This is a genomic window from Cytobacillus praedii, assembly GCF_001439605.1.
GTDB classification, from domain to species: Bacteria; Bacillota; Bacilli; order Bacillales; family Cytobacillaceae; genus Cytobacillus; species Cytobacillus praedii.
In genome coordinates, this window is record NZ_LMBX01000018.1 from 1 (window position 1) to 57,671 (window position 57,671).

At 37.0% G+C, this 57,671-nt stretch carries 64 protein-coding genes and 1 tRNA gene (1 of these 65 running past the window's edge); 48 read left to right on the top strand and 17 right to left on the bottom strand.

All coding sequences use genetic code 11. The features are described 5' to 3' along the window. Positions 1-365 precede the first annotated feature (365 nt). The 3 genes from ASU02_RS17700 to ASU02_RS17710 form a co-directional block, all read right to left on the bottom strand. Positions 366-590 carry a hypothetical protein gene (locus tag ASU02_RS17700; protein WP_057766061.1) on the bottom strand — a complete coding sequence of 75 codons (225 nt, stop codon included), beginning with the start codon at positions 588-590 and terminating at the stop codon, positions 366-368. 346 nt (positions 591-936) lie between these two features. Then, on the bottom strand, positions 937-1,215 hold the full coding sequence (locus tag ASU02_RS17705) for a hypothetical protein (RefSeq protein WP_057766063.1): 279 nt from the start codon (positions 1,213-1,215) through the stop codon (positions 937-939). A gap of 242 nt (positions 1,216-1,457) precedes the next feature. Then, positions 1,458-1,973, bottom strand: coding sequence for a DUF3189 family protein (locus ASU02_RS17710; protein ID WP_057766065.1), 516 nt, complete (start codon positions 1,971-1,973; stop codon positions 1,458-1,460). Positions 1,974-2,297: 324 nt separating this feature from the next. Between ASU02_RS17710 and ASU02_RS17715 the strand changes: the two genes are divergently transcribed. From ASU02_RS17715 to ASU02_RS17745, 7 genes are all read left to right on the top strand, one after another. Continuing rightward, positions 2,298-2,624, top strand: a complete 327-nt coding sequence (locus tag ASU02_RS17715; protein ID WP_057766068.1) for a YnfA family protein — start codon at positions 2,298-2,300, stop codon at positions 2,622-2,624. A 486-nt stretch (positions 2,625-3,110) separates the two neighbouring features. Next, positions 3,111-3,413, top strand: a complete 303-nt coding sequence (locus tag ASU02_RS17720; RefSeq protein WP_057766070.1) for a hypothetical protein — start codon at positions 3,111-3,113, stop codon at positions 3,411-3,413. Between the two features lie 478 nt (positions 3,414-3,891). Then, on the top strand, positions 3,892-4,110 hold the full coding sequence (locus ASU02_RS17725; RefSeq protein WP_057766072.1) for a hypothetical protein: 219 nt from the start codon (positions 3,892-3,894) through the stop codon (positions 4,108-4,110). Positions 4,111-4,112: 2 nt separating this feature from the next. Next, positions 4,113-4,352 carry a YolD-like family protein gene (locus ASU02_RS17730; protein ID WP_057766074.1) on the top strand — a complete coding sequence of 80 codons (240 nt, stop codon included), beginning with the start codon at positions 4,113-4,115 and terminating at the stop codon, positions 4,350-4,352. 518 nt (positions 4,353-4,870) lie between these two features. Beyond that, the gene (locus ASU02_RS17735) at positions 4,871-5,311 is read left to right on the top strand and encodes a cell wall hydrolase (RefSeq protein ID WP_057766076.1); all 441 of its coding nucleotides are present in this window, start codon (positions 4,871-4,873) and stop codon (positions 5,309-5,311) included. Positions 5,312-6,651: 1,340 nt separating this feature from the next. Next, positions 6,652-7,623 (top strand): hypothetical protein, encoded by a 972-nt coding sequence (locus ASU02_RS17740; RefSeq protein ID WP_057766078.1) that lies wholly within the window; start codon positions 6,652-6,654, stop codon positions 7,621-7,623. A gap of 306 nt (positions 7,624-7,929) precedes the next feature. Further along, positions 7,930-8,850, top strand: coding sequence for a tyrosine-type recombinase/integrase (locus tag ASU02_RS17745; RefSeq protein WP_057766080.1), 921 nt, complete (start codon positions 7,930-7,932; stop codon positions 8,848-8,850). 12 nt (positions 8,851-8,862) lie between these two features. Here ASU02_RS17745 and ASU02_RS17750 read toward each other — a convergent pair whose 3' ends face one another. Continuing rightward, on the bottom strand, positions 8,863-9,084 hold the full coding sequence (locus tag ASU02_RS17750; protein WP_057766082.1) for a helix-turn-helix domain-containing protein: 222 nt from the start codon (positions 9,082-9,084) through the stop codon (positions 8,863-8,865). A 280-nt stretch (positions 9,085-9,364) separates the two neighbouring features. Here ASU02_RS17750 and ASU02_RS17755 point away from each other — a divergent pair, with 280 nt between their 5' ends. The 17 genes from ASU02_RS17755 to ASU02_RS17830 all read left to right on the top strand — a co-directional run bounded on the left by ASU02_RS17755 (position 9,365) and on the right by ASU02_RS17830 (position 19,560). Further along, complete coding sequence (locus tag ASU02_RS17755) at positions 9,365-9,619, top strand: hypothetical protein (protein WP_157684532.1); 255 nt, start codon at positions 9,365-9,367, stop codon at positions 9,617-9,619. 2 nt (positions 9,620-9,621) lie between these two features. Further along, a complete protein-coding gene (locus tag ASU02_RS17760) occupies positions 9,622-9,885 on the top strand; it encodes a hypothetical protein (protein ID WP_057766086.1) in 264 nt (87 codons plus the stop codon). Continuing rightward, positions 9,882-10,109, top strand: a complete 228-nt coding sequence (locus ASU02_RS17765) for a hypothetical protein (protein ID WP_057766088.1) — start codon at positions 9,882-9,884, stop codon at positions 10,107-10,109. The genes ASU02_RS17760 and ASU02_RS17765 overlap by 4 nt, the downstream gene beginning before the upstream one ends. Before the next feature lie 444 nt (positions 10,110-10,553). Then, the gene (locus ASU02_RS17770) at positions 10,554-11,408 is read left to right on the top strand and encodes a helix-turn-helix domain-containing protein (protein WP_057766090.1); all 855 of its coding nucleotides are present in this window, start codon (positions 10,554-10,556) and stop codon (positions 11,406-11,408) included. Positions 11,409-11,632: 224 nt separating this feature from the next. After that, a complete protein-coding gene (locus tag ASU02_RS17775) occupies positions 11,633-12,835 on the top strand; it encodes an SGNH/GDSL hydrolase family protein (protein ID WP_057766092.1) in 1,203 nt (400 codons plus the stop codon). Positions 12,836-12,848: 13 nt separating this feature from the next. Beyond that, positions 12,849-13,649 carry a hypothetical protein gene (locus ASU02_RS17780; protein WP_057766094.1) on the top strand — a complete coding sequence of 267 codons (801 nt, stop codon included), beginning with the start codon at positions 12,849-12,851 and terminating at the stop codon, positions 13,647-13,649. A 96-nt stretch (positions 13,650-13,745) separates the two neighbouring features. Further along, positions 13,746-13,943, top strand: a complete 198-nt coding sequence (locus ASU02_RS17785) for a helix-turn-helix domain-containing protein (RefSeq protein WP_057766095.1) — start codon at positions 13,746-13,748, stop codon at positions 13,941-13,943. An 18-nt stretch (positions 13,944-13,961) separates the two neighbouring features. Further along, a complete protein-coding gene (locus ASU02_RS17790) occupies positions 13,962-14,558 on the top strand; it encodes an HNH endonuclease signature motif containing protein (protein ID WP_057766097.1) in 597 nt (198 codons plus the stop codon). After that, positions 14,555-14,782, top strand: a complete 228-nt coding sequence (locus ASU02_RS17795; protein WP_057766099.1) for a hypothetical protein — start codon at positions 14,555-14,557, stop codon at positions 14,780-14,782. The genes ASU02_RS17790 and ASU02_RS17795 overlap by 4 nt, the downstream gene beginning before the upstream one ends. Positions 14,783-14,898: 116 nt before the next feature. Then, a complete protein-coding gene (locus tag ASU02_RS26490; RefSeq protein ID WP_157684533.1) occupies positions 14,899-15,054 on the top strand; it encodes a hypothetical protein in 156 nt (51 codons plus the stop codon). Then, positions 15,041-15,442 carry a hypothetical protein gene (locus ASU02_RS17800; protein WP_157684534.1) on the top strand — a complete coding sequence of 134 codons (402 nt, stop codon included), beginning with the start codon at positions 15,041-15,043 and terminating at the stop codon, positions 15,440-15,442. Before ASU02_RS26490 ends, ASU02_RS17800 begins: the two co-directional genes overlap by 14 nt. Continuing rightward, positions 15,429-16,151, top strand: a complete 723-nt coding sequence (locus tag ASU02_RS17805) for a hypothetical protein (RefSeq protein WP_157684535.1) — start codon at positions 15,429-15,431, stop codon at positions 16,149-16,151. Before ASU02_RS17800 ends, ASU02_RS17805 begins: the two co-directional genes overlap by 14 nt. After that, entirely contained in the window at positions 16,151-16,537 is a 387-nt protein-coding gene (locus tag ASU02_RS17810) for a hypothetical protein (RefSeq protein ID WP_057766105.1), read from the top strand. Before ASU02_RS17805 ends, ASU02_RS17810 begins: the two co-directional genes overlap by 1 nt. Positions 16,538-16,622: 85 nt before the next feature. Further along, entirely contained in the window at positions 16,623-16,868 is a 246-nt protein-coding gene (locus ASU02_RS17815) for a hypothetical protein (protein WP_057766107.1), read from the top strand. A 15-nt stretch (positions 16,869-16,883) separates the two neighbouring features. Continuing rightward, on the top strand, positions 16,884-17,207 hold the full coding sequence (locus ASU02_RS17820; RefSeq protein ID WP_057766110.1) for a hypothetical protein: 324 nt from the start codon (positions 16,884-16,886) through the stop codon (positions 17,205-17,207). Beyond that, entirely contained in the window at positions 17,207-18,895 is a 1,689-nt protein-coding gene (locus ASU02_RS17825) for a hypothetical protein (RefSeq protein ID WP_057766111.1), read from the top strand. Before ASU02_RS17820 ends, ASU02_RS17825 begins: the two co-directional genes overlap by 1 nt. Before the next feature lie 83 nt (positions 18,896-18,978). After that, positions 18,979-19,560, top strand: a complete 582-nt coding sequence (locus tag ASU02_RS17830) for a hypothetical protein (RefSeq protein WP_157684536.1) — start codon at positions 18,979-18,981, stop codon at positions 19,558-19,560. 38 nt (positions 19,561-19,598) lie between these two features. On the opposite strand, the gene ASU02_RS17835 is transcribed toward ASU02_RS17830, so the two are convergent. From ASU02_RS17835 to ASU02_RS17845, 3 genes are all read right to left on the bottom strand, one after another. Further along, positions 19,599-20,636 carry a tyrosine-type recombinase/integrase gene (locus tag ASU02_RS17835; protein ID WP_057766115.1) on the bottom strand — a complete coding sequence of 346 codons (1,038 nt, stop codon included), beginning with the start codon at positions 20,634-20,636 and terminating at the stop codon, positions 19,599-19,601. A gap of 163 nt (positions 20,637-20,799) precedes the next feature. Then, positions 20,800-20,873 (bottom strand) — tRNA-Arg (locus ASU02_RS17840). 258 nt (positions 20,874-21,131) lie between these two features. Then, positions 21,132-22,172 (bottom strand): acyltransferase family protein, encoded by a 1,041-nt coding sequence (locus tag ASU02_RS17845; protein WP_057766117.1) that lies wholly within the window; start codon positions 22,170-22,172, stop codon positions 21,132-21,134. A gap of 430 nt (positions 22,173-22,602) precedes the next feature. On the opposite strand from ASU02_RS17845, the gene ASU02_RS17850 reads away from it, so the two are divergent. The 5 genes from ASU02_RS17850 (at position 22,603) to ASU02_RS17870 (ending at position 29,957) form a co-directional block, all read left to right on the top strand. Further along, positions 22,603-23,616 carry a 2-oxoacid:acceptor oxidoreductase family protein gene (locus ASU02_RS17850; RefSeq protein WP_057766119.1) on the top strand — a complete coding sequence of 338 codons (1,014 nt, stop codon included), beginning with the start codon at positions 22,603-22,605 and terminating at the stop codon, positions 23,614-23,616. Continuing rightward, a complete protein-coding gene (locus tag ASU02_RS17855; RefSeq protein ID WP_057766122.1) occupies positions 23,616-25,910 on the top strand; it encodes a thiamine pyrophosphate-dependent enzyme in 2,295 nt (764 codons plus the stop codon). Before ASU02_RS17850 ends, ASU02_RS17855 begins: the two co-directional genes overlap by 1 nt. A gap of 192 nt (positions 25,911-26,102) precedes the next feature. Then, positions 26,103-27,890: a methyl-accepting chemotaxis protein gene (locus ASU02_RS17860; protein ID WP_057766124.1), complete on the top strand. Its 1,788-nt coding sequence runs from the start codon at positions 26,103-26,105 to the stop codon at positions 27,888-27,890. 141 nt (positions 27,891-28,031) lie between these two features. After that, positions 28,032-29,501, top strand: a complete 1,470-nt coding sequence (locus ASU02_RS17865) for a PAS domain-containing sensor histidine kinase (RefSeq protein ID WP_057766125.1) — start codon at positions 28,032-28,034, stop codon at positions 29,499-29,501. Between the two features lie 198 nt (positions 29,502-29,699). Next, positions 29,700-29,957, top strand: coding sequence for an aspartyl-phosphate phosphatase Spo0E family protein (locus tag ASU02_RS17870; RefSeq protein ID WP_057766127.1), 258 nt, complete (start codon positions 29,700-29,702; stop codon positions 29,955-29,957). An 81-nt stretch (positions 29,958-30,038) separates the two neighbouring features. On the opposite strand, the gene ASU02_RS17875 is transcribed toward ASU02_RS17870, so the two are convergent. Then, the gene (locus ASU02_RS17875) at positions 30,039-30,770 is read right to left on the bottom strand and encodes a ZIP family metal transporter (protein WP_057766129.1); all 732 of its coding nucleotides are present in this window, start codon (positions 30,768-30,770) and stop codon (positions 30,039-30,041) included. Between the two features lie 589 nt (positions 30,771-31,359). On the opposite strand from ASU02_RS17875, the gene ASU02_RS17880 reads away from it, so the two are divergent. The 4 genes from ASU02_RS17880 to ASU02_RS17895 all read left to right on the top strand — a co-directional run bounded on the left by ASU02_RS17880 (position 31,360) and on the right by ASU02_RS17895 (position 34,998). Next, a complete protein-coding gene (locus tag ASU02_RS17880; protein WP_057766131.1) occupies positions 31,360-32,181 on the top strand; it encodes an electron transfer flavoprotein subunit beta/FixA family protein in 822 nt (273 codons plus the stop codon). 216 nt (positions 32,182-32,397) lie between these two features. Beyond that, positions 32,398-33,426, top strand: a complete 1,029-nt coding sequence (locus ASU02_RS17885; protein ID WP_057766133.1) for an electron transfer flavoprotein subunit alpha/FixB family protein — start codon at positions 32,398-32,400, stop codon at positions 33,424-33,426. Beyond that, positions 33,419-34,714 (top strand): FAD-dependent oxidoreductase, encoded by a 1,296-nt coding sequence (locus ASU02_RS17890; protein WP_057766135.1) that lies wholly within the window; start codon positions 33,419-33,421, stop codon positions 34,712-34,714. The genes ASU02_RS17885 and ASU02_RS17890 overlap by 8 nt, the downstream gene beginning before the upstream one ends. Next, positions 34,714-34,998, top strand: a complete 285-nt coding sequence (locus ASU02_RS17895) for a ferredoxin family protein (protein WP_057766138.1) — start codon at positions 34,714-34,716, stop codon at positions 34,996-34,998. Before ASU02_RS17890 ends, ASU02_RS17895 begins: the two co-directional genes overlap by 1 nt. Positions 34,999-35,347: 349 nt before the next feature. Here the strand turns inward: ASU02_RS17895 and ASU02_RS17900 are convergent, their stop codons facing one another. The 3 genes from ASU02_RS17900 to ASU02_RS17910 all read right to left on the bottom strand — a co-directional run bounded on the left by ASU02_RS17900 (position 35,348) and on the right by ASU02_RS17910 (position 38,736). Next, on the bottom strand, positions 35,348-35,692 hold the full coding sequence (locus ASU02_RS17900) for a hypothetical protein (protein WP_057766140.1): 345 nt from the start codon (positions 35,690-35,692) through the stop codon (positions 35,348-35,350). Between the two features lie 149 nt (positions 35,693-35,841). Next, positions 35,842-37,074 carry an MFS transporter gene (locus tag ASU02_RS17905; protein WP_057766141.1) on the bottom strand — a complete coding sequence of 411 codons (1,233 nt, stop codon included), beginning with the start codon at positions 37,072-37,074 and terminating at the stop codon, positions 35,842-35,844. Between the two features lie 159 nt (positions 37,075-37,233). Continuing rightward, a complete protein-coding gene (locus ASU02_RS17910; protein ID WP_057766143.1) occupies positions 37,234-38,736 on the bottom strand; it encodes an ATP-binding protein in 1,503 nt (500 codons plus the stop codon). Positions 38,737-38,941: 205 nt separating this feature from the next. On the opposite strand from ASU02_RS17910, the gene ASU02_RS17915 reads away from it, so the two are divergent. Then, a complete protein-coding gene (locus ASU02_RS17915) occupies positions 38,942-39,385 on the top strand; it encodes a MarR family winged helix-turn-helix transcriptional regulator (protein ID WP_057766145.1) in 444 nt (147 codons plus the stop codon). A gap of 138 nt (positions 39,386-39,523) precedes the next feature. Next, the gene (locus tag ASU02_RS17920) at positions 39,524-41,218 is read left to right on the top strand and encodes a M3 family oligoendopeptidase (RefSeq protein WP_057766147.1); all 1,695 of its coding nucleotides are present in this window, start codon (positions 39,524-39,526) and stop codon (positions 41,216-41,218) included. Between the two features lie 47 nt (positions 41,219-41,265). On the opposite strand, the gene ASU02_RS17925 is transcribed toward ASU02_RS17920, so the two are convergent. Next, positions 41,266-43,422, bottom strand: a complete 2,157-nt coding sequence (locus ASU02_RS17925) for an ATP-dependent Clp protease ATP-binding subunit (protein ID WP_057766149.1) — start codon at positions 43,420-43,422, stop codon at positions 41,266-41,268. Positions 43,423-43,593: 171 nt separating this feature from the next. On the opposite strand from ASU02_RS17925, the gene ASU02_RS17930 reads away from it, so the two are divergent. Continuing rightward, a complete protein-coding gene (locus ASU02_RS17930) occupies positions 43,594-44,646 on the top strand; it encodes a YkvI family membrane protein (RefSeq protein ID WP_057766151.1) in 1,053 nt (350 codons plus the stop codon). Between the two features lie 17 nt (positions 44,647-44,663). Here ASU02_RS17930 and ASU02_RS17935 read toward each other — a convergent pair whose 3' ends face one another. Both ASU02_RS17935 and ASU02_RS17940 read right to left on the bottom strand, forming a co-directional pair. Continuing rightward, on the bottom strand, positions 44,664-45,362 hold the full coding sequence (locus ASU02_RS17935; protein WP_057766153.1) for a hypothetical protein: 699 nt from the start codon (positions 45,360-45,362) through the stop codon (positions 44,664-44,666). 144 nt (positions 45,363-45,506) lie between these two features. Continuing rightward, positions 45,507-46,118 (bottom strand): CPBP family intramembrane glutamic endopeptidase, encoded by a 612-nt coding sequence (locus ASU02_RS17940; RefSeq protein WP_057766156.1) that lies wholly within the window; start codon positions 46,116-46,118, stop codon positions 45,507-45,509. 183 nt (positions 46,119-46,301) lie between these two features. Here ASU02_RS17940 and ASU02_RS27030 point away from each other — a divergent pair, with 183 nt between their 5' ends. Then, positions 46,302-46,412 (top strand): DUF6254 family protein, encoded by a 111-nt coding sequence (locus tag ASU02_RS27030; protein ID WP_232426288.1) that lies wholly within the window; start codon positions 46,302-46,304, stop codon positions 46,410-46,412. Between the two features lie 92 nt (positions 46,413-46,504). Here ASU02_RS27030 and ASU02_RS26020 read toward each other — a convergent pair whose 3' ends face one another. Beyond that, on the bottom strand, positions 46,505-46,681 hold the full coding sequence (locus ASU02_RS26020; protein ID WP_082631855.1) for a YkvS family protein: 177 nt from the start codon (positions 46,679-46,681) through the stop codon (positions 46,505-46,507). Positions 46,682-46,901: 220 nt separating this feature from the next. On the opposite strand from ASU02_RS26020, the gene ASU02_RS17945 reads away from it, so the two are divergent. From ASU02_RS17945 to ASU02_RS17995, 11 genes are all read left to right on the top strand, one after another. Then, positions 46,902-47,096 carry a hypothetical protein gene (locus tag ASU02_RS17945; protein WP_057766158.1) on the top strand — a complete coding sequence of 65 codons (195 nt, stop codon included), beginning with the start codon at positions 46,902-46,904 and terminating at the stop codon, positions 47,094-47,096. 147 nt (positions 47,097-47,243) lie between these two features. Continuing rightward, positions 47,244-48,179 carry an AAA family ATPase gene (locus ASU02_RS17950; RefSeq protein WP_057766160.1) on the top strand — a complete coding sequence of 312 codons (936 nt, stop codon included), beginning with the start codon at positions 47,244-47,246 and terminating at the stop codon, positions 48,177-48,179. Between the two features lie 2 nt (positions 48,180-48,181). Then, entirely contained in the window at positions 48,182-49,378 is a 1,197-nt protein-coding gene (locus tag ASU02_RS17955) for a DUF58 domain-containing protein (RefSeq protein WP_057766161.1), read from the top strand. A 275-nt stretch (positions 49,379-49,653) separates the two neighbouring features. Beyond that, the gene (locus ASU02_RS17960) at positions 49,654-50,610 is read left to right on the top strand and encodes a hypothetical protein (RefSeq protein WP_157684537.1); all 957 of its coding nucleotides are present in this window, start codon (positions 49,654-49,656) and stop codon (positions 50,608-50,610) included. 124 nt (positions 50,611-50,734) lie between these two features. Then, on the top strand, positions 50,735-51,001 hold the full coding sequence (locus ASU02_RS17965) for a phosphocarrier protein HPr (RefSeq protein WP_057766165.1): 267 nt from the start codon (positions 50,735-50,737) through the stop codon (positions 50,999-51,001). Beyond that, the gene (gene ptsP, locus ASU02_RS17970) at positions 51,001-52,707 is read left to right on the top strand and encodes a phosphoenolpyruvate--protein phosphotransferase (protein ID WP_057766167.1); all 1,707 of its coding nucleotides are present in this window, start codon (positions 51,001-51,003) and stop codon (positions 52,705-52,707) included. Before ASU02_RS17965 ends, ptsP begins: the two co-directional genes overlap by 1 nt. 194 nt (positions 52,708-52,901) lie before the next feature. Continuing rightward, a complete protein-coding gene (locus ASU02_RS17975; RefSeq protein WP_057766169.1) occupies positions 52,902-53,366 on the top strand; it encodes a hypothetical protein in 465 nt (154 codons plus the stop codon). Positions 53,367-53,562: 196 nt separating this feature from the next. Then, positions 53,563-54,441: an NAD(P)-dependent oxidoreductase gene (locus tag ASU02_RS17980; protein WP_057766171.1), complete on the top strand. Its 879-nt coding sequence runs from the start codon at positions 53,563-53,565 to the stop codon at positions 54,439-54,441. Between the two features lie 61 nt (positions 54,442-54,502). After that, positions 54,503-54,682 carry a hypothetical protein gene (locus ASU02_RS17985; RefSeq protein ID WP_057766173.1) on the top strand — a complete coding sequence of 60 codons (180 nt, stop codon included), beginning with the start codon at positions 54,503-54,505 and terminating at the stop codon, positions 54,680-54,682. A gap of 228 nt (positions 54,683-54,910) precedes the next feature. Beyond that, positions 54,911-55,438: an RDD family protein gene (locus ASU02_RS17990; protein WP_057766175.1), complete on the top strand. Its 528-nt coding sequence runs from the start codon at positions 54,911-54,913 to the stop codon at positions 55,436-55,438. A 187-nt stretch (positions 55,439-55,625) separates the two neighbouring features. After that, positions 55,626-56,531: a chemotaxis protein gene (locus ASU02_RS17995; protein WP_057766177.1), complete on the top strand. Its 906-nt coding sequence runs from the start codon at positions 55,626-55,628 to the stop codon at positions 56,529-56,531. 60 nt (positions 56,532-56,591) lie between these two features. Here ASU02_RS17995 and ASU02_RS18000 read toward each other — a convergent pair whose 3' ends face one another. After that, positions 56,592-57,059 (bottom strand): YkyB family protein, encoded by a 468-nt coding sequence (locus tag ASU02_RS18000; protein ID WP_057766178.1) that lies wholly within the window; start codon positions 57,057-57,059, stop codon positions 56,592-56,594. A gap of 84 nt (positions 57,060-57,143) precedes the next feature. Beyond that, a protein-coding gene (locus ASU02_RS18005; RefSeq protein WP_057766180.1) for an MFS transporter crosses the window boundary here: on the bottom strand, positions 57,144-57,671 show its 3' portion. It continues 750 nt past the right edge of the window; 528 of the gene's 1,278 nt are visible here — the last part of the coding sequence; its start codon lies beyond the right edge, outside the window — the gene reads right to left on this strand; the stop codon is at positions 57,144-57,146.

Below are 57,671 nucleotides of genomic sequence, written 5' to 3' on the forward strand. Positions count from 1 at the left end.
GAGTCCAGTTCAATACCGTCTTCATACCAGCCAACTAGCTGCGTAATATAAAACTCTAACTTTTAGGGGTCACATCATTACTTCAAGAGTTTTGTTTTATTAGATTTCGAATAATTAAATCTAGTTGGTGGGCGATGATAACCAGAATACCAAAAATTGCGCCTAATAAAATACCTGGACTTTCAAAGAGGAAAAATCCTACAATAGCTCCTGAAATTATACAAAGAAAAGATAGCATACAATCACCTCAATACTATCCTAACTAAAATGGCTTATGTTGAATAGGCATCTTTGTAAATTGGTGGAAGGTACTTTATCAAATAAAAGTGTTTAATAAAAACGCCATTTTAAATTGAGGCAGTTTGTTAATAAAGTGGCTGTTGGTTTTGGCAAGGAGGAAATCCATTAATATCTTGAATCATATGAAAATCGTATTGCTTTAAAGCAAATTGGGACTGATATAAATATTCGATTATGAGTAGTTTTCCTCGTGCAGTACCACAAAGGACCCCAGAAGTTCCTTGACCGTTAGCCAAAGAAATTCCAATAGGCTGGCCAAGTAAATATCTAATTTTATTTTGCCAAGGCATCATTATCACTCCTTCTAATCATTTTATGAATACAGAAGGAATAGGTGCATGCCTGAATGAGTATCACTTGAAGGCGGGATGGGTATGACCGAACTTTTATTATTGTAATATCCAGGAAGTAAGGAAACTGGATAATCTTGTAGATAACACTTCTTTCATTATTTTAGAACCATCCCTTGATTCTGGACAAGTATGATTCAATAATGAACTAACAAAAGTTAAGACTGTATATGTTATTGGTAGGAATGCTGTATTACGACCAGTTTTTTTCGGACTATGATAACGAACAGTACATTGACGTACATAAAAGATAGATGTATGAAACACTATTCATTTCATTGAACTTCTATTTACTTTTATTTCTAAAATAAATGATAGTAGTCTTTAGTGAAGCGTATGAGCCGATAGCGGCATATCCATAAAACCAGCCCATAAATAGTCCTGCAACTATGTTATGTCGATGGCTTATAAAAATAGAAATCGCCAGTCCTATGATTAAAGCAATGGTTGGAACGAATTGTTTTGGAAGCTTAAGAAAAATTTTAATTAATTGTGTTAGTACTAATACGCAAGGGACAGCTATTACTGCATCCCAGAAGTTTGTATGTATAGTTGGAAAATCCATTTTAAATTACCACTCCATAAGAAAAAGTATTACATTAATTAAAAATAGAATAACACCCCCTAATAGAGTGTTAACAGAATATGGACACTTCCTTTATTGCACATCAATCATTTATGCTTTGTTTCTAAAAAGGTAATGAATATGGATAAAATTTGTAAGTGCAAGGACTCCTGCTTGGTTTATTTTTTATACTATTTAGCAGCTTATTGAATTGATAAATGAAGGATGTAAACTCATTCATTTTATTTTTGAAATTGACTGTTTTCCAACACAATAATTTTATCTTGTGATGGATTATGAGCGGCTTGTTTAGTTGTTTCAACCAAATCATAAATGTTCCTTACACATTGCTTAGCACCTTTAATTAATAAAGGCACCCCTATGAAATCTATATTCAATCCTCGGGAGAAAAAACCACCAACAGACATAATTTTTGGTACTGTAGGTGAGGTATTGGAAAAAATCAAACGCTCTTCAATCTTAAAATGTTCAAATAACATGGTTCCTAGACTTTCAAGTGAGGGGACAACAAGTTTTTGAGATTTTCTGCCTATCGTATAAACAGGGTTCCCATCATGATCCTTGCCATGAAAAATAAGTTTTCCAAAATCTTGTTTCGTCAATTGATTGAAATAAGGGACAGCTAAAATCTCTTCACTGGATAATGGGAAGGATGATGGCTTAATTATTTGTAAATGAAGTGCAGCAGCTAATGAGGTAGTATGCGTACCGCCATAATCATTATAAATAAAAATCATTTAATCAGCCTTTCTATTAATGCTAATATTAGTTTGTCCAATATTAGGTTAATGAAACATAAAAAAAGCAATGAGTTTTCCAAAATAGGAGGAAGGTAAATGGATTAAAACCAAATAAAAAAGTACCAAATATTAATAAGTCCACTAATAGTATACAGGACCATTTTAGAAGTTCTATTAATGTGGAGCTTCTAAAAAGACAAAATTTAGTGTTAATTGTTTTTAAAAAATAAGAGAACGTCGGATTATTGATTTAAAGTCATTTGTATGATAATGATACAAGGATTGTCCTGATAAATAATATAATCGTAGGAAGTGGTTTCAATGTTTTATGCAATTATCATGTTTTTATTTGCTGGTTTAGCTGAGATTGGTGGAGGCTATTTGATCTGGTTATGGTTAAGAGAAAGTAAGCCGATTTATTTTGGAGCATTCGGAGGAATAGCATTAGTGTTATATGGTGTAATTGCTACATTTCAATCATTTCAGTCTTTTGGAAGAGTGTATGCTGCATACGGAGGTATTTTTATCGTACTAGCAGTTTTATGGGGCTGGTTAGTAGATAAGAAAACACCTGATATGTATGATTGGCTGGGTGGAGCAATTTGTTTAGTCGGTGTAGCAGTTATGCTTTGGGCCCCTAGGACATAAAAGCTGTCCGTCATTTGGAGTAATTAGTTTACGCGGCAAAGATATCTAATTATCCAATAGAGTATGCATCATATCAAGGGCGAAAAGGAATTAGTGCTGCTAAAGGGGCTACTTGGTAAGAACCTATGGTTGTATTGATTTTCATATGCGTCAATTATATTTTTAAAAATGGCAGCAAAGTCGGGGCAGGATTTTCCACTGTCTATTTTTAAAAATATCACTTATATAAAAAATTCCTTATAAATTGTAAATGAGAGTAGGAAGGATAAAGCTATTATTCAGAATTATATTAGGTTTACTGATAGTTTGTTATGGAATATATTCAGTTATAGTTAAAAGTGATGGAATTCAAATAATACTGATTCCTCTTTTCCTCTATTTACTATTTTCAAAAAAGTTTAGAGAAAAAAATAATTGATCTTTATCATCATATGAGTCTAAATTTGTAATATACATTAGAAAGACATATGAAGAGGAATTATTAATATGAAATTATACACAGAAACATATAAATTATCTCGGCTGACAATAGTTATTTCTTTTTTAATTATACTATGGTTTCCTAATCACCTTTATTTAATTATTTTTCCGTTAGGAAGCGTATTAATTGAAAAAATAAGCTTAAAAGAAAAAATTAGCAACATGGTATTTTTATTAATTGGAAATGTAATTTTTATATTATTATTAAATGTCCCAACAGCAGAACAAAAGGTATATACAACATTTCTTTTATTATCGCAGCATATTCTGATGTTATTAGGTTGGCATTCCAATCAAAAAATAAATTAAAATGAATATGTATATGTATATGTATATGTATATGTATATGTATATGTATATGTATATGTATATGTATGGAATTAAAGAAGCCCTTTTTCATTGTTTCGGGCTTCTTATTTTTATTTAAGGGTATATACAGTAATAATTTACCGAATAAGTACTTACTGCCTAAGTTAATTTTTATGACCGCTGATGAAAAGCAGTGTGGGGAAAACTTTTAAAAATAGATGATTCTCAATAATTTTTCCTAACTTAATGACTACATTCACAAGTGCGAATTTTTTCTACATGGATCAAGTTGTATTTAGTGATCTCAACTGAAGACAAACAAAATAAATGTCTCGTATATGCACTCCACTTTATAAATTCACCGTATTTTATCATTATTTCCATCTCGAATTCATATAATTCATACGAATGTTAGTTCCTGAACGAGTTGAAAACGAATAAATGTTCGTATAAAATGAATGAAAAGGAGGTCAGAGTGATGAGTGGTTTACTATTAAAGGCGGCCGTATGTGGAGCTATATTAGAAATGATATATCTGGACTGTAAGGGGAATATAAGCCAGCGAAGAATCAAGGTTCTATCAGTAAAAGAGGAATCATTTAGAGCCTATTGCTATATCCGCACGCAGCAAAGGACCTTTAAAATAAGTAACATTTTATCAGTCAGGCCAGTACGAAACGCAAGGAGAGGGGCATAAATATGGCTAAAGTTAAGAAAAAACGACCAACAAGAGATGAATTTGAGTTAGAAGAGATCGGTAATACACTTGTAGAGGCATATGATGAAAAATTAGAAGTATTATTAGATGTTTGGGAAAAAGAGAACGTTCAAGGGAATATTATTAAGATGGATAGCCGTACAAGATTAATTCATATCGAGAAGAACTCTGAGATTACAAAGATTCCATTTATGGACATAATGAAAGTTTCTGTATTATAGAGTGAAGCTCCTCTCATTTGAGAAGAACTTTTTTTATTTCATAAAATCTTCCTATAGGTTTCTTTCTTTATCGTTAGTGCTCTTGTGATCCGTAACAGACATAGTCTTCATCTCTAACAAATTCCACCACTCTAATGAGATCGATTACAAACAATCCCTGGCAAAAGGCATTCTAAAATTCAAAAGATATACAAAGTTATCCATAATCCACGATTTGCACTTATTTGGGTGAAAAACACACCTGAACGGAAGAAAAAGCTTCAGAAGATATGTGAAGGTCTGAAAAAACAATCAACCTATAGGAGGTGTAAAGATTATTAAGTTGAAATTAACAATAGAGTCGTTTAAAAAGTTAATAAAAATGAATCATGCTATTCCACAAACGGGGAGCTTAGTTGAACAAAGGGAAAAAAGAATGCAATAGTTTCATTTTAAGTTTTTATAACTAAGTATTTATATTACATAAATAATGACATGAATGTAGGTTATTTTTCATACTATATTTTTGGGGTGGAAAAATGCCAAGAGCAAAATACCGAAGTTCAGACGTTGAATTAATGGCAAGGATGATGAGAGCAGAAGCAGAAGGTGAAGGGCAACAAGGAATGTTATATGTTGGAAATGTAATTGTGAATCGACTTGTAGCTAATTGTATAGACTTTATAGGTTTAAGAACAATTCCACAGGTCATTTACCAAGTACAAGGAGGAAATTATGCTTTTGAAGCAGTTCAAAAAGGGAATGTATTTTATCAAAGAGCGAGAGGTATTGAAAGAAGATTAGCAGAACAGAATTTGAAGCACTGGAGACAGCATCCGGCTAGATATGCCCTTTGGTATTTCAACCCATATGGGCCATGTCCTCCAACATGGTATGATCAACCTCATACTGGCCAATTTAAAAACCATTGTTTTTATGAACCAAAACCTGGAACATGTGATAGTGTTTATAGAGGTTAAGCATACTCTTTGAGTATGCTTTTTTACATGATTAAAATATTTATATAATATAAAACTTTTAGTAATAGTTTTTATCTAAAAAAGTTAGAAGGTGATTTTTTGTACTTAAGCTAATGGGTTGCTTTCCTTTAATAAAACATAGATTTTTAAATGACCATGATTCAAAATGCAGGAATTGGTTATGTACTTATTCAAGTTTCTCCATTAATACTAAATGTTCTAAAACAAGTTGGAAATGCAGTCTAATAATATGTGGATTTTTAAATTCGACCCCAAATCCCATATTTCATTCCTGTTAAGAACATATGTTTAGAAAATAAAAAGACCGCCAACCCCTTGATAAATAAGGAATTGGCGGTCTCATTTAATAGCGTCCCAGATAGGAATCGAACCTACGACCTACAGCTTAGGAGGCTCGGCTTTGTGCTAACGTTATGTCATCGTATTGTCATGCGGTGATTGTGGCGATATATATGACCTAAAGTGTCGATGTAATTCCTACAGTGTTAAATAATTTGTCTTACATACGCTATTTTGTCGAAATGTCAACGGAATGTCAAGTCGTTACTTATCGTCACCTTAACGGGTGGCGTTTTTTGTTCGTGTCACAACGTAGAGTCAAACGGTCGATTTTTCGGGCAAATAATAGAAGAAACTCGAAATATGCGCTTTACTTTGCTTTAGTTTACGGTTTGTTTCGCTGTGATTATATCGGATTTCATCGGCTGCGTGCCCCAAATGAAAGACCCCTCGAATTTTTTCAGCTTTATGTATAAAATCGTGCATAATTGCGTAATATTGCCGAAGTTGAGAAGCGTTCGTTTATACATTTCATGAATACGCTATACTGTTTCGACATAAACCGACTACCGATAACACTCATTAGGTTAACTAGGATTTACATGTCGAACCCTTGGTACGACTGGATTCCGCATGGTTACGCCGGTACTTTATTATGTAAACTAAACGAATATTCTTATGCACCCTCGGTGTATCAACGTTTTGATTAGAACGATACTGATTATTTCCCTAAAATCTTGCATGGATTTAACCAACGAATACTACTGTATAAATATTCATGGAGGGGCGGGCCACCCCCACACCCCCTAATATTTCCGAAAATAAGTGTATCTTAAATCCGCGCAATTTTTTTTATCTTTGAGGGGTTAGCTAATTCATACATACGGTATATTATTTATAAGTAAATAGTCAGTGTGATAAATTCGACAATATTGGTTAAAATTTCTCAAAACATTACATATTTTAGAAGGAAACTAGGTATCTTTCACGAAATATATAAACATATGTTATTTACACAATATGTTTTGGAGGGAGTAGGGATGAAAAAGCCTTGGAAGAAAAATTTAAATAAACTTCCTAAAGATATTCAAAATAAGTTTAATGAGATGGAGAACTTTATTGTATCAACAGCGAAAAAAATTAAACTAGCTGATATAGAAAATGGAGTATATGAACATTTAGGGATAAAAATTGAGAACGGTAAGGTAGCTTTTCCGAGTTCTATAATCCCGTCCCAAAAAATCGGCAGATACTCAAAATATAATGTATATGGTAGAACTTTTTCAAGGAAGGATTTACCTAAGATAGAAAAGGAATACTCTAATGAACTTCCTATTTATGGTGATTGGAGTAAGGGGTCAAATACAGTTAGTTGGACAAGGTGGGTTTGGCAAACAGAGCGGTGGCTTCCGAAATTTCTGAAAATTGAGATGGAAAGCCTTGAACAAGACGAAACTTCAATAACAATAAAATTTTCAATAACTAATATTCTGCATTCGAAATCAACAAATATTGATAAAGATGTATTATATTACTGTAATGTCTTACAAGAGAATATCGGTGTTCACGGAGTATATAAAGTGTCTGCCCCTAATAAAGATTATTTGGAAAAAATAGCTGTTGAATGGGAACTATTGCCTGTAGGTGAGAAGGAAAGTCTTGATAATAACATTGATTATTTATTAAAAAAACACAGAAATCCAAGTGAAAAGATAAAAAGTGTGTATACTGACAGGTTAAACTTCTTTTATAACGAACTAGGAGCAGAGAAAATAATTACAGGGACAGATGGATTTAATAGATACTTTGGAGCGTTATTAAAAAACGACATAGTAATTTTGGAAAACTCAAATTATGGAAATGCTGTTTATATATTCTTTAAGAACTGGGAGGTATTGAGCAAATTAAGTAGAGTGGAATTATTAAGTACTGCTTCAAATGACTTTGAAAGAGTTACTCATAGCGGTAATTGGAAAAACAAAATAGTAACCGCAATAAGGAATCATTTTTAAACTGTGGTTTCAACTACATTGCGAAATAGTCATCCTGTACACTGTTACCAAGCTGCTTCAACATTTTCCTTATCTTTGGAACATGCTCAATGTTATTACAAAATGCGTAAAATAATCTCAACTACTAAAAAATGAGTTAGAGATTGTAAAAATACTAGCTGTTATGAATCGCTGACCATTGGTTAGCGTTTTTTTGACGCTAGAGACGCGAAGTGATAACGAGGTCAAACGCTTGCGGCTGTAGGGTTTTAGCTTCTTTAGTGTGTGAAACTATGGTAATATTGCGTTAGATCGTGAGGGATAAAATTGAGTGTAAAAATGACATTAATTGAAGCACACAACAAGTTTTTACGTGTAAAAATGATTGAAGGTCTTGCAAAAAGTACAATTTCGGAGTATGAAAAGAATTTTAGGTATTTAATGGACTATTTGGGTAGGGATATGGATATAAGTGAGTTCGATCTTGATAAAGTAAGGGATTATATTTACTTTATGATTTATGAACGTGGTCTTTCTAATTATACGGTGAACATAAGAGTTAGAAATATAAAGGCTTTTTTGAGGTTTTGTTACTTAGAAGGGATAATTGAGAGTAATATTAACGCGAGAGTAAAGTTAATGAAAACGGACATCGACCACATTCAGCCTTTAACTCCCCAGGAATATAAAGAATTATTAGAGTTAATCAATAATAATAGAATCAATTTTACAAGAATGAGAGATAATTTAATTGTTTATTTACTATTAGATACAATGGTGAGAGTTTCGGAACTAGTTAGTATAAAAGTGAGCGATATAAGTATAGAAGAAGGGACTATCACTTTACGGCCGAAGAATACAAAGACAAGGAAGTACAGAATAGTACCGTTTTCTGAAACCAGCGCGAATTTGCTAGTAGACTTCTTAAAAAATCGAAAGTTTAAAGAATCTGAATATCTTTTAACAAATCACATTGGCGAACAAATGACGGCAGATAGCATCCAATATAAATTCCATCATTGGGCGAAAATATTGAAATTTAAGGGAAAGCGTTTGAGTCCTCATACTGTAAGACATACTGGCGCTTTGTATTACATACTTAATGGCGGAGACCCATTTTCACTGCAGCGCATTTTGGGGCATACATCAATGGAAATGGTAAGGCGGTATGTCCAAATGTCCGATGACAAAGTGAAGGTACATCATAATAAGTTTAGTCCCATTAATCAAATAGATAATGAAAAATAAAAAGGCGGCACCTTATTTGGTGTCGCTTTCTTCGTTTAGTTCAATAATTTCATTAATATCTTTAATATTTAGAGCGGTAGCAATTCTTTCGATGTGTTCTTTATTAATTGATTTTCTTTGATTGTTGAATAATTCGCTTATAGCAGCAGTTCTGATTCCAGTCATATCATGTAATTGCTTTTGGGTTAATCCTCGTGCCTTTAATACCTTGTCTAATTTAATATTTAACTTCATTTCTCCATCACCCCACTACTTATATGTTTAGTATACTTCATTAAAAATATTTTCGCAATTACGTAATTTTCAGTTGACATTACGAAATAACGGAATTATACTAAAGCTAATAAATACGAAATAACGGAATTTTTAAGGAGGTTACAATGGGGATTATTTACGCATATGGCTACTTCATAATCACAGGCATTATCGCAACTATCATCGTAAAGGCGGCGAGAAAATGGTATGTAAAATAAACGTAGTATTTACCGACTCGGAAAGTGAGGAGTTCGGAACGTTGGAATCAGAAGTTGTTCTACTAGCAAATGACATCACCCTAGACAGATATGACAACGAGGCAGTTATTCGCATGATTGACGAACCGATAAACGAAGATCAAGAAGTCGCACATATTGATTTAGCAACATGCGGAAGGTTGGAAGTCAGCTTTCTTGCGTTGGACAACCCTCTCGTAGACAAACTCGGATTAGATTGGATAGTTAACGCTCCATTTATTGAAGTAATAAGAGAATTAGCGAAAAAGGGGAGATAACAATGAAAAAAGTAATAGTTAAATTTGTGTCAGAAATATTATGGTCGCCGCCGGACGAGGATTATAGCGAAACAGGCATTCTGTTCAAAGACGGTCATGTTATTGTGGTTGACCGTTGGGGCGCCGTCGAAATTAATAAATGCAGTCCTACTAATGACCCTAATGTCGTTGTAGTCAATCATGATAACGGCGACAGCCAGGATTTATTGGAGGATAACCCTGATTTGTTTTTTAACTTAATTTTAAACGGAGGGGCTACGCTATGAGAAAGGTTACTGTTCAATATGTATTCGAAGGAAAAATTGACCCTAACGAAAATGAGGTCGGCGTGTTATTCGGCGATAAAGTTCTGGTTACCGGTGGACAAGTTAGCGTGTACAAGGCGGCTGCAACTGCCGACCCTAACGTCTATACCGTCAATCTTGACGCGGACAGCACCGACTATATGTACGTGAACCCATCGTTATTAATTGATTTATTGGTCGCTTAAATAAATAAGGCGCGGGCAGTTTGGACGTCGTGGGCAAGGGCGCCCAAGCTCGCTCGCTTAATTGTTGACGCGGGGTTTTATGGAGCGTACATGACGGCAACGTGTGCGTTGTGTAGGATTCCGTCAAAAGATCGACAGCCTAAAAAGTTCATCAGAAAGTGCGCGACTTTATATCTTCGCTTTGTCCTACTTTGTATAACTATAGAGTGCGCAGATTCAGTTCCTAGAGCGTATAGTATTTTAGATAGTTGTCCGAAAACGGATTCTCGCGGGTTTTATTAATTATAGGAATACGCACGCTACTTTCGATTCTCATTCCTATAATATTGTGGGGGCGAAAAAAGTTTTGCGAAAAGGATGCGCGCAACTTAACAATCTAAAACGTCATTCATATTAGAGGGAATTCCGCAGGCGGTTGCGACCAATATAAAGGAGGTGTCCCGTGTGGACATTCAAATCGATCAAATTAAAGTAGCGCATTATCAAGTGTGGCCGGAAATGGCTGCCGAAACATTTGCGCAGTTAGTGGCAGATATTAAAATGAATGGCGTTGCTTATCCTATTCTAGTTGATGAAAATCTTGTTGTTTTAGATGGACATCACCGCCTAAAAGCAGCAAAGCTTGCAGGGTTGACGCATATCGATTGCTATGTATGTGAGGGCGTAACGGAGGAAGATAAATTACAAATAGCACATAAGATGAACGCGACAACAAGGACTATCTCCACAGCAGATAAAAAAAGGCGGGCTGTTCAACTTCGAGCGGAAAGAAGGTCATACCGCCAAATTGCCGAATGGCTTGGCGTTGGGAAATCAACCGTTGAACGTTGGCTTCGAGGTGTCCCAAGCGGGACATTTAATCGAGTGAAGGGGTCAGATGGAAAGGAATACCCATCAAAACAACCGGCGCGACCAAGTCAGCAGGATTATGTTAATGGTTTGCGTGAAGAAGTGTCGAACTTAGAATCCGAGGTTTATAGGTTAAAAGATGAGATTAGAACGCTGTCAGTGGACAATAGAACAAAAGATGCGGAGATAAGTCGATTAACAATTGAATTAAGTCAAGCGAAAATGATAAATTCCCTTTTTGGAGGCTCGGATAATGGAAAGCAGATTTTCGCCACGATAGTAGGTCTTAATGAAACTGCGTCTATTCAAGAAATAGATAGAGCCTTCCGTAAAGCAAAAGCAACGGTGCATCCGGATGCGGGAGGAAACGATTGGGTTTCGCAAAGATATAACGTCAGTCACGATCTATTTAAACGCCTATATATCGGTAAACAAAGATCAACGGGCTAACGCCCGGCAGTCACTTGCGTTCCTGCAATCATTCATTATTTTCGCGAAAGTATTAATAGGAGGGCAGCGACGAGTGAGGTACGAACGAAGGAGCAAGGTTTTGTACTATTTCTCTTTAAGGAACAAACGCTGAAACCCTTGCGGCTGTAAGGTTCGCTGAAAATTTTAGGAAGGAAATTTCCTAAAACGTTGTGGAGTAGCAAAAATGAAACGGAGGAAACAAGATGACGAACATTAAAATTGTTGATTCGATTATGGGTAGTGGAAAGACAACTTGGGCCATTCAGTACATGAGCGAGGCATCCCCGTTAGAAAAATTCATTTACATTACGCCATTTTTAACAGAAGTGGAGCGAGTCAAAAGTGAGGTTGACGGACGACACTTTATCGAACCGAATAACGCAAATGTTGAAAAACGAAAGCTTCGTAGTTTAAAAGACTTGATAGCACAGGGGGCGGACGTAGTATCGACGCACAGCCTTTTTCAAACTGCGGATGATGAACTCATTGATTTACTAACCGACTCGGGCTATACGCTAATACTTGACGAAGTTATGGATGTTATCGAGCCGGTAAACGTGAATGCTAGCGATATTAAGAAATTGGAGTCGAGCGGTGATATTGAAGTGGACGGAAACAAGGTTATATGGAAAGGTGACCCACACGATGATAGTCGTTACCGTGATATTCGTATATTGGCACAGGCGGGTAATCTTTTTTATCACCGTGGTAGGTTCCTTATTTGGTCATTTCCGCCAAAGGTGTTCGAGTCGTTAGATAAAATTTATGTCTTAACGTACCTATTCAATGGTCAGTTTCAACGCTATTACTATGATATGTTCGGATTTGAATATGATTTTTCGGCAGTAGAGAAGAAAGAAGAGCGTTATGAGTTGGCGGACTACGATAAATCAAAAGAGAATCGCACAGAACTATTCGGACTTATGGAGATATATGACGGCAAGCTTAATGATTTAGGAGTCAATAGAAATGCATTTAGTGCCGGTTACCTACGAAGGGCAGACGTAGACGTACTAAAACAAATCAAAAATAATTTATATAACTACTTTTCCAACATCGCGAAGGTGAAAAAACATCAAATGTATTGGTCTACGCTCAAAGAGGTAGAGGCGCCGTTAACACCAAAAGGCTATCGCGGGCGGTCAATTCCAGTAAACGCAAGAGCCACGAATGATTATAAGGAAGTAGAGGCAATCGCGTATATCTTTAACAGATTTCCTAATCCACATGAACGAGCATTCTTTGAAGATAACGGAGTGACTGTTAACGTCGAGGCGTTAGCTGTGTCGGACTTGCTTCAATGGATATGGCGCTCACGGATACGTAACGGTGAGCCGATTCATGCTTACATTCCATCGAGTCGAATGCGTAGTTTATTGAAAGCGTGGGTCAAGTACGAAATTTAAGGAGGGAAACGGGGTGAGAGATAAATATACAGACAAACGAAAGCTCGATCGGCAAATACGCAAACTTACTAAAATAGTAGATTCAAAGTTTACTAATAAAAACTTTTTAAAGAAAAAAACGAGGCGAATCGTAAATGAACATATGCGAAACGACGGCAATAAACCGGTAATCGAAATACCGGAGCAACTAGACTTAATGGGGCGCTTACTCGTTAAAACGCATGAAAATATTGAGCGCCAAAACATCAGCAGGCGAACCCGTAAGGAATGGGAGGAAGAAGAAATCGAATTTATTCCGCCCGAACCTATCGAAATTCCGGAAGACCATCGCGTTTGTGAGTGCTGGAACTGTAAAAATACTTTCCCTATTCGCGGTAAAAAGATATATTGTTCGCCCGAATGTTCACAGGAACAACAGGACGCAAACAAGCGATTAAGAAAGACAGGTACTTTTTTATGTCCCAAACGGGACAACTACAAGCCGAATAGAGAAGAAAATACGGGCATAAAAGATCGTCAAAGGATGACTTACACTGACGACATAGAAAAATATAGGCGGATTGCAAAAAGAAAAGAGACAGGAAACCGAACGCATTCCCCGAATCGAAATCCAGATAAGCCCGCACCAAAGGTGAAATTACGTATGGGAGAGCAGGCGAGCCGAAATATAGAGAGACAAAAAACATACGAAGCATTTATTCGTGGACAAGCCTCCGGAATATTTACCGTAGATATAAAGTCAGGGTTAAAGATATTTCACGCAAATGGGAAGGAACACGAATATAGTGAGGAAGATTCAAGCATTGGCGCGTGATGTTTGAGTCAAATTATTTAGCTGATAGCCTTTTAGGTTGTCGGCTTTTTTCATGCCCAAAATTAACAACATTATGTAGAAAGGAAGTGTTTAAAAGTGAATCGCAAATTAATCAAAGCGCTCAGAGTAAATAAGTCTCTAAATCAATATCAATTCAGCGAATTAATAGGAATTAGTCGAGCGTTACTAGCGCAAATCGAAGCGGGATATGTTTCACCGAGCCACAAGGTAATTCAAAAAATTTACGATGTGTTAGATGGAGATTATATTCAGAAAGTACGCGATTTGCAATAAACGAGGGAGCGATCGAGAATGACAGTTGAGCAATTATTTACTTGCCGAACGTGCGGCATCGAGAAGCCGGCAAAGGATTTTCAGGCTGATCGAAGAATGAAACACGGGATAATTTATCGCTGTAAAAAATGTCGATGTAAAAAACGGGCTGAAAACGGCTCCTATATTAAAGAGAAGTTAAGAAAATACTCGTATAGGACAGGCGGAAACTCAATTCACATTACAGTTGAAGAATTACAAAAGGTATTGAAGCAGGAGACATGTTCTTATTGTGGATGCACTCTAACTGATGTTTTAAATGAATCAACGGAAGCCACGGTTGACCACGTATACACAATAAGCAAATCATACGGAGGCGTAAACTTGCCTATAAACATTATGCCGGCATGTAGAGGGTGCAATGCTTCAAAGCATAATGACCATATTTACGATTTCTATCAACGATCAGAAAAATTCACGCCTGAACTTTGGACGGAATTCGTCTCGGAGTTTGGACGCAGATTAATGAAGCGTGATCTTACCGACCTGGAAGTTGAGCAATTAAAACGCAACCTTGCTGACGAAGCTGACGATTTACGTAGGAATGCAGAACGTAGGGCGGTGGCGACAGGTTGAGTAACAAGCTTTGGAAATATGACACCGGCTGGCTATGTGGCTACACGGAAGATCGCGACCTAATTCGGAGAATCAAACGGTATAAAAGAGATTGGTCGATAATGGCGGACTATTTTCGTAATGGTCGGCTTACTGGCGTTCAATTTAAAATACCAATCGAGCAGCGCAGACCCGCAGAGCGAATGTTTAACGTGGCAAATATCGAAGAAAATAAGGCAGTTTAAGGCGATTCAACCTTAGACCCGTGTATTTATATTCCGTTTGAATTATCGGGGCTGTAATCGTTGTTTTTGCTTGAAAATCTGTCAAATACACACACTTTTCGGAGGGGATAAACTACGTGGCAAGGAAAAGTAGTAAGCAAACGCGGTATGACGCAATGAGCCAGCACAAGCAGCGCAAATATAAGGAGAAACAAAGCCCAAAAGGTCGCAAAGATGGTCGAGATTGGGCTTTTTATATGCTGAAAAAATTGAAGGTGGATGCCAATGAATGATAAGGAGATTACTTTCGCGCAAGTAGTCATTTTCGGTAAAGACCCGCAAGGTTATGGCGTCGGGGTTGAATTATGTAATTTTGATCGAACCCCTTACGCAATTATGAGCCTTTGGCTTCCGAAAGTAGAATTTCCTTCGCAACGACAGTCATTATTTAATACCTTTGAAGAAGTTTTTAAGTATATACCGGAGAATCACCGGCATGTAAAGTTTCGAGGATGTATTTCGTGGTTCACACACAGGGTTTACGAAATGAAACGAAAAGCTGGCATGTATGCCGACGGGCGGACGACTTCCTTTCATTACTTGGAACACAAGCCAGGCGTAGCGTTCTGTTTAGCTGTAGATGCCACAAGTAGAAAAACAACTATTATTGAAGAATTATAGGAGGGGTTTATTAATGAGTTATCGTGAATTAGAAGCATTCAAAAAGAAAGTATCAAGTATTAACGCATCTATCGCAAAGTTAGAGGAAAAGAAGGCGGAGCAAATTGCCAAACGTGCAAAAGCCGGTCAAGAACGTGAGGCTATGCTTATTTCAGAGGCGGTTGATGGCGTTGAAGCAGACCCGAAGAAACTCGGAGCGCTCCGTAAAACAATGGATGATTGCGAAGTTGAAATCGCAGAAATTGAGGAACGCATTGTACTAATCGAACAAAAACGTGCGGAGGCATTAGCGTCGGAATTACCTGCAATCAAAAAAGGACGTGACCGCGAAATTGAAAGTCTATCGCGTGAAGCTGCGGCTCAATTTACGGATGCCCGTAAGCTAATGTTCGAGTATTTGCTCGCACTACAAAAAGTAGGCTTAACTCGTGACGCTGCGAATAAATTGCATCAGGACTTTGTTTATCATGCGAAAATGGTCGACCCTGACGAATATGGACGGACACATTGGAATCGTGGAAGCGATGCTATTCCGATGCCGGTTCTATTTTACGACGATGCCGGTATTAAACTAGGTATTCGTGAAGGTGATCAAAAAGCAGCGCTTAACGGAAATATTGAACCAACTGTTATGCTATACCAACTCACTGGAGAAATTGAGTCCAGCAATAATGTTGCGTCAGCAAAACTTAGAAAGGCGGCGAGATAATGGAAAAACCTCAAGTAAAAAGACCTGACTTTGAAAGTCGTGAACGTTCTATAAAATTAATGCAAGCGGGCTACGCAGAAACTCAAGTTTCTGAAAAAATGGACGAAATTAAACGCGCCCAAGCGATGCAGGCTGTCCAATTAAACGATGTTGAGCAAAAGAGTCCACATCTGATGATGGCGACTGGCTATCGCGTGTTAGAGGAACTTAACAAGCCGAAACTTGCGGAAACTGAAACGACTATTCAACTAGGCGGTAGTGAAGTAGCTGAAAAGGATGCGGAATTGCAAGAGGTTGAAAATCACTTAGCAGAGGTAAGTGGAATGTTTTCGAAAATGGACGAAATTCTTGAATATCTGAAACAAAAAGCGACCGACGAGAAATAACGTCGGTTTTTTAATGCCCGCGTTTGTACGACATCCCCCAAGTTAGGTCGGAGCGGGCAAAAATAAAACGAAAAGAGGAATGTACATGTATACGCACAATATCGAAGAAGTTATTGCCGGAAAAAGATTTAGGGCGGTTTTAACTTACGACTCCGGAAAGCGTTTTAAGTCAGCGTTTGATCTAGGCGTTTACGATACCGAAGCGGAAGCACTCGCGGCAGTTGAACAGGCAAAATTATTACATGCCGAGGATTTAAAAGACCCAAAGGACATGCCGCAGAATCGACTAGAGCGCTATATTGACACACATTATCGAAAATATTACGGGTAAAGGAGGTGACGAGTAATGGATCGGAAAACTCAATACCGCTTACAGTTCGGGTTGCTCGTGCTTAAGGTCGACTACTTTGTCGGCGGTATTCCAAAAGACGTAATAAGGGAACTCGTCAGCTTTAAGCGATTATTCTCGACAATGGTTACCGATGAACGGCTCGGCAAAATTGCCGCAAATGACGTAATAATCGCTGACCTATTAATACGATATGCCGACGCGTTTAATAGCGGCGACAAGCTGAAAGCGGCAGAACTAAAAAAGCAGGCCGAAGCAAAGTGGCGCGAGACAGATGTATTAATTAACGCATTATGCGACAAGGAAGGAGGAAAATACTAATGGCGTTTAATTTAAGAGCAGTATTATCACTTGACGGCAGTCGGTTTATGAGCCAAATGAACCGTATTCAGCGACAAATGGACCAAGCGAACCGACAAACGAGACTTTGGCGCGACTCGCAAGGACGACTTCGTGACGAATTAGGACGATTCGCTAGGCAAGCTGATAGGTCGTCGCATTCAATGAGTAATTTCGGAAAGGCAATAACATCGCCAATTCGTGCGATCGGAAGCTTAACATCGGGTTTAGGCGGGCTAGTCGGAGCGTACGCGGCAGCATCGGGCGCTAAAAAGATATTCGAAGAAACAATCGGGCAAGCGGCGAAGTATGAACAAAGTACAGTCATGATTAGCGCGATGCTAAACGATAAAAAACTCGGTCAAGACTACATGAAACTCGTTGACAAGTTCGCGATAGACTCGCCTATTCTTGATTCACAAGGAATGCTAGGTAACTCTAAATCATTCTTAACTGCGTCAAAAGACATGAAGCAATTAGAAAAGATGTGGAGTTTGGCGGAACGTATGGCCGCAATCGACCCGTATCAAGGTCTTGAAGGAGCGGTATTCGCGTTGCGTGAATTATTCTCCGGTGATGCTATTTCGATTGTTAGACGTTTCGAAATGCCGAAGAAAGTTATGAACGACATTAAAAACCTCAAACTCGACGACCAGCTTCGCGAGCTAGACAAATACTTCAATAAAATCGGTATGACTCAACAGTTAATCGACGATATGGGTGGTACGACGCTCGGTGTGTGGGCGCAGATCAAGGAATCATCTAACGTAATTTTACGTAGTTTGGGAGCGCCTGCGCTACTTAAAATACGTGAGTTTCTGAAAGAAGTTCGAACCGGTATGCTGTCCGTTAGAGAAGTTATTGCCGATCGAAATCTTTTTACACCTGAGGAATTTCGCGAACGGATGAACCGTGCGATGCAATTTGAAAGTTTCCAAGAATCGGGTAAGAAAATCCTTGAAAATATTTCAACTGGATTTATTAATGCGGTAAAAGGCATTGGCGGATGGGTTGAAGCGATTACTTCGTCAGACGCGTGGAAAAAGGCCAACAGTCTTAGCGCAAAAGTAGACATAGTATTTTCAGACCTTTGGGCGAAGTTTACCGAGTGGGTTAACGGTGATGGAAAGCCGAAAATCGAGCAAGTCGCAAGTACGTTAACGCAAATATTAGCGACTGCGATCTCCACATCATCCGGCCCAATTCTTGAAAGTGCTAAAGGTATCGGGGAATCGTTAGGGAAGGGAATTATCGACGGCGCAGTTTCTCATGTTAAACAAAATTGGGGGAAAATGGTCGGGGAGTCGTTTTTAAATAGTCCAGGAATGAAAATAATCACCTCTCCGTTAAAAGTGGCGGAAAAAGCGATGGATGCAAAGACAAACGGCGGCTTTTCGGTAATGAAAGAAAAAGCATTTGACCAAATATTCCCGAAGAAAAACGGCGGCCTCGACCGTGTGCCGTATAATGGCGCTACTTACTCGCTACACAAAGACGAAATGGTCTTGCCACGTGGTGAGGCGGCAGAATATCGGAAAGGTAATCGAGGCGGAGGAAAAGGATTTTCTATTAATATCGCGAAAATGGAAGTACGTCAAGAATCCGACATTCAAAAGGTGGCTAACGAATTAGCGCGCTTAATCGAAATGGAAGGCGTACAGATGGCATAATTACCTATGGGGCTGACTTCGGTTGGCTCCGTCTTTTTTTTTGACGCAAACACACGCAAACGCACGCTAGAAAAATTTTACAATTGTTCGAACTTTCGCGATATAATGGGCTTAAATACATATGCGGAGGGGGAAAGAGCATGAAAAAGGCGTTAATTGGAATCGGGTTTGCTGCGTTAATTCTAGTAGCTTGCGCAAATGAACCGGAGGAAACGCAAGAGCCGGCGCAGGAAGAAACAAAGCCGGAAGTCGAAGAAGTGGAATTCGAGGAAGAGAAACCGGAAGAAACGGTCGAGGCAGTAGAGCAAGTCGAAGAAGTCGTAGAGGAAGAAGAAGAAAAGGAAGTCGAGCAGCCGGCGGAGGATAACTTCGATAAAGGGGCGTTCATTGCCGCGCTGACAAAAGATATGGACGAAAACTTCGGCGGCACCGATGAACCGATGGAATGGTTCAAGTACATAACGAAATATGACGTCGATTACGAAACAAAAACCGTTTATGCACATACGAATATAGATACGTTCAATGATACGGTAACTTACGACATATCTAACGCTATGATGAACTTAATTAATTACGACGATCAGACGTATTTCCACGTCAAGAAATTCATTGTAATCAACGCGAAAGGAAAAGAAATTTCGGTAATGAACAATCGAATGTAATGTAAAAACCCGCCGGTGGTTGCCTGCGGGCCTTTTCTTTATATACGTATACCATTACGTTTTACTATATTCCGTAAGGGTGAAAACTTATTATGCTGTTGGCGAATATGCTCATTATCCATTTGAACATATTTCCGTGTGGTATTTATTTCAGCATGATCTAATATGCGTTGAAGTGTAAACAAGTCACCGCCGTTTAGAATATAATTTCTCGCGAATGTATGTCTGAACATATGTGGATGTAATCGTGATAAATTCAACTTGCTCTTTAATCTGTTTAGTCTACGTCTAAACGCATCGGCAGTAAAGTCATACCCGAACGCACTCATAAATACTTGACTATTCTCGCCAAAATAATGTTGCGTTTCGTCTAATAACTGCCGTAGCCTTTTTGCAACCTCACGACTTAACGGTATCTCTCGTTGTTTTCTATTTTTCGCTATTTGTGAAGGTACATAAAGCGTTAGTTGTCGAAAGTCAATCTGCTCCTCAGTTAGTGATAACGCTTCATTTATGCGGAGACCAGAGTCTAATAATAGTAGAACTAAGGTTTTGTCTCGCCACTGCGCGTATTGCTTATCGTCATAGGTGGCCAAAATTTTGTCGACTTGTTCATCGGTAAGTCCGGGTACTTCCTCGTGTTCATCGTGTTTGACCTGTGAAATATTCATCATCGGGTTAGCCTCGATTATGCCCTCGTTATAAAGGAATTTAAACATTGTTCGGAGTGTACGAATACGAATATTAATCGTATTTACCGATAGTTTTTTATCATTATTTTGTCTAATCTCATCGCCTTCATATAGGCTTCTGTCATTTCGTAAATAATTAATGTATTCGCGAATCATATCTGCAGTTAAATCGTTAATGAAATGAGATCCGTTGTCTAACCAATCTTGTAAATAACGAACAACGCTGCGGTAGTTTCTAACCGTCCCAGGTCGAACCCCCTCTGCTTCTTTCGCCCTAACGAAAATGTCTAGCGCTTCATTAATTGTTGTATTTCGGTCAACGTGAAGCTGTCGGTCATTAGAGGGCTTTTTTGCTCCTCTTTCCGCTATATACCTACGATTCATAGTGTCCTAAAACCTCCGTTTCTAACACTGTAAAGGTCCTACATGCACTATTTTAACGTCCTATATACGACGAAAAACGCTATGTCAGCGATATTGTCACCGTAATGATTGTACGGTTGAAATAGCGATAACACAGCGTTTTCCCGGCGGTCTCATTTAATAGCGTCCCAGATAGGAATCGAACCTACGACCTACAGCTTAGGAGGCTGTCGCTCTATCCTACTGAGCTACTGGGACATAATATAATGTAATAATTAGACAACAAAATTTATTATAAACCCATTTTTCCAATCTAGTCAATTATTTGGATTAAATGAAAAAAGGACACAAGCAATGTCCTAGATTAAATCTCTAAGAGGGCTTGATTGCAAGCACTCTGGTTAATGCTATCCCACCAAATTTAATTCGAATGAATAGTTAGCCATAAAAAAACTGCACCCCAATTGGTAGTTGTGACAACAATTGGGGTGCAGTTTAGCAAAAAATCTTCTCATTCTAACTAAGCAGCTTTTTTCGATAAAAGCGTAAAAGAGATTGTCCTTTAATTTTTAGACTCTTCAGTTTCGATATTTCCAGCTCAATAATTGGCTGTGCAAATGAAGTGATAAACTTGCTGGATAGGAGTAAGGCGAGTAAAAGAGACGCACAGGCTAACAATAGGAAGTTTTCAGGCTTTGTAAAGTAATCTTGTACATCGCTTTCCCTGAACACCCTTATGAAAAATCCATGCAATAAATAAACGTACAGGGTGTTTTTTCCTAGGCTTGTAAAAAAATATTGTTTTCTTGGAACAAGGGTAAAGAAGGTAAACACCATGATTAAGCTTAATAGATAGAATCCCAATCTAGTAAAAATAGCAGTTAAAGATGTTACGTCTAATTCTGAATAGGGTTTAGATCCAAGAAGCCATTCATAATTAATTTCTGGAAATAGATAAAAGCCCGTAAAGACTACCGCCAATATGCAGAATGCAGCCACTTTAAATTTTGGCTTTAATAAGGAGTAAAAGTGCTCCTTTTTCATAAAGTAGCCAAGTAAGAATAACGGGAAAAATACAAAGGTTCTTGAAAGGCTTAAATAATTGGCAATGGAATCAAAATATCCAACTGCTAGTCCGATTAATAATGCAGCTGATAAGGAATAAACCGCCTTATATTTTGCAAAGAGAGGAAGGAGTAGATTCCAGAAAAATAAGCTGATTAAAAACCATAATGACCAATGCGGCGTAAGCGGGTCAACTTGAAAATCAGATTTATCATACAAAAAATAGTAAAAAATTGAATAGATTAATTGAAAGATTATATAGGGCAAAATAAGTTTCTTAGCGATTTTGGGCAAATAGCCTTTTTTCTGAAAGCCTTTTGCAAAATAACCCGAAACGAGAATAAATGCAGGCATGTGAAAAGTATAAATCACCTTATATATAGTATAAATGGTTTCGCTCTCCCCGATATAAGAACGTAAAAAGTGTCCGAAGACCACAAAGAAAATTAAAATAAATTTAGCATTGTCGAAGTAAAAATCACGTTGCTTCATAAATCCACCTCTTTTATAGCCCCCTATAAAAGATATCCTTTTATTTACTTACCCACATTATCATGTATTAAACAAAATTTGACCATTTAATAAGTGGAAGTTGAACCATAACGTACCAATTATTAAGACTCCTCTTCTGTTATAGCACAATTGAATCACTGTTATATAATTGTGGATGGGTTATTAAACGTTGTTATTACTGCGATTTTTAAAAATAAATAAATCTGTTTCAAATTTTCTGTGAAATAGTTGATATTTGTCACAGCCTAATATGAAACCTTCCCATAAAATGAAAATGGGGATTATTTGTCAACCAGTATTAGAAAAACATGGCATTTGCCGAGCCTTAGTTTTTCATCTGCGTTCAGAATTTATGGATATAAGTACTGAATAGCTAAAAAATACCAAAGGGAATAATGGGAGGGAGAATATGTCAATCTTACCTAAGAAAAACGAACTTGGTTTTTTTGAAATTAGATTGGAATCAATAGGCGGTCTTGGAGCGAATTTGGCTGGAAAGATGCTTGCAGAAGCAGGGGTTCTTGGGCTTGGATTAAATGGGTCAAATTTTTCTTCATATGGTTCTGAAAAGAAGGGATCTCCAGTTAAAAGCTTCATCCGATTTTGTGATCCGGATGTTGAGATTCGTGCACATAGCCCAATTGAACAGCCGCATGTAGTTGGGGTATTTCATGAAGCACTATATAAAACAATTGATGTGGTAAGCGGTTTAGCTCCAGATGGCATACTACTTGTAAATTCAACTCGTAATTTTGATGAAATAAAAAGAGATTTAAAATTAGAGTATGGAACTTTAGCAATCGTTGATGCTTTGCAAATTGCCGTTGAAGAAAAAACGAAAGTCAATACAGCAATGCTTGGTGCATTATTCCGTATTTGTGAATTTCTAGATCCAGAATCTATGAAAAATATTATCCGTAAGACATTTGAAAAAAAATATCCTCATTTAGTTGAACCTAATATTCGGACCTTCGAACGCGGTTACAACGAAGTTCAATTTAAAACCTATGAAACGCCAATGGGTGCCCAAGGAAAATCCTTTTCACGTTCTATGCCCAAGCTTGGATACAAAACGCAGGAAATAGGCGGTGTCATTACAGCTCAGGCGAATAGTGTATTAAAGGATCTCAGCGGTTCCAGACAGGGGTTTCTGCCAAAGTTTGAAATAGAGCAATGCATAAACTGTGCTGCTTGCGATACGGTTTGTCCAGATCTTTGTTTTGTCTGGGAAGCAGGAGAGGATAAAAAGGGCAGAACGCAAATGTTCTTAAAAGGAATAGACTATCAATATTGTAAGGGATGTTTGAAGTGTGTGGAGGCATGTCCAACGACAGCTTTAAGTGATTTAAGGGAAAAAATTGGCTATGCTGAATCCAATCGAGTAAAACATAACTTTCCTTACATAGCAGGAGGGGTATCATAATGGCAATGGCAGAAAAAGAGTTGAAAGGAATCAATCAAGCTGAGCAGCTGACGACATTTGAAAGTGGAAATGAAATGGCTGCAATGGCTGCTGCACAAATAAATTATCATATCATGGGCTATTTTCCTATTACCCCTTCTACAGAGGTCGCACAATACTTAGACCAAATGAAGGCTCGGGGCGAACATAACATTAAGTTAATTCCTGCAGATGGAGAGCACGGATCAGCAGGAATTTGCTATGGAGCTGCTGCTACAGGAGCAAGGGTTTTTAATGCAACAAGTGCGAATGGGTTTATGTATATGCTTGAACAGCTTCCAGTTCAGGCTGGAACACGCTTCCCAATGGTAATGAATTTGGTCACTCGCGCTGTCAGTGGTCCTTTAGATATTCGCGGCGACCATTCTGATTTGTATTATGCTTTAAATACTGGCTGGGTTATCCTGACTGCGAGAACACCCCAAGCTGTTTATGATATGAATATTATGGCATTGAAAATTGCCGAGCATGCAAAAGTTCGCCTGCCAGTAATGGTTGCTTATGATGGCTTCTTTACCTCTCATCAAAAAAGGAAGGTACATTATTTCAAGGAAAGGGAAGTAGTTCAGCAGTTTGTCGGAGAATGTCCTACAGATTATAATTTTGCCCGTGATCCGAAGGCACCTGTCACTATCGGTGCACATATGAATGGGGAAGACTTGATGAACAACCATTTCCAACAGTCAGAAGCCATGTATGCTGCTGGAGATATATTTAAAGAGATAGCTGATGAATATGCAAATATTTCTGGACGGGACTATCCTGTTTTAGATTTATATGGAATGGAAGATGCTGATGTGGCTCTGTTCTTATTGAACTCTGCTGCTGAAACAGCCAAGGATGTTGTTGATCAGCTAAGAAGACGAGGGATTAAAGCTGGGGTGATAAGTCCTAATATTATACGTCCATTTCCAGCAAAGGAGATACGTGAGGCATTAAAGAATGTGAAGGCTCTGCTGATCGGAGAAAGAGCGGATTCTTATGGGGGGAACGGACCGAATTTAACACATGAAGTAAAATCGGCATTACAGGATGATAAAAACAACAAAACAATTGTATTAAGCCGTGTATTTGGACTAGGCGGGAAAGATTTTTATGCAGATGACGCAGAGCTTTTCTTCAAGGATGCTATTGAGTCCATGGAATTAGGCTATGCGATCAAGCCCTTTGATTATTTCGGTCATATACCTGGCGATCAGGAGAAGATTTTAAAGCCTGTTATCACTCCTCAGCATGGAGATGTTTATAAATCAGGTTTGATTCATGTAAATAAAGATCCTGAAACTAACAAACTCAAGGTAAAGCTTCCACCGATACGATCCCTTACTTCAAAACCGAAGAGAATTGCATCTGGCCACGGTGCGTGTCCAGGCTGTGGAATTTTCACTGGATTAGAGCTTTTCTTTAAAGGCATTGAGGGAGATGTCGTTGTCCTGTATCAAACAGGCTGTGCATATGTGACAACAACTGCCTATCCATATTCGTCACATAAACAAACGATGATCCATAACCTTTTCCAAAATGGAGCAGCAACCTTATCTGGAACAGTAGAAGCGTTCTTAGAATTAAAAGAGCGTGGGGAAATCAATGTATCTGATGATGCTACCTTCGTCATGGTGACTGGAGATGGCGGGATGGACATCGGTATGGGTTCTGCGATTGGTACCGCTTTAAGAAACCATAATTTAATCATGCTGGAATATGATAATGAAGGCTATATGAATACGGGATCGCAGATGTCTTATTCCACACCAAAAGGACATATGACTAGTACTAGCAATGTTGGGAAGGCTCAAAAGGGGAAAAGCTTTCACCATAAAGACACGGCACAAATTATGGCTGCAACGAATATTCCTTATGTATTTACAGGGGCGGAGGCATTTCCTCAGGACTTAATTAAAAAGGCTGCAAAAGCACAATGGTATGCACAAAATGTCGGAACAGTTTACGGGAAGATCCTAATCACTTGTCCGCTAAACTGGAAATCAGAGGATCGTTATGGAGAGAAGATCCTTGAAGCAGCCGTGAACGCTTGTTTCTTCCCGCTGTATGAAGTGGAAGAAGGAATCACAACAATTACTTATAACCCAGACGAGAAGAAGAAGAGGGTTCCTCTAATGGAATGGCTAAAATATATGGGGAAAACCAAGCATTTATTAAAAGAGGAAAATAGGGAACTGTTATCTGAGTTAGAAGAAGAAATCGAATATAGGTGGCAGCGTCTTCTTGCCAAAAATAATCATCCATTTTTATAATTATCTAGGTAAAAAGCAGGGTACTTGTACTTTGCTTTTTTTTCTATTGGGAAATAAAAACAACAATTTCCTTCAAAAGTATAATTGTTTGAATTATAATAAGATAATAAAATAGTATAAATGTTTCATATCTTTACATATTTTAGCTCTATTGAACTATAACTTCGTCAAGAGATAAAGGAGGGCAAACGGATGAAAGGGGTAAAAAAGAAAAATATTAAGAGGACAAAAAGCACAAGAGGTAAAGGAAGCAAAAATCCAATTCGTGCGATTACACAGTTCAAAATTTGGAGAAATTTAAAACTTGGCCAGAAATATGGTGTAGCTTTATTTATCACAATAGGACTTTTTTCTATCTCTACTATTATTACATTCGGGCTATTAAGTATAGCTAATTCACAAATGAATTCTGTTGAAGAAACGGGTGAGAAGGCGATAAAAATTACCGAAGCGACAGCAAGCTTTCATTATAAAGGGAGTACAATCGGTAACTTTATTATTGATTCCAATCCAAAGCACTTAAAGAATTTTGATGAACTAACGAAAAAGTTTAATGAACTTAAAAAGGAAATAACCCCAGCGCTGACATCTAATAAATCAAAACAGCTGCTAAATGATATAAGTAAAAATGATGATGAAATCAACAGGCTTTTCTATGAAGTTATAGAACCTCAAGTAAAGCTTCACCATGTAAGGGAATACCGGCTTGGTAAGCTTAAAGCAGACGATAAGATAGCTGAAACAGTAGTTAAATTGGACTCTTTGAGTGATTCGTTAAAGTCTGATCAGGAAAAAGCGATAAGCTCTGCTAAGGCAAGAATCGTTCTAACGTTAATTGTATTAGGTATATCTATTTTAGTTTCAGCTGGATTAGGGATTGCTAGCATTCTTTTTATTGGGAAGATCATTTCAAATAAACTAGGTCATATTGTCCACCTATCTAATGAAATCGCAGCAGGTAATTTGAATGTAGATGCTATTGAATATGATGGGAAAGATGAAATTGCTGAATTGAGCAAGGCAACGAACTCTATGAAGGAAAGACTTCAATCAATGATACAAGAAATCTCAGCTGTTTCAAGTTATGTGACTGAAAAAAGCAGCGAATTAAATATTGCTGCGAATGAAGTCGGGGCTGCTAGTCAGCAAGGCGCTTCTACTATGCAGGAACTTTCAAGCGGAGCGGAGGATCAGGCGAGTGCAGCTACAGAATTGGCAAGGATGATGGATGACTATTTAATGAAAGTAGAGGAAGCGACAAAAAGCGGGTATAAGATTAAATCTGCCTCAACTGAGGTTCTAACAATGACGAAATCTGGAGATACGCTCATGAGGGAATCTCAAGAACAGATGACTGTTATTAATGAAATAATGAAAACCTCTGTTAATCGTGTAAATGGACTAGATGAACAAACACAAAAAATCTCCAAGCTTGTTCAGGTAATACATGATATTGCAAATCAAACAAATTTACTTGCTTTAAATGCAGCGATAGAAGCAGCCAGGGCAGGAGAACATGGAAAGGGCTTTGCGGTAGTAGCAGATGAAGTTCGTAAACTAGCAGAGCAAGTTTCATTGTCTGTTGCAGATATTACAACCATAGTGAAAGGAATTCAAACGGAATCCAATAATGTAGTTTCTTCGTTGCAGACTGGATATACACAAGTTGAAAAAGGAACAGAGAAAATTCAATTAACAGGTCAAACGTTCCAGAAAATATATCAAGCGGTAAATATGATGTCTGGGACAATCAATGATATTTCTGATAGCCTTGATCAAGTTTCTAAAAGCTCGACATTGATGAATCAATCCATTGAAAATATTGCCGCAGTGTCGGAGGAATCAGCTGCAGGAATTGAACAAACAAGTGCTGCTATCACACAAACCAATCTTGCAATGGAAGAGATTTCTGACAACGCGAATTCCTTATCAGAGCTTGCTGATCAATTAAATACCATGATTTCAAAATTTAAACTTTAACAAAAATGGGTGCCAGTTATTTTGCTGGGGCCCCTTTTTTCATTAATAATTTCACAGATATTTACATATATTTGGCAGGGTTTTAGATGAATATGTAGAAGTAGTCAATGATGCAGATCCCAGTAGGAGGGGAAAACAATCATGACTTTGAATGAAGGGAAATATTTGAATAGCTTTGATAAAACGATAAAAAAAAGCAGTATAAATGAGAAAATAAGCAAAGATTTATATAAGGACTTGTTTATTGAGGCACTAGAGGGAATTGTGTTTTGGTCAGGAAATGGAAAAATTGTTAAGGCGAATGAGGCAGCATGCAGGATATTTGAAAGCAGTAAGGAAGAGCTAGTATCGAAGAATCTTAAGGAGTTTGTTTATTCGAAAAGATCTAAGTTTATGAAGATTGTGAACCAGCTTTTTGAAAGGGGATCGATACGGGATGAACTTGATTTTTTAATGCCAAATGGACAAATAAAGTCACTCGAATTTACTGCTAAGCTAAACTCTGTAGATGGGTATCATATGACAATTTTTCGCAATGTTACTGACCGGCATCAGATGGAAAAAGAACTTCGTGAGAGTGAATTAAAATTCCGTAAAGTATTTGAGGAAGCGTTGGAAGGAATGATACTCTGGAACGAAAAATATGAAGTGGTCGATATTAACCAAGTTGGAATGAGTATGCTTCATCTCTCAGGGAAATCTTTAATTGGTCAATCGATTATTAAATTGATAGAGGATTATAATGTAAATAAGGAAGAATTATATCATCATTTTGAAAATGTAAGAAATAATGGATATGCAAATGGCGTTCTGCTAATAAATTTAAAATCTGATCGGAAAATTCACATTGAATTCTCAGCTAAACATAATGTTTTTTCGAAACTAAGCTTAATTTCCTTTAAGGATATTACCGATAAGCTTGAAATGGAAGAGCAGCTCAAAAAGTCAGAAACATTAAGTGTTGTTGGAGAACTGGCTGCTGGAATTGCACATGAAATTCGGAATCCAATGACTGCACTCAAAGGTTTTATCCAATTATTAGAAGATGGTATCCAAGAGGATCATTCGATGTATTTTAATATTATTTCTTCAGAATTGGAGAGGATTGATTCAATTATTAATGAATTTTTGATTCTTTCAAAACCTCAAGCAGTAAAATTTATTAGAAAAGACATAACCGAAATAATGAAGGAGACAGTTGATTTTTTAAAAGCTCAAGCTGTGTTACATAATGTCCAAATTCAAACTTTCTTTGAAAAGGAATTACCTTTTATTTTTTGTGAACCTAACCAAATGAAAAAGGTATTTATCAATTTAATTAAAAATGCAATTGAGGTAATGCCAAAGGGAGGTACGGTAACAGTTAGAATGGAGTCGGCATTAAACCATACCATTCATATCTCTATTAAGGATCAAGGGGCTGGAATTTCTAAAGATCAAATTAAAAAGCTTGGTCAACCCTTTTTTACAACTAAGGAAAAGGGAACTGGTTTAGGATTAATGGTTACTTATAAAATAATTGAAGAGCATAAGGGATCAATTGTAGCAGAAAGTGAAATGGGAGTCGGAAGCATATTCCATATCTATTTACCAGTTTATAAAGAAAAATAAAGGAGAAAACACTTAGAAATTTGTTGATCTTTGTCGGATTACCCTTAATTTTTATAGAGAATTTTGTCGAAAAAATTATTTAGAGGAGAAGATTGTCTAATTTTGCGAATCTATTTACATTTATTCAAATTCTTGTAATAATGCTTCAAGTAGAATAATTTTGTAGAAATAGAGAACAGGATTGGATGGGGGAAAAAGATGGGGGAGAACAGGAAAAAAATATTAACCCAAATTCAGGAGAAGAGAGAAAGAATGATAGATTCGGCTAAAAAGTATGGCTATACAAGTGAATACACTATTCGCTGCAGTGAGGAACTAGATCAATTAATCTTTGAATATCAGCAGCAAAAACAAAATGATAAGAAACAAAAGCGAAAGATTAAATTTTCTTTCAGGCTGCTGATAACAACTTGGCGAGAAAAATTAGTAGAAGCTAAGTATCAAGCTCATTCATAAATTAACAAATGAACTCCGTCTGCTTTCCCCAAAAAGTCCCTAAACCGTAAGAATTACGGCTTAGGGATTTTTTTGTCATTCCTAGAAGATATCGATTAGCAATATCATAAATAACAGTCCAATTATAAAGGAATAAGTAGAGGTTCTTTCATTCCCATCTCCATGGCTTTCTGGAATTAATTCTTTATAAACGATAAAGAGCATGGCACCTGCTGCAAATGACAATCCGTAGGGAACTAGAAAGTCGACATAAGCTGTTAAATAATAGCCTAATAAACCAGTCACAATTTCGATGGCACCTGTCAAGGTTGCAATAATAAATGCTTTAAATTTATTTATTTTTTGGTTAACTAAAAATAAAGCAACAAGAAAGCCCTCAGGCGCATTCTGAAGCCCGATGGCAAACGCAATTAAATTGCCTGTATCTTCAACACTTGACGCATAGCTGACCCCAACAGAAAGACCCTCGGGAATGTTGTGAAGTGTGATTGCAGAAATGATAAGCATCGCTTTTTCGTCAAATTCAATCCCTTTTTTTGAATGCTGAAGGTCAATATGAGGTATATTTTTTTCTAACAGGGTTAGGGCTAATACTCCTAGAAAAATCCCAATTGATAGCTGGAGGAAACCGCCATTATTCAAGGCCTCAGGAATAAGCCCCATTGTCGAGGCAGCCATCATAATCCCAGCAGTGAAGGCTAATAAGATATCCCGCCACCGATGAGTAACGGAATCAGACATAAATAGAATAATTAGAGCGCCAAGACCTGTTGAAAGGGCTGAGAGAACGCTGCCGATGATTACATCACTCATTTTTTTCCCTCATTTCTATTTGTAAGATAATTATAAGAGTGAAATCCTTGAGAGACAATTAATAAATTCATTTTTGGAACAAAAAGAATGGTATTATGTGATTTTTATCATAGTGACTTCTATATTTTCCTAATAGAATATAACAATAAATGCAAGCTTTACCAAAAGGAAATTCACCTTTGTATAACTCCAGACATTTTAATGTTTTTTCCACAAACATAATTTATTTTATACAGAATCTAATAATGGGTTCATATAAAATCTTCACAATTCCTTTTTAGTATTCTCAAACACCAAGAGAAAAACTCATTTCTGCTAGTCTATCTATATTTATGATTAAAGCTGAAAAACTTGAAAACAATTCAATTTTTTGAAAGCAAATATGGGACAAGCTATTTTGTTAATTGTTAGTACTATGCGTGTGTTGCGTAACATATATCGTAATACACAGTATTTTTACATAGAAGAAAGCGTTTTCAAAAGGGCGGTGTTTGCTTAATCATATTTAATGTAAAAAAGGTGGAATCTATTCAATCACCAGCATGTTAATGGTCATTTTCAAAATTGCATATTGGGAGGGAATAAATTAATGCATATTGTCGTCTGTGTAAAGCAAGTTCCAGATACAAAGATAATTAAAATTAATCCAAAGACAAACACCCTTGATCGAAGGAGTGCTCCAGCAATATTAAATCCATATGATGCTCATGCAGTACAAGAGGCTGTGAAAATTAGAAAAATGGTTGGAGAAGGCACCATTTCTGTCCTTTCGATGGGGCCGCCACAAGCTACAGCTGTCATCAAAAAAAGCATTGAGATTGGCGCCGATAAAGGCTATTTAATTTCTGATCGCGCATTTGCGGGAGCAGATACCTTAGCGACAAGTTATGCATTATCCAAAGCACTTGAACGAATAGCAAAAGAAGAACCAGTTGATCTAGTTATATGCGGGCTGCATGCGATTGATGGGGATACTGGGCAGGTTGGTCCAGGAATAGCCAGGAGAATGGATATTCCACCGGTAACAAATGTTATCGAGGTCACCGAACTAAATGAAAAAGAAAAAACAATTCTATTAAAAAGGAAACTAGCAAATGGATATCAATTAATACAAGCTGACTATCCATGCTTAATGACGGTTGGAAAGGAGATTAACGAGATTGAGTATTCTCCGATGCCAAATATGATTAAAGCAGCAAGATATGAGCCAATCATTTGGTCGGTTAATGATCTTGAAAATGTCAATCGGCCACAATTAGGATTAAAAGGCTCACCAACAATTGTCGGAAAAATGTTCACTCCTCCGAAACCAGAAGGCGGGAAAAGGCTAGAAGGAAATTCTGATGAACAAGTAAATCAGTTAATGGAAGTATTACAAGATAAAAAGGAATTATTCTTAACAGCTCGATAATCTAATCATTTTAAATATCTAGCTTCAGTGCCAATGCCCCTCGATGGTCTACAGCCAATCCTCCAAAAAAGGTTAAGAGCACCTTTTTCGTGAGGCTTGACTTATGCTTATCAGGGCTAAGAACAAAGGAAAGCTTCAATGAGTAATCCGCACAGGAAGAATCTGCATTTTAATTGTTCCGAAGGCGCTTATGCTTTTAAATTAGGAGGGGTCTGAATGATTGAGGAATACCGTGGGGTTTGGGTATTCATAGAGCAGAATGACGGAGAAATTGAGGGTGTCTCCTTAGAACTATTAGGAGCAGGAAGGAAGCTTGCTGATAAACTGGAAGTTACTTTGTCTGGAGTATTATTAGGTCACGATGTAAAGGCACTTTGCCCTGAAATTATTGCATATGGGGCAGATGAGGTTTATGTAGTGGATCATCCCATTATGAAGGATTACCGGACAGAATCCTATATGAAAGGAATTATGCTTCTTGCAGAAAAGTACAAACCTGAGATTTTTCTTTACGGTGCCACCCCAAATGGAAAGGACCTTGCAAGTGCAGTTGCGACTGATTTAAGCACGGGATTAACAGCAGATACAACGATGCTCGATGTTGACTTAGAAAAGAGGCTGCTTGAAGCAAGCCGTCCGGCATTTGGTGGAAATATCATGGCAACAATTTTATGTAAGAAGCACCGTCCACAAATGGCAACTGTCAGACCAAAGGTAATGAAGGCACTAGATCGTGATACTAGTAGAACAGGTAAAATAATTGAAGAAGAAATAGATTTAAAAGAGGAAAATATGCGCACAAAAGTGCTAAAAGTTGTGAAGGATGTCACAAAGGTGGCAAGTTTAGCTGATGCACATGTGGTTGTTGCCGGTGGGAAGGGATTGGGCGACATACATGGGTTTCAGCTTATTCATGAACTAGCAGATACAATTGGAGCAAGTGTTGGAGGAACAAGGGATGTAGTAGAAGCTGGATGGCTCCCTCATGAGCTTCAGGTCGGGCAGACTGGGGAAACGATTACCCCAAAAATATATTTTGCTATTGGCATCTCTGGCGCAATCCAGCATGTCGTAGGTATGAAGAACTCAGAATTTATTATCGCCATTAATAAAGATCCTAATGCCCCTATATTTGATGTAGCTACTTATGGGATCGTTGGCGACGCAATGGAAATAGTCCCTAAGTTGATTGAACAATTCAAGAAGTTGCGTAAAGAAAAAGGCGGTGAAGTTAGTTATGTCTGAAAAATTTGATGTCATCGTTGTAGGTGCTGGCCCGGCTGGAACTTCCTGTGCGTATACATGTGCAAAAAATGGATTAAAAGTACTGCAGATTGAAAGAGGTGAGTATCCTGGCAGTAAGAATGTAATGGGGGGAGTATTGTATAGAAAGCAGATGGAAGAGATTATTCCAGAGTTTTGGAAAGAAGCACCACTTGAAAGACCCGTTGTTGAGCAAAGATTTTGGATGATGGATAAAGAATCAGTTGTTACTTTTGGTTACAAAGGTCTTGAATGGGGTGTGGAGCCATATAATAACTTCACAGTCCTCCGAGCACCTTTTGATCAGTGGTTCGCAAAGAAAGGCATTGAGCAAGGGGTATTGTTAATTACTGAAACGGTCGTTTTGGAATGTATAGTGGAAAATGGGAAAGTAATAGGTGTAAGAACAGATCGCCCAGATGGAGAAGTATATGCAGATGTTGTGGTCCTTGCTGATGGGGTCAATTCACTACTTGGAAAACAGCTGGGTTACCATAATGAGTTCCGTCCAGATGAAGTTGCCTTAACCGTTATGGAGGTAATTAATCTGCCTAAGGAAAAAATCAATGACCGATTTAATTTAGAGGATAATCAGGGCTGTACAATTGAGCTCTTTGGGGATTCTACGAAAGGGAATCTTGGAACAGCTTTTATTTATACAAATAAAGAGAGTATTAATATTGGTGTTGGAACAACACTTTCAAGCATGATAAAAGCAAAATTAAAGCCCTATGATTTATTGGATTATTTAAAGACGCATGTCATGATTAAGCCATTTCTTGAAGGCGGAGAATCTGCTGAATATTTAGCCCATCTTATACCAGAAGGAGGATATCATTCTGTTCCTAAAGTAGCAGGGAATGGTGTTTTATTAGTGGGAGATGCGGCCCAGCTTGTTAATGCAATCCATCGGGAAGGATCTAATATGGCTATGGCGTCTGGAAAAATGGCAGCTGAGACCATTGTTGAAGCAAAAAGCAGAAATGATTTTAGTGAATCAACTTTAAATATATATAGGGAAAAACTGTATGACAGCTTTATTATAAAGGATCTTGAAAAATATAAAGATGCGGCACATACGTTTGAAAATCATCCACAGTACTTTAAAGACTACGTGCCGATGATGAATCAGGCAGCTAGTAAATTTTTTACAGTAGATGGAACGTCTAAGAGGGAAAAGCAGAAACAAATCATGCGCAGTATCACAGGAGAAAGAGGTACTCTAAAGGTTCTTCAAGATATGTATCGTGCATGGAAGGCGGTGAAATAATGTCGACAAAAACGATTGAGGAAAAACAGTATTTAATTCGTTTTAAGGCCGATAAGAAATCGCATTTAACAGTTTTGGATCATGATGTATGTATGACGAAATGTCCAGATAAAATATGCACGATCTTCTGTCCAGCTGAAGTTTATAAGTGGGAAGGTTTAAGGATGCAGGTTGGATATGAAGGCTGCCATGAATGCGGCAGCTGCCGCATTGGATGCCCATATCAAAATATTAAATGGGAATATCCTAAAGGCGGACACGGAATTGTTTTTAGGTTAGCGTAGAGCTAATAAAATAGATTAAAAAGGAGCATTCACGAGTATGTGGATGCTCCTTTTTAATCTATAAGCCTAACTATTGATCTTAAGATATATCTTGTCAAAATATAAAGGGGTTCTACTAAATCTATTCCAATATCAATGATATCAAATTTTTTGTTTGATTTTTTTTGTCCTTTACCCTTCATAAAAAATCGCCTCCATATCTATTCGTACGAAAAGGAGTTTGTAAAAGTTCCATTGATTTTCATTTTTCATTGCATTTTTTAATGGGAAAATTGAGTATATCTCTATATGTATGTTATTTCACAAGAAGAACTAAAAAGAGGAAATCAAAAAAGGAAAAGTATTGATTTTAACTAACATCTTCTTTATTTTTTGTGGTGAACAACTTGCCGTTCTTGCCAGAGTGTTCCAATGCATTTGCATGTTCATATGCTTGATGAATACAATTATAAATAGAGGATGTGTAGCAGGAGGTATTCCATGAAAAGCTTCCATTTGCATCAGATGGATAGATCGTAACAATCCAGGTGTAAAATTCATTTTCTAAATCTTTTAGTTGCCCTTCAAGTGCGATAAGCCAATGAGTAGGTATTGTATGCTTATGTTCCGAGGTTTCTTTATAATGATAAAGGTCATTTAATCCAATTGGAATTAATGCTTTTTGGTAAAAATCTCTATAGTTAGCCCCATTCATTATTCCCGCTCCTTTCCGTAAAAAATAGTTATAACTTATTTTATTATATGTTAATAAGCGTCAATATTTCGAATAATATGTTAAAACTTTAAGAATGTTGATTTGGAAATAAAAAAGAGGATCCCCATTGGGATATCCCCTCATTTTTTTTAAGAATTCCACTCATTTACCTTTTGATCAGATGGCAGCAGCAGGGTAAGGAGTCCCAATAATGGCAAGAAGCCAGTCAAAATCATTGTGTTTGAAATGCCAATTCTATCTGCTAAATAACCTATGACGATGGAGCCGATAGCTCCCATTCCAAAAGCAAGTCCTACCGTTAAACCTGCCATCGTACCGATTTTTCCAGGAACAAGCTCCTGTGCGTATACAACAGTTACAGAGAAGCTTGACATTAAAATAAACCCTGTAAGCAAGAGAAGTATAAAAGCAGCGAATGGTGGTACAAATGGAATAAGAATCGTTAAAGGTGCGGAGATAATCATTGACAGGAATATGATTAGTTTCTTACCAAACCGGTCTGCCAATGGCCCGCCGAAGAATGTTCCGAGAGCACCTGCTACTAAAAATGTGAAAAGAAAAATTTGAGATTGCTTGATTGAGAAAGAATATGTCTCAATCGTATAAAAGGCATAATAATTTGTCATTCCAGATATATACCAGGAACGTGCAAAGATTAAGAATAGGATAAGGACTAATGAAAACCATATTGCCTTTGAAAGTCCTTTTTGATTGGCACTCTCTTTTTTGTTCGGTTTTTTTTGTAAAGCATTATGCGTCTCTAAGGTCTTCGCATACCAAAAAGCGATATATAGTAGCAGACCAACAGCGACAGCAGCAACAGCAGTAAACCAAGCAGCACCAATTTGACCTAATGGGACGAGAATTAATGCAGTAATCAGCGGGGCCATTGCTTGCCCGCTATTCCCTCCCACTTGGTATATAGACTGAGCCAGACCGCGTCGTGAGCCAGCTGCTAAATAGGCAACTCTAGAGCCTTCAGGATGAAAAATTGCAGAGCCAAGACCGATGAAAAGAACGGAGAGGACAATCCATTCAAAACGTGGTGCAAGTGCAAGGCCGAGTACTCCACACAATGTAAATGTTAAACCGATTGGCAGCGCAAAAGGCATTGGTTTCTTATCTGTCACCATACCTATAACTGGCTGTAGAATAGAAGAAACCATGTTTAACGCAAATGCGATTAATCCAAGCTGTGTAAATGATAGCCCCATAGACTTCTCCAATATTGGAAACATGGCTGGAATAATTGCCTGAATGGAATCATTTAAAAGGTGACAAACACCAATGATAAATAATATTTTGTAGGATGTTTCACGATTCTGTGCCATTGTCCGGGCAATGGCTGCTGTGTTGCTCATTGTTCAGGACTCCTTTAAATAAGATTTAAAAACATTTTGGGTCTCTAAATATATATAATACAAAAAATCTATAGTTTTCAATATTATTTTGATTATTAAGGTAAACTAATGTTTGTAAAAAGAAATAGAGCCATTTTCGATTGGCTCTATTTCTTTATTTTAATCATTTTTTTTGAGCGGTAAAAAAATATCAACTTGCGTTCCTTTATTCACTTTGCTTGTTAAGTGAATTTCTCCGCCAAAAGACTGGATAATCCTTTTGCAGACTACAAGACCTAGTCCAGTTCCAAACTCCTTAGAAGTGTAGAATGGCTGGAAGATTTTTTCAAGTGCTTCATCAGGTATTCCTATTCCGGTGTCGGTTATTTTTATATGGCACTTGTTTGGAAGCTCGATAAGCTTAACTGTTAACAAGCCGCCAGCCTGCATGGATTCAAAAGCATTTTTTGTTAAGTTAAGCAGTACTTGCTTTAATTGATCTTTTGTGCAATCAATAAGCAGCGGCACATCTGGGATAATTGACTGATATTTTATATTGTTTAAATTTGCTTCAGAAATAATTAAAGGTTCTATATCAATGATGATTTTACGCAAATCCATGATTTCTGTTTTTTGAGCGGTAGGCTTACCTAAAATAAGAAATTCACTGACAATTTCGTTAATACGGTTAATTTCATCGTTTATGACAGAGAAGTAGTATTGATCTTGTTCATTTGTATATTTTTCACTTAAAAGTTGGACAAGTCCTTTAATACCTGTTAACGGATTTCGGATTTCGTGGGCTGTACTTGCCGCTAATGTTCCAACAAGTTCGAGCTTTTGAAGTTCATTTTCCTTTTTCTCTTTTGCTGCCTGCCTTTTAAGCATTAAATATTTGATGAATAGAAAAAGAATATGAAATGCAAAAATGATTTGAATAATGATCATGATCGCATTTTTTATTAGTTCATTGATGTTTCTTTTTGGTACTTCAACTTTAATGTTCCAAGGAACTCTATCTATAGGAATGGAAATCGAGTGATCTTTGGATAGTTCGTCAGTACCGTCGATATTAATATCCATTATCACAGCCCCAGTTGGGTTGGTAACCGAAAGCTTAGTATCAGGAGTAAGCACTTTCATAATATTTTGAACATAATCAACTCGTAAATGTGCAATAAGAATATACACTAATTGGCCCTTTTTGTCTAAAACAGGTTTCCCAACTCCAATGACCTTTTGACCATTTATCAGTGTTTCTTGATGATCAGAAATAATAAGATCCTTTGTGCGGTTAATTTCCTTTATATATTCATTCTCTGATAAATTTGAATCCTTTAAGAAGGAATTAGATCCAGTAATAACTGTTCCATTCGGATCAAGTAAATAAATGCCTCCATATCGTGGGTCCTTCCAATGGGTTTTGAGCAGGAGCGGCTCAATTTTTTCCGGCGTTTGTGCTACAGTTTCTGCAGTTATAGCGAGTATATCTAATGAAGTTACGGTTTCAGCAATAAATTGATCCCAGCTTTTTTGATGAATGGATGCAACCCAACGCGCTTGCTCTTTCCGCTCGTGGTTATCAAGATCAATTGCTTTATTAAAGTAATATAATAGACTGATAAGTGTTGGAATAATAACTATGATAATGTATAAAAGGAAATTTTGATTATGTCTTTTCATTTAATGACCCCATATTGTAAGTTTAATACCAGTATAGTATATCATTAATAGGAATTTTTCGTTTTATTTTATCAATATATTGAAAAAAATGATAACTTATCAAAAAAGGAATAAAAATTGACATGTGCTCTTTGTTTTTCTATAATTTATTTAGAATTCAAGATAAATTAATTCATCATTATAATTAAAAAGGATTTGGATAAAGATGAGTTCTGATCAAGTCAACCAATCATTAAAATTATTTATTGTGCTGTCACGTGCCTATCGCGCAGTAAATGAGAATGTTAACAAGCTTATTCATTCATATGGACTTAATCCTACTGAGTTTGCAGTTATGGAGCTTCTTTACCATAAGGGAGATCAGCCCCTGCAGCAAATTGGCGGGAAAATTTTGTTAGCAAGCGGAAGTATAACGTATGTAGTAGATAAGCTTGAACAAAAAGGATTGTTAAAAAGAGTTGCCTGTCCTAAAGATAGACGTGTTACGTATGCTCAAATTACAGAGAAGGGCAAGTCCTTTATTGAGGATGTATTTCCTGATCATGCTAAGCAAATTGATATGCTTATGTCCGGACTTTCGGAGGATGAAAAGGAATCAGCAATTATGATTCTGAAAAAGCTGGGATTATCACAGTCTAGCTTTGAATAATAAGCGAGTGAAAGCACGGCCAACGAATGGCCGTGTTTTTAATTTTTATATTTTCGCTGCCTTTTGCAGGAAATTATTTAAGGCTGTCGAAATATTTTAAGTGGATTATTAATTAGTGTAAACAAAGGGGGCAATCGAATGAGTTTTACGAGTTATACATATAGCCGTCCAAATATGGATGAGATCAGCAGTCAATTTGAATCAGCTATTAAGAAGTTTGCTGAAGCGACTTCAGCAGACGCACAAAATCAAGTGATGAAGGAAATCAATGATATTAGAAATGACGTTGGGACAATGTTCAATCTTTGTTATATTCGCCATTCAATTGATACAAATGATGAGTTTTATAAAGCCGAACAGGATTATATGGATGAAATTCAGCCTGTAATTGAAGGATTTGTTACTAAGTATGCTAAAGAACTGGTTAAGTCTAAATTTCGCCCAGAGTTAGAGGAGAAGTGGGGAAGTCAGTTATTTGCTTTAGCTGAAGCACAATTGAAGGCTTTCTCGCCAGAAATTGTGCCCCTACTGCAAAAGGAAAATAAACTTTCGTCTGAATATACAAAATTAATTGCGTCAGCAAAAATTGATTTTGAAGGGGAAGAACGTACGCTTGCCCAAATGGAACCATTTGCAGAATCTACTGACCGTGAAGTAAGAAAGCGAGCAAATGAGGCACGCTTCGGATTTTTAGCTGAAAATGAAAATGAGCTCGACCGAATATATGACGAGCTAGTAAAAATCCGTACGGAAATTGCTCAGAAACTTGGGTATGATAATTTCGTTGAGCTTGCCTACTTGCGAATGATGCGCACGGATTATGATGCAGCAATGGTGGCGAAATTCCGCGATCAAGTGAAAGAATTTATCGTGCCAATGGCAACAAAGCTTAAAGAACGCCAAAGAGAACGTATCGGTTTAGATAAACTGAAGTATTATGACGAAGCTTTTAACTATAAGACTGGGAATGCTGTTCCAAAAGGAAGCCCGGAGTGGATTGTTGAAAATGGGCAAACCATGTATGATGAGCTTTCTAAAGAAACAGGTGAATTTTTCTCCTATATGAGGGAAGAGGAATTAATGGACCTTGTTGCGAAAAAGGGGAAAGCTGGCGGGGGCTATTGTACATACATTGAAAATTACAAAGCGCCTTATATTTTCTCGAACTTTAATGGGACGTCTGGCGACATCGATGTTCTTACTCATGAAGCAGGGCATGCCTTCCAGGTCTATTCCAGCCGGCACTTTGAAATCCCGGAATATAATTGGCCAACGTATGAGGCATGTGAAATTCATTCAATGAGTATGGAATTCTTTACATGGCCATGGATGGAAAAGTTCTTTAAAGAGGACACAGAGAAGTATAAATTTTCACATTTAAGCAGTGCATTGCTTTTTCTTCCATATGGGGTAGCTGTTGATGAATTCCAGCATTGGGTGTATGAAAATCATACGGCTACACCATCTGAAAGAAAGTCTGCTTGGCGTGAAATTGAGAAGAAATATATGCCGCACAAAGACTATGATGGCAATGTATATTTGGAAAATGGCGGTTTCTGGCAACGCCAAGCACATATTTATAATTCGCCATTCTATTATATTGATTATACGCTTGCCCAAATTTGTGCCTTCCAATTTTGGAAGCGTTCAAGAGATAACCAAGAAGAAGCGTGGAAAGATTATGTCCACCTTTGCAGTTTAGGCGGCAGCAAAGCATTTACAGGCCTTGTAAAAGAAGCAAACTTAATTTCTCCTTTTGAAGAGGGCTGTGTAGAGTCAGTTGTTGGAGTTATTGAAAACTGGTTGAACTCGGTGAATGATAAAGAATTATAAAAAAAAGGTCTGGGCATGTTCCCAGACCTTTTCCCTTTTAAAAATCCTTATGGAAGTAACTGAATCTTTACTTCTCCATCCTGAAGAATGGCATGAAGCGGATGTTCGCCATGATGATCGATAATAAAATCAGCTAATTTATCCTCTAATTGATCTTGAATCACTCTTCTTAATGGGCGAGCACCAAATGCAGGGTGGTATCCAAGCTCAGCTAGCTTTTCCTTCACATCGTCTGAAACCGAAAGCTGAATGTTTTGTTCATCCAATGTTCCTTGAAGTTCATTGAGCATCAGTTCGACAATCTCCAGTAAATGTTCCTTTTCAAGTGAGTTAAACTCGATAATGCTATCAAATCGGTTTAAGAATTCTGGTTTAAAGAAATTTCCTAAGGAGTCTAAAATACTAGCTTCTTTCATTACTTCGCTGTTCAATGCAAATCCGACATGTATTTCCTTGTGCTGAACACCCGCGTTGCTTGTCATAATAATGACAGAATCTTTAAAGCTGACTGTTCGGCCCTGACTATCAGTCAATCGTCCATCCTCCAGAATTTGCAGAAACATATGCTGAACATCTGGATGCGCCTTTTCAATTTCATCTAGAAGAATAATGCAATAAGGATTATGGCGAACTTTTTCAGTCAGTTGGCCAGCTTCTTCATGTCCAACATATCCTGGCGGTGACCCAATGATTTTTGAAACACTATGTTTTTCCATATATTCACTCATATCGAGGCGAATCATCGCGTCTTTTGATCCAAATAGTTCTTCTGCAAGTGTTTTTGTTAGCTCAGTTTTCCCGACACCTGTTGGACCAACAAACAGGAAGGATCCAATCGGACGATTCTTTGCTTTTAATCCGGCACGGCTTCTGCGGATTGCTTTTGTTACTTTTTGAACCGCTTCTTGCTGTCCAATTACTTTTTGTGACAAGTTTGCCTCAAGACTTTGCATTTTCAATTGCTCATCATCCATTAATTTGCCGACAGGAATCCCTGTTTTCTTTTCAATGATGTCTTGAATATGTTTAACCTCAACAAGCGGACGTGAGGAATGATCCTTTTTGTTTAAGGCTTTCTCTAGCTTTAATTCTTCTTCGCGAAGTTTAGCTGCTTCCTCATATTTTTCTTCTTCTAACACAATTTCTTTCTGTTTATTAATTTCAAATAATCGTTTTTCGATTTGATCAGACGATGCAGTGTCAGAAAGTAAATTAAGCTTAGAGCCTGCTTCATCCATTAGATCAATGGCTTTATCGGGAAGGAAACGATCCTGAATATAGCGGCTGGACAATTGGACACATGCATGGATGGCCTCATCTGTAAATGATACTTCATGATAATCTTCATATTTCGATTGAAGACCTATAAGAATGTTAATGGCTTCATTTTCGGTTGGCTCTTGTATAAGGACTGGCTGGAATCGGCGCTCAAGTGCAGGATCTTTCTCAATTTGGCGGTATTCCTTTAAGGTAGTTGCTCCAACGACTTGAAGTTCTCCTCTCGCTAAAGCAGGTTTAAGAATATTTCCAGCATCCATTGATCCTTCGGCAGAACCTGCTCCTACTAGTAAATGAATTTCGTCAATAAAGAGAATAATATTCTTTCTTTCTTGTAATTCACTAATTAATTGTTTCATTCTTTCCTCAAATTGACCGCGAATACCTGTATTTGCAACGAGAGAAGCCACATCAAGTAAATAGACTTCCTTGTTCAATAATTTTTTAGGCACTTTTCCTTCTGAAATAAGCAGAGCAAGTCCTTCGGCAATCGCTGTTTTACCCACACCAGGTTCTCCAATTAATACAGGGTTATTTTTATTTCTTCTATTTAATATTTCAATCACACGGGCGACTTCCTCATTTCTCCCGATGACAGGATCAATTAAGCCTGCTCCTGCAAGCTGAGTTAAGTTCCGTCCAAATTGATCAATAAAACCTCCAGAGCGCTTCTTGTTCCTTTTATTTTCCAATGAATGCTGATTTTCTGCTGAGCCTTGAGAAGGCATCATTTGTTGAAAGAAATGTTCAAATGGCATTTGATTAAAACTTGAAAAGCTGTTCAAATTAGAACCAAAGGAGGTCCCAATCTTGTTTTTTTCTTCTTGATAGCAGTTTTGGCAAAGAAATAAATTACTTTCATTTCCATTTAGGCTTACTTTAAATTTAATATTGGCATCGTTTTGCTGACATTTTTGACAAAGCATATTGAAAACCCTCCTAAAAATTTTGACTTTGACTATATTTGACTTTATGAACTTATTATACTTTGACCTTTTTTGACTTTCAAGTATTTTGTTTTGGCAAAGAAATGAAAGAAAAAGCTCGTCTTAGTTTGTTCTTGTGTTCATATATTGGTTGGGAAGGAGGAGATTTTAGTGAAAACAAACTGGGGTGCAGCCTTTCAAATTGCTGCCGTCTATGTAGGAACGGTAGTCGGTGCAGGGTTTGCAACTGGTCGGGAAATTGTAGAATTTTTTTCTCGGTTTGGATTTATCGGTTTCATATCAATCTTAATGAGTGGCTATATATTCATTTTTCTCGGATCGAAAGGAATGAGAATAGCAGCTCGTATTCAGGCGACATCCTATCAGGAATTAAATGAGTATTTATTTGGAAGGTTCTTTGGTTCAATTATAAATGTACTCATGCTTTTGATGCTGTTAGGTGTATGTGCTGTTATGCTAGCTGGAGCAGGAGCGGTATTTGAAGAGCAGTTGGGACTTACAAAGAGTCTAGGAATATTTTTAACGATTGGATTATCCATTATTGTTATGGTCGTAGGAATTAAAGGCTTGTTTGCAGTCAACACTTTTGTTGTTCCAATGATGATAGCGTTTAGTTTTTTTCTTATGATTCTCTCCATGAAACTTCCAAACTTCATGGAACAGCTTTTATATATCCCATTTGCTGAAGATGGGTGGAAAGCAGTGGTTGCTCCTTTTTCATATGCGGCCCTTAATTTAACATTAGCCCAGGCTGTTTTAGTGCCGGTAGCGGCAGAAATAAAAGATGATCGGACGATTAAGTGGGGAGGCATCCTTGGTGGGGCAGCTTTAACAATTATCCTCATTTCAAGTCATATGACATTAGTGATGCTCCCGAATCTTGAAAGCTATGATATTCCTATGGGAGTTATAATGAGGACGGTTGCTTCTTCCTTTTTCTGGATTTATGTATTAATTATATATGGAGAAATATTTACATCGGTTATTGGAAATGTGTTTGGGGTTGAACGGCAGGTGAGAAAATATATATCTATTCCGAGTATTGTCATCGTTACAATTATTTTTGTGATTTGCTATTTCATTAGTTTCATCAATTATGGGACACTGCTTTCGTACTTGTATCCTCTTTTCGGGTATATAAGTATAATTTTTATTGTATTATTATGGATGAAGCCTTTTGAAGAGAAAAGAGACCTGAAATAATTCAGGTCTCTTATTACTTAATTAGTTTTACCAGCTTTAATTGTCTTACCCATTTGCAGGAAGGCATCACTGTAATCTGAAACTTTTTTCGAGAAGATTGTAAATTTAAAAGGCTGCTCTCCGTTTTTAATAATATATGCAGTAACGATATCCTCATCTGTTGAGGATTTCATTGCAATTGAATCTTTAAAGAAATCTTCACTTGGTACATCAACTGTTTCTACTTCTTCATTGACTGCAGCAAGCTGTGCTTTAGTGTTTTCTACAATTGTATCCCATTGCATATCAGTTGGGAGGATTTCAATTCGCATAAAAACTTGGCCATTTTCTGATAAGTATAGGCTGTCTTTATTAGGCTCCTCTGCAGTTAATTCATATTCGGGAAGCACATATAAAGAATAATTCTGATTATCGCTTTCCTTTAGAAAGGCAGTTTCTTCTTTCGTCTCCCCATTCACCTGGTATTTAATAGTTTGTTCTGGATTTCTGGGACTTGCATCCTCAGTGTTTTCTTCTTCTAATCCTGTTTCTTCATTTTGATTTTCGTCTGCGCCATTATTATTTGTTGCTGCATTTTCATTTTGTTCTACCTGTTCAATGTCTTCCGATGAGGCAGCACCATTTGTACCGTCGTTATTGTCATCACTTGTACCACATCCAGTAAGAATGACACCAAGTATACCTGTTAAAAGAATCCATTTTGCAATCATTTTCATTTTGTTTACCTCCCGTTGTGACAAATCTTTCTTTCAAAAGAGTAGACTTAAAATATAACAAAAGAGTTACATTGCTTGTCCCCCTTTGATTCATACATTAACATTCTTGCATTTATACAGGCAACCTATTTTCATAAATAAGTACTAATAGAATGGAAAAATGAGAAATAATAGTAAATCAAACACTAAGTGGGAAACAATAACTAAAGGCATACTCTTCTTCCATAAGTATAGAATACCCCAATATATTCCTGCAATAAAAGCAGCGAATGCAAGAATCCAGTGGGTGGAGTATAAATGAACAGACGCATATAGAATGGATGAAAGGAAAATGCCAGCAGGAATAGATGTTAATTTCAATACTCTTTTTTGGACAAAACCTCGCCAAAAAACTTCTTCACCTGGCACGGCTATTAATATGAGAACGATGTAATGCCAAAGCATGGATGGAGAATATCGTCCATATAATTTTGAAATTTCCTTTGAAAAAGGGAGGTTTAGCAGCTCAATTAAGCTGTTTCCAACCCAAAATATGCCGAATAAAAGGATTCCAGAAAGGACTCCATATAAAATATAGGAAAAAAATGATAATTGATCCTCAACTTCTTCATTTAAAATGGAATAACTTATTAAAAACAAAAGTGAGGCTGTGAAAATATACCAGAATACTGCTTTGTCTTGAAAAGTGAAATACATTAATACATGTGCTAATAGTAACCCGATTATTAGTCGAAAATCGGTTGTAAGTTTCTTCAACCGTACAAACTCCTTTCTAATACTCCTCCTGTGCAAGTCAGAACCTCTATTTTTATGTAATAACAATCTTATTTTAACAAAAAGAAAACTTGAAATGGAAGGGAAAAGGTTATCCGTGAAATTTCCAAAACTAAAATGGACAAAAAATGTTCATCCTATTAGTGAAATGAAAGGGGTGAGAACATGACGAGAAATAAACGTGAAAAAGAACGTGCCTGGACAGTAAGAAAGCAAGACCAAAACCCTCATGGAAAGGTAAAATCACTTAAAGAGCTTTCACGTGAAAAGGATTAGATTGGAAAGCTTGAAATAAAAAATAAAAAGCAGCGAAGCGCTGCTTTTTATTGGGATTTTGTATGCGTTTTCAAACTATATTACAAATGGGCTTATTTAATTACTTTATAGTTTTTATGATTAACAACTGTTCGTTGTTCCAGTTCAAGATCGCGGTAATTATCCATATAGGATAAATCGACAATAACAGAATTTTCGTTCACCTTTTCGACAATTCCTTGTAGACCTTCACGAAATTCAATGATGTTGCCAACCTCTGCTCTCTTCAAATGCCTCTCTCCTTTTCATAATTAATTCTATAAAATGATTACTAACAGTTTGCACTAATTTTGTTCATTCGTAAAGAATAATGTGTTTTTTTGGACTATTTTTCAAAAACTAGACAAGATTTTACACGTTCCAGATAAAATTAATTTTTATCATGAGGGTTACACGTGAATGAAAGTGCGATAAAATAAGTAAAAATATATTATGTAAAGGTGTATAGAAATGAAAGAAGAACTTATACAGGAAGTACTGGAAAAATTAAAGAACGGTGAACTGACAGAATACTATGTTTCTAAGGAGGATTTTCTTCCTATTCAAAATGTGCTTGTGAAACGTGCAGATTTTAAATACTTCAGAGGTATCGCTAAAAGGGGAGGAGATGTCCTTTACAGATATATGGAATCACCGCGGAGTTAATACGCTGTTTTTATGAAAAGACACTTGAACTATCCTTCAAGTGTCTTTTGCTGTCTTAATACAAATTAATTGTATTTTTAATTTTCAAAATAGACAAAAATACTATATATTAATGATAGTGGAAAAATAATCCTACTAGGAGGGACTATGAAAGACTTAGCTAATCTTCAAGAGGAAATTGGAAAGGTAATGATAGGTAAAGAAAAAGAGGTTGAACTGTTTGTTATTGCATTATTATTTAACGGTCATATTTTAATGGAGAGTGTACCAGGAACTGGAAAAACAATGCTAGCTAAAACTTTTGCGAACACGATAAATGGGGTATTTTCAAGAATTCAATTCACACCAGATGTTTTGCCTAGCGATGTAACTGGAATCCAATTTTTTAATCCAAAAAAACAGGAATTTGAATTTAAAACAGGTCCAATTATAGCTAATATAGTCCTTGCTGATGAAATTAACCGAGCAACTCCAAGAACACAATCTAGTTTGCTTGAAGTGATGGAGGAAAAGCAGGTGACTATTGATGGGCATACGATTCGAGTGCCAGATCCTTTCATGGTAGTAGCAACTCAAAACCCTGTAGAATCGCAGCAAGGGACATTTCCTCTGCCGATCGCACAGATGGACCGTTTCTTTATGAAGCTGTCGATGAAATACCCAAATTTGGAACAAGAGAGAGAGATGCTCCGTGTTTCTAGGGAAGTAACTCCTGCAAACAAAGTCACTGCAATCATAACAAGTGATGATCTTGGAAAGTTGAGAAATAAAGTGAAGGAAATAAGAATAGATGATGAGGTTGAATCCTATCTCCTGGAAATTGTAAGGAAAACGAGAGAGCATCCTTCCATTGAATTAGGTGTTAGTCCGCGCGGGACAATAGCTTTATTGAAGGCATCTCAAGGAAAAGCGTTCATAGAGGGGAGGACATTTGTGATTCCTAATGACATTAAAGAGATGGTTCCTTACGTTTTAAGCCATAGAATATTCCTGACAACGGAAGGGTCACTGACAAAAACACCAGATAAAGTTCTAGATGAAGTCATTGAATCGATTCCGGTTCCAGTTGAAGCAGGAGCATAAGGATGGAATGGAAAAAATACTCAATAGAGGATAATTATTTATCAATTACTGCGTCATTGGCTTCATTTTTATTTCTTGTAAGCTTTTATTTTCAGTCCTGGTTAGTTTTCTTAACAGCGGTAACGATATTGATTTTTATCTTTGCTAATTCATTTTATTTAAAACATATAGGCGAACATCTTCACCTAGAAAATCCATTGCAGAGAAATAAATTTTTTCCAGAAGAAAAAGGGGAGTGGACATTAACCTTTTCGAATAAAGGATTCCCTATTATGAAGGGGATTGTCCGAATATATTTTGATGATATTGTTAAGCCAATAGATGGATTTGGGCAGACGATAGCTGGTCAAATTGAATTAAATGTCCCTTTTTCGCTGAATTATAAACAGATAAGTACCCTTACTATTCCTTTTACAACTAGAAAAAGAGGAGTTGCAAAGATTAGACGTATCGAATGGCATATCCCTCACTATTTCGGACTTGGAGAAACGGTATTAGAATATAAAGGCTTATTCATGCAAGAGGCACTTGTTTACCCCATGCCAATCCCAGTGAAAAATATCCGTTCTTTCCTCTCCATCCGTCCTGGGGAGTCATTTGTTTCGCATTCACTATATGAGGATTATTTATCACCTTCTGGTACAAGAGAATACGTCTATTCTGATAGCTTTAACAGAATCAATTGGAAGGCTAGTGCGAGGATGCAAACATTGCAGACAAAAGTTTTTGATCGAGTTGCAGACGCGGGCTGTCATTTGTCGCTTAATTTAGCTGATAAACACGCGATTACGAGTAAGCTCGAACAATTATTAAGCAGTGTGGCAGAATTAGCTTATTATTTTACAAAGCAAAATATCCCGTATTCACTTTGTATTAATATGAGATTCGCAGGGACAATTCCATTTTATTATATTCCTGCGGGTTCTGGGAAAGAGCAGCTGCAAAAGGTACTTGAGGCGCTGGCGATTGTTGATCAGCATCCATCCATTTATCCTTATGAAAAGATGCAGTCTTTTTATTATCATCACTTGGCCCAGCTGCCTTATTATATACATGGGGGGAAAAGTTCACCCCGCTCAGAAGAATTATTCAGCCTAATCAAAAAAAGAGGAGCAACCCTGTTAGAGATTTTTCCTAATGATATGGATGCAGTGCTTAAGTTAAAGCAGTCCCCTGTGTATGAAGGGGTGGCGAGATGATAAAGCGCATTTGGAATGTGATGTATCTACTAATAATCGAAATTATTTTTGGGGCATTTCTTTTCTTTCCCTTTTATGCTTTTAATGAAAAAAAGGTTTCACTGTTTTTCTATTTTATATTCATGATCACAAGCTGCCTCATTTTTACCTTTTTGCTGGAAAAGTATAAAGAGAAGGGAAAACTAATATTTTTGGTGCTTTTGTTACCTGCTATGTTAATCGTGTGGCATAGCATAGGGTTTCCAATTATTTTTAGCCTCTTTATAAGTTTCCTGGTGTTTTGGCGAACAATTTCACATGTGAATGAACAGGATAAACAAAATCAAGGAAAATGGTTATTATCTTCAATTCTTCTTGGGATCTTTATTCTTTTCATTGGAGCTGCCACCTCTCCGGCTAACATCGCTACAATTAGTGGATTAATGATCACACAAGTCCTATTTATTATCATCGGTGGATTTCTAAGGCGCTGGCTTGATTTAGATACGAAGACAACTAATAAAAAGCAATTTTTACTCCCATTTTTATCGATTATCTTGATCATAGGAACCGCAGGATTGCTAATAACTGTTGGGAGAACTTTCTTTAAGGCACTATTTTTTTCAGTGCTAAATCTAGGGGTTTTTTTCATTACTTTCTTGACAAAGCCTTTTTTTTACTGGGCGGAATCACAGGATTGGTCAAAAAAGATTGCTGAGATGCTAGATAGCAAAGATCAAGGAGGATCTGAAGAAACAGCTATTATTATGGATGATCTAGGACAGAATGCTTTTCTAGATCCAACAGTTCTTGCAGTCATTCTTTTTATAGCTATCTTACTTTTCTTCTTTCTATATATTTATAAAAAGAAGAGAAAGGATATGAGCGAGGGGGAAGTGTGGCCTGCTGCTGCATTTTTTACTGAGAGTTCTTTTTTGAAAGAAGAGACAGGTATTTTTCGAAGGAGAAAGAAAATCCCGCCTTCAGATCCAATTCGAAAAGAAATATTTGATCTTGAGCGTTTTGCCAAAAAGATGAATTTAGGAAGGCGATCATTTGAAACACTGCCTGAATGGATGCATCGAATTGAGATGATTGATTCAGGTGATATCATTTCCGTTTATGAAAAAGTGAGGTATGGCGGTTTTCGATATTCAAAGCAAGAAGAAATATATTTTCTCAAAAGGATCGAAGAGAAAAAACGTGAGTTAAAAGAAATGATGAAATCCTCCAAAAAATCTAATCAATCTTAAGAAGTGTATTACGACTGAGATTATTAATACATGAAATAACAAACATTGGAAAAAATAAAATATAAGTATGGGTACATGTGAATATACAAATATCCGTAATGAAGAAAAGGAGTTTGATCGAAAAATGGTTGAAAAACAATTTACAGTAACAGCAGATACTGGTATTCATGCTCGTCCAGCTACATTATTAGTTCAGGCAGCAAGTAAGTTTAATGCGGATATACAATTAGAATATAAAGGGAAAACAGTGAATTTAAAATCAATAATGGGAGTCATGTCTCTCGGTATCAGTCAAGGTGGAGAAATCAAGATTTCTGCAGATGGCAATGATGAGCAGGAGGCGATTGCCAGCTTAGAAGAAACACTGAATAAAGAAGGTTTGGCTGAATAATGAGTTTCTTGAATGGGATAGCTGCGTCAAGTGGGATAGCCATCGCAAAGGCCTATCGATTAGTCGAACCTGATCTGTCTTTTGAGAAAAAAACAATAAAAGATTCTATGGAGGAAATTGCACGCTTGCATACAGCGCTTGCAGCTTCTAAAAGTGAATTGGAAGTTATTCGCGACAATGCACTAAAAAAACTAGGTGAAGATAAAGCTGCAATCTTTGATGCACATTTACTCGTTTTGAGTGATCCAGAGCTTATCCATCCGATTGAAAACACGATGAAAAATGAGCTAGTAAATGCAGAGTATGCGTTAAAAGAAACCGCAGATATGTTTGTGAAAATGTTTGAACAAATGGAAAATGAATATATGAAGGAACGTGCTGCAGACATTCGCGATGTAACAAAGAGAGTGCTTTCTCATTTACTTGGTGTGCAAATGGCGAATCCTAGTTTGATTGCAGAAGAGGTAATCATCATTGCCGAAGATCTAACCCCTTCTGACACAGCACAGTTAAATAGACAATTTGTTAAAGGATTTGCAACTGATATTGGTGGAAGAACTTCTCATTCTGCAATTATGGCCCGTTCTTTAGAAATCCCAGCAGTAGTCGGTACGAAGGATTCTACTGAAGTCATTCAAAATGGGGACTTGCTTATTGTGGATGGGGTAAGAGGGCTTGTTCATATTAATCCAACACCTGAAGTGGTTGCCAAATATGAAGAAGAATTAAATAGTCATGAGATTCAGAAGTTAGAGTGGGCAAAGCTTGTAAATGAAAAAACGTTCACGGCTGATCAATTCTTTGTTGAGCTTGCAGCCAATATTGGAACACCTGATGACCTTGAAGGTGTAATCAATAATGGCGGGGAGGGAATCGGTCTATATCGAACTGAATTTTTATATATGGGCAGAAGTCAGCTGCCAACGGAAGAAGAACAGTTTGAGTCGTATAAGACAGTTTTAGAAGGTATGTCAGGAAAACCGGTGATTGTACGAACACTCGATATCGGCGGAGATAAGAAATTACCTTACTTAAGTCTGCCTGAAGAACTTAATCCGTTTTTAGGTTTTCGTGCTATTCGCTTATGTTTGGAGCAGCAGGACATGTTTCGTACCCAATTGCGAGCATTGCTTCGAGCAAGCTCATATGGCAATTTGAAAATTATGTTCCCAATGATTGCAACTCTTGACGAATTTCGCCAAGCTAAGTCCATTTTAGAAGATGAGAAGCAGAAGTTAGTAAGTAAAGGAGAAAAGGTTGGGGAAAAAATCGAGGTTGGCATAATGGTAGAAATTCCGTCTACAGCTGTTTTAGCTGACCAATTTGCAAAGGAAGTTGACTTTTTTAGCATTGGAACGAATGATTTAATTCAATATACAATGGCTGCAGACCGAATGAATGAAAGGGTCTCCTATTTATATCAACCGTATAACCCGGCAATATTGCGATTAATTAAAATGGTTATTGATGCAGCTCATAAGGAAGGAAAATGGGCTGGCATGTGCGGGGAAATGGCTGGTGATGAAATCGCTATCCCATTGTTATTGGGACTCGGACTAGACGAGTTTTCAATGAGTGCTACGTCAATATTAAAGGCACGCTCACAATTACGGACTTTAAATAAAAAAGAGATGGAAAAGCTTGCAGCAGAAGCTTTAAAAATGGGAACGGCTGAAGAGGTTGTACATGCGGTAAAAAAAATTTAAAATTTATTTATTATTAGGTTTAATAAATTAATTAATCGGGTATTGCTTAAATAAGCACTTATATTGAACATGTAAGCTGCTCAAACAATTTCCCCCTTTTTTAAACTGACTCAAAAAAGTCAGTTTATTTTTTTTGGACTTTCAGGTTTATCTGCCAACTGAAAAGGAAAAGGTAGGGAAAAGGAGGGCAATATATGAGCAGAAAAGCGGTCCGATATCTTCAAATGATCTTCATCATATTTTCGCTTGCCATTACTGGCTGTTCGGTTAACAGTCAGGACTCGATTGTTAATAGTCATGCTGAAGCTTTTTTGACTAAAAATAATGAACTGCAATTTCGATTTAAGATTAATGAAAAGATTTTAAATGGAAAAGAAGTTTACAAAGTAAAAGTTTCAATTCATAATGACAGACTTGCTTCAGCATTAGGCATGAGTGAAATCGTGTATGGAGCTAGTGCAAACTTAAAGGGTGAGTACATAGAAGCCGATAATAAAAATAATTATATTTTTATGAACCCTATTCCTTTAATAAAGGATTTGCATGTTTATGAAATTGAAGAGATGATAATCAGTAAGGATGCGGTATCAGTTGAAGTATATAATGATGAAGAAGTTTTCGCAAAAGCGTTCTTAACCAATTTCTCTTCACAGTTGTAGTGTTTAATTCAATTTTTAAGGAAATACTAAAGAAGCGCATGAAATATGGAGAAGGACTAGGCATCTTGCCTAGTCCTCTTTTTTGTAGGAGCGATCAAACGGTTTGATTTATAAAAATGTAAAACAGTGCTAATATTGAAGTGAAAGTTCAGATATTTACAGCGGAAGTCGATTGGACGAAAAAGGGGGATCAATCATGTTACATAATAAAGATACAATTATTGGTTTTATTGGCACAGGGGTAATGGGAAAGAGTATGGCTGGGCACCTGCTTAATGCGGGATATCCGTTAGTTGTATATTCACGCACGAAAGAAAAAGCAGAGGATTTGATTGGTAAAGGGGCGAAGTGGGCAGCATCGCCAAAAGAAGTGGCTGAAATAGCCAATATTATTATTACAATTGTTGGGTATCCTGCTGATGTAGAAGAAGTTTATTTAGGGGAAAATGGCATTATCCCTAATGGCAAGGAAAATACTTATATTATTGATATGACGACATCCACACCAACATTAGCGACTAAAATATATACGGAAGCGAAAAAGAAAGGGATATTCTCATTAGATGCTCCTGTTTCAGGCGGGGATATAGGTGCGAAAGAAGGAAAACTATCAATTATGGTTGGGGGAGAAGAAGAGGCATTTCTGGCAATGGAACCAATATTCAAACACTTAGGAACAAATATCGTTTATCAAGGCAAAGCAGGATCGGGTCAACATACAAAAATGTGTAATCAAATTGCGATCGCTTCCAACATGCTTGGTGTTTGTGAGGCAATTGTATATGCGGAAAAAGCAGGGCTGAATCCTGAAACTGTTCTTAAAAGTATTTCAACTGGTGCGGCTGGGAGCTGGTCCTTGTCGAATTTAGCACCGAGAATGATAGATGGGAATTTTGCCCCAGGCTTTTATATTAAACATTTTATTAAAGATATGAATATTGCTTTACAAGAAGCTGATGCAATGGGCATGGAAACACCTGGACTTGCTCTAGCGAAAAAAATGTACTCAGAGCTTGCTGAAATAGGAGAGGAAAATAGCGGAACACAGGCATTGTATAAATATTGGGATCGATAATGAATAATCATCTCCCTATTCAACAATAATATATATGATTATTGGAAAAGGGGGATATATGATGGCAAAAAAGTCAAAAAAGGATGATCCGAAGCAAAAAAATAAAAAAGGCTTTGACTCAGCTGTACTTGATGCAGAATTCTCACATGAATTCGGAAGTGCAGCAGCAAATAAACTTCATAAAGAGAAAGCGAAGAAAGAAAAAGCCTCAAAAAATAATGGCAAATATGAGGGACAATAAAAGTGGTGAGCGAATAGCTCACCACTTTTATTATTTGTTTTTTCATTGTGGATATAGGAAAAAGTATATATAGTAAAACTTAACACTTCCAATAAAATGGTATAATAGTAGTGTTAATAAATTGGAAATGTTGAGTATAATAAAGGGAGCTATAAAGATAGTTAAAATGGTTCAGTCCTTTTCCATTCTTTATCAGCTAATTATATATTTGTTTTTGGAGGGTATGCAGTGGAAACAATCTTAGAAAAACAGCCATATGAAGAAAGAAAGGAGTACGGTGGGTTCTGGATCCGGTTTGCAGCTTATTTAATTGATTCAATTATCGTTGGGATTCCTCTTGGTATTATTTCAGTCATTATTTATACGCTTTTTATTCTACCAACTGGTGCATTTGAATTGTATGCAGATCCCGCATATATCAATCAAGATCTATCGGATGAACAGGCTTTATTATTTTTAGGATCATATCTTGGCGCAACTGTCGTTATAATCTTGCTTTGTTGGATTGTAGCTATTGCGTATTTTGCTGGTTTACATGCATCTAAATGGCAGGCGACTATCGGGAAAAAGCTTCTAGGTTTAAAAGTAACAGACCTGCATGGAAATCGAATCTCTTTTTGGAGATCCTTAGGCCGATATTTATCCCTTTCTTTTTTATCGGGGATTTTTTGTATCGGATTTATTATTGCTGCTTTTACAGAAAAGAAACAGTCTCTTCACGATTTAATTGCAAGTACAATCGTATTAAAAAGATAATTGGTTTGCTAAATTAATCCATTTGAACGTGCTGCGCTGATTATTATCGTGCAGCATTTTTATTTTTCTAGTAGGTTTAAGAGAAAACAAGCCTATATTCCTATAAAATTTTTTCATCAAAAATAATTATTCGTGATATAGTAATAGGTATAACTGACCATATATACACAGGAAGGGCGAAATAGTAGTGGATTCTAAAAAAGGAATTTTATTAGAAAGCGGTACAAATGAATTAGAGATAGTTGAGTTTGGTATCGGGAAAAATAAGTTTGGTATTAATGTAATAAAGGTAAAAGAAATCATCAATCCTGTTTCTATTATTCAAGTGCCTCATGCACACAAAAATGTTGAGGGAATTATTGAACTGCGTGGGGAAGTACTTCCTGTAGTCGATGTAGCTAATGCGTTAGGGTTCCCTCCATCAGAAAGTCCTGAGCAAGATAAGTTTATTGTAGCGGAGTTTAACAAGCAAAAAATTGTTTTTCATGTGCACAGTGTTACCCAAATCCATCGTATTTCATGGGGACAAATTGAAAAACCGTCTGAAATGTATCAAGGTCCTGATAGCCAAATAATAGGTGTCATTAAGCTAAACGGTGAAATGATCCTTCTCCTTGACTTTGAAAAAATTGTTGTGGAAATTAATCCGGAAACAGGCATTAATGTTCAGCAAGTTAAAAAGTTAGGAAAACGTGAAAGATCAAATAAGCGGCTTGTGGTCGCAGAAGATTCTCCTTTGCTGCGAAAATTATTGCACGATACATTGATGGAAGCTGGTTTTCAATATATTGAGTTTTTCGAGAATGGGCAGGATGCACTTCATTATTTAGAAAGTCTTGTACAATCTGGAAAGAATATTACTGATGAAGTACAATTGCTTATTACAGATATTGAAATGCCGCAAATGGATGGTCACCATTTAACAAAACGAATCAAGGATAATTCTTCATTATCTAAGATTCCGGTCATTATATTTTCATCCTTAATTACAGATGATCTTCGTCATAAAGGCCAAATGGTTGGAGCTGATGCGCAAGTCAGCAAGCCTGAAATTGCTGAGCTTGTATTACTAATTGATCAAATCGCCCTTTAAAATACAAATGAAAAATGCTAGGAAAAGTGTTATCGCTTATCCTAGCATTTTTTACTTTATTTAGAAATAGCTTTCTCCAAGTTTTTTGAAAACAGGTTTCTCATATGGCTTTTTATTGCTATTATGGAAATCATTATTTTCTTTAAGGCCGGTGTAGGTCATCAATAATTTTTTTCCTTGGGTTAAGGATATAGAGGACCTTGGATTTCTTACATATTCATTTAACTTTCCTAAATGCGGCAGTTTTTCAAAGTCTATTTTTGTAGGGGGTAAATGAAAGGAATAATTCCCACATTCAACAAGGACATCTGATTGCTGCTGGCTATATTTTGGGTTACTAGAAAAATGGAGACCAATCTTTTGGGCTTTACCTTCTCTAATTAGCTTCAATAATGCCTCTTGTTTTAGTTTGTACAAAAATTTTGGATTTGGTGCCGTTTTTGCATGGCGGTTAACGGTGAAGATTGCTTGAGAGAGGTTTTCTACCGTTGGGCGCAGATGGGGGTGTTCATTGTTATCGGCTTTCAATATGAATAGCTCCTTTCCGGAAATTACAGGGGTATAACTTATTATACCCCTATTTACCTAGTAATGAAAATAGTAAAAGTAAGTTTAACCAGATATTTTCTTTACAGATGCAGAAGGTTTTTCAATGGATGGGTTCCTTATTTTCCTAAATAAAAATAGGAAAACCAAACTTCCTAATAAACATGTTGCCGTACCTGCTCCAATCATGACAGCTGCAACACTTAGCAATTTTGCAAGCAATGCACCTACTGCAGGTGCAATTAGCATGGAAGTAGTCTGGATGGACATGGCTGCAGCAGAGACTCTTCCCATCATTTGTTTTGGTGTTTCGGATTGTAATACATAGCCATAAGGAACGGCTTCTCCTGAAGCAAGCAATCCTAGCAGAAATGCGCCAAACACCCACAAGAACAATGGCAAATCTAATACTCCCATGCTTCCAAAGCCAATTGCAATAATTAAGGTTCCACTAAAGACAGAGGTGCCAGACATTAGATGGATAGGCTTTTCCTTCCAATTAGTCCAGTACCCTAATAGTAAGGAGCCTGCGACGCTTCCAAGCCCTACACCGCTGATAAGCAATCCGAAGGTTCCTTCCGAAAAGCCTAAGTC

Bases quoted from the DNA above. Each gene is read 5' to 3' on its own strand.
- ASU02_RS17700 (WP_057766061.1), bottom strand. From the start codon at position 590: ATGCCTTGGCAAAATAAAATTAGATATTTACTTGGCCAGCCTATTGGA.
- ASU02_RS17705 (WP_057766063.1), bottom strand. From the start codon at position 1,215: ATGGATTTTCCAACTATACATACAAACTTCTGGGATGCAGTAATAGCT.
- ASU02_RS17710 (WP_057766065.1), bottom strand. From the start codon at position 1,973: ATGATTTTTATTTATAATGATTATGGCGGTACGCATACTACCTCATTA.
- ASU02_RS17715 (WP_057766068.1), top strand. From the start codon at position 2,298: ATGTTTTATGCAATTATCATGTTTTTATTTGCTGGTTTAGCTGAGATT.
- ASU02_RS17720 (WP_057766070.1), top strand. From the start codon at position 3,111: ATGAAATTATACACAGAAACATATAAATTATCTCGGCTGACAATAGTT.
- ASU02_RS17725 (WP_057766072.1), top strand. From the start codon at position 3,892: ATGAGTGGTTTACTATTAAAGGCGGCCGTATGTGGAGCTATATTAGAA.
- ASU02_RS17730 (WP_057766074.1), top strand. From the start codon at position 4,113: ATGGCTAAAGTTAAGAAAAAACGACCAACAAGAGATGAATTTGAGTTA.
- ASU02_RS17735 (WP_057766076.1), top strand. From the start codon at position 4,871: ATGCCAAGAGCAAAATACCGAAGTTCAGACGTTGAATTAATGGCAAGG.
- ASU02_RS17740 (WP_057766078.1), top strand. From the start codon at position 6,652: ATGAAAAAGCCTTGGAAGAAAAATTTAAATAAACTTCCTAAAGATATT.
- ASU02_RS17750 (WP_057766082.1), bottom strand. From the start codon at position 9,084: ATGAAGTTAAATATTAAATTAGACAAGGTATTAAAGGCACGAGGATTA.
- ASU02_RS17760 (WP_057766086.1), top strand. From the start codon at position 9,622: ATGAAAAAAGTAATAGTTAAATTTGTGTCAGAAATATTATGGTCGCCG.
- ASU02_RS17765 (WP_057766088.1), top strand. From the start codon at position 9,882: ATGAGAAAGGTTACTGTTCAATATGTATTCGAAGGAAAAATTGACCCT.
- ASU02_RS17775 (WP_057766092.1), top strand. From the start codon at position 11,633: ATGACGAACATTAAAATTGTTGATTCGATTATGGGTAGTGGAAAGACA.
- ASU02_RS17790 (WP_057766097.1), top strand. From the start codon at position 13,962: ATGACAGTTGAGCAATTATTTACTTGCCGAACGTGCGGCATCGAGAAG.
- ASU02_RS17800 (WP_157684534.1), top strand. From the start codon at position 15,041: ATGCCAATGAATGATAAGGAGATTACTTTCGCGCAAGTAGTCATTTTC.
- ASU02_RS17810 (WP_057766105.1), top strand. From the start codon at position 16,151: ATGGAAAAACCTCAAGTAAAAAGACCTGACTTTGAAAGTCGTGAACGT.
- ASU02_RS17815 (WP_057766107.1), top strand. From the start codon at position 16,623: ATGTATACGCACAATATCGAAGAAGTTATTGCCGGAAAAAGATTTAGG.
- ASU02_RS17820 (WP_057766110.1), top strand. From the start codon at position 16,884: ATGGATCGGAAAACTCAATACCGCTTACAGTTCGGGTTGCTCGTGCTT.
- ASU02_RS17825 (WP_057766111.1), top strand. From the start codon at position 17,207: ATGGCGTTTAATTTAAGAGCAGTATTATCACTTGACGGCAGTCGGTTT.
- ASU02_RS17835 (WP_057766115.1), bottom strand. From the start codon at position 20,636: ATGAATCGTAGGTATATAGCGGAAAGAGGAGCAAAAAAGCCCTCTAAT.
- ASU02_RS17845 (WP_057766117.1), bottom strand. From the start codon at position 22,172: ATGAAGCAACGTGATTTTTACTTCGACAATGCTAAATTTATTTTAATT.
- ASU02_RS17850 (WP_057766119.1), top strand. From the start codon at position 22,603: ATGTCAATCTTACCTAAGAAAAACGAACTTGGTTTTTTTGAAATTAGA.
- ASU02_RS17855 (WP_057766122.1), top strand. From the start codon at position 23,616: ATGGCAATGGCAGAAAAAGAGTTGAAAGGAATCAATCAAGCTGAGCAG.
- ASU02_RS17860 (WP_057766124.1), top strand. From the start codon at position 26,103: ATGAAAGGGGTAAAAAAGAAAAATATTAAGAGGACAAAAAGCACAAGA.
- ASU02_RS17865 (WP_057766125.1), top strand. From the start codon at position 28,032: ATGACTTTGAATGAAGGGAAATATTTGAATAGCTTTGATAAAACGATA.
- ASU02_RS17870 (WP_057766127.1), top strand. From the start codon at position 29,700: ATGGGGGAGAACAGGAAAAAAATATTAACCCAAATTCAGGAGAAGAGA.
- ASU02_RS17875 (WP_057766129.1), bottom strand. From the start codon at position 30,770: ATGAGTGATGTAATCATCGGCAGCGTTCTCTCAGCCCTTTCAACAGGT.
- ASU02_RS17880 (WP_057766131.1), top strand. From the start codon at position 31,360: ATGCATATTGTCGTCTGTGTAAAGCAAGTTCCAGATACAAAGATAATT.
- ASU02_RS17885 (WP_057766133.1), top strand. From the start codon at position 32,398: ATGATTGAGGAATACCGTGGGGTTTGGGTATTCATAGAGCAGAATGAC.
- ASU02_RS17890 (WP_057766135.1), top strand. From the start codon at position 33,419: ATGTCTGAAAAATTTGATGTCATCGTTGTAGGTGCTGGCCCGGCTGGA.
- ASU02_RS17895 (WP_057766138.1), top strand. From the start codon at position 34,714: ATGTCGACAAAAACGATTGAGGAAAAACAGTATTTAATTCGTTTTAAG.
- ASU02_RS17900 (WP_057766140.1), bottom strand. From the start codon at position 35,692: ATGAATGGGGCTAACTATAGAGATTTTTACCAAAAAGCATTAATTCCA.
- ASU02_RS17905 (WP_057766141.1), bottom strand. From the start codon at position 37,074: ATGAGCAACACAGCAGCCATTGCCCGGACAATGGCACAGAATCGTGAA.
- ASU02_RS17910 (WP_057766143.1), bottom strand. From the start codon at position 38,736: ATGAAAAGACATAATCAAAATTTCCTTTTATACATTATCATAGTTATT.
- ASU02_RS17915 (WP_057766145.1), top strand. From the start codon at position 38,942: ATGAGTTCTGATCAAGTCAACCAATCATTAAAATTATTTATTGTGCTG.
- ASU02_RS17920 (WP_057766147.1), top strand. From the start codon at position 39,524: ATGAGTTTTACGAGTTATACATATAGCCGTCCAAATATGGATGAGATC.
- ASU02_RS17925 (WP_057766149.1), bottom strand. From the start codon at position 43,422: ATGCTTTGTCAAAAATGTCAGCAAAACGATGCCAATATTAAATTTAAA.
- ASU02_RS17935 (WP_057766153.1), bottom strand. From the start codon at position 45,362: ATGAAAATGATTGCAAAATGGATTCTTTTAACAGGTATACTTGGTGTC.
- ASU02_RS27030 (WP_232426288.1), top strand. From the start codon at position 46,302: ATGACGAGAAATAAACGTGAAAAAGAACGTGCCTGGACAGTAAGAAAG.
- ASU02_RS17945 (WP_057766158.1), top strand. From the start codon at position 46,902: ATGAAAGAAGAACTTATACAGGAAGTACTGGAAAAATTAAAGAACGGT.
- ASU02_RS17950 (WP_057766160.1), top strand. From the start codon at position 47,244: ATGAAAGACTTAGCTAATCTTCAAGAGGAAATTGGAAAGGTAATGATA.
- ASU02_RS17955 (WP_057766161.1), top strand. From the start codon at position 48,182: ATGGAATGGAAAAAATACTCAATAGAGGATAATTATTTATCAATTACT.
- ASU02_RS17965 (WP_057766165.1), top strand. From the start codon at position 50,735: ATGGTTGAAAAACAATTTACAGTAACAGCAGATACTGGTATTCATGCT.
- ptsP (WP_057766167.1), top strand. From the start codon at position 51,001: ATGAGTTTCTTGAATGGGATAGCTGCGTCAAGTGGGATAGCCATCGCA.
- ASU02_RS17975 (WP_057766169.1), top strand. From the start codon at position 52,902: ATGAGCAGAAAAGCGGTCCGATATCTTCAAATGATCTTCATCATATTT.
- ASU02_RS17980 (WP_057766171.1), top strand. From the start codon at position 53,563: ATGTTACATAATAAAGATACAATTATTGGTTTTATTGGCACAGGGGTA.
- ASU02_RS17985 (WP_057766173.1), top strand. From the start codon at position 54,503: ATGGCAAAAAAGTCAAAAAAGGATGATCCGAAGCAAAAAAATAAAAAA.